Source organism: Tessaracoccus bendigoensis DSM 12906 (genome assembly GCF_900141915.1).
Taxonomy (GTDB): Bacteria; Actinomycetota; Actinomycetes; order Propionibacteriales; family Propionibacteriaceae; genus Arachnia; species Arachnia bendigoensis.
This window is the reverse complement of the sequence record NZ_FQZG01000015.1, coordinates 1-57671: the sequence shown is the minus strand read 5'-3', so window position 1 is coordinate 57671 and position 57671 is coordinate 1. Positions and strand designations below refer to the sequence as shown.

Sequence of the window (57671 nt, the reverse complement as noted above, 5' to 3'; positions counted from 1 at the left end):
GCAAGAGTCCATGACTCACCCTGACCCTCTGCGCCCGGTTCCGCTTCCACGCCATCGGCTTGGGACTCTAATACCGACCCCGCATCGTAATCCGAGAGAACCTCCTCACAGACGTAACCCTGGCCGACCTCGCCGAGGACGGCAGTCGGCCGCGCGTTGTGGCGTCTGGTGGCGTGTTGTGTCTTGTGGTGGCACGGAGGGCCATGTGCCATGAATTAACGGGTTCTCCTAACGAGTCCCATCCGCCACAGCCCCGGTTAGTCCGGGGCTGATGTGCGTCTAGGGAACCCAGAAGTTGCAATCGCACAGGTTCTCCACGATTCCCCACGCCTGCTTCCCCGCTCCGTGGCTCTTCGACGTAACGGGCGTCATTCGGGCGCGAAAGTGGGCGTAAGAGACGAGGTCGGCGGCTTGAAGAAGGCGGCTCTCGCACGAGGGAGCGAAGTAGACCGTATCGAGGATGTTCTTCAGGGGTCGCCGGTCGATCTTCGACCAAGTCCCGTTCTTCTTGAACTCGCGGACGTGGGCTCGGATGTCGTCCTGCTTGGGGCTCTCGTCCACGAACAGCGCCAGCGTCTGTCCCTTGCTGAGCAGACCGTGGCACCGTTGCGCAAGGTGGCCGATTGAGGACCTGCCTCGGCGGGTGTGGGTGTTGGTGAGTTCGACGCCGAGGGCGGCCAGGGTTGGGTACCAGCCAACAGGCCGGGTCGTCGGGGGTATCGGCGTAGCTGTCGAGTGCGTCGAGGACGAAGTGTTGCCGGCGTATTTGAAGTAGTTCTCCTGGCGCCACCGGTCGCTGCCGTGGCGATCTTCGAAACCAATACTGCACCGCCGCCAGCCGACGCCCCGCCTCATCATCTGCCGCGTAGCTGTAGGTAGCCATCCCGAACACGAACACCACCCCACCCTCGGCGCCCTCCACTAACTCCGCCGACGGGCGGCCCACCGACCGGGCCAGTCATCGGGCACGCTTCTTCGTGAGGTGACCGGCGCGCAGGCGCCCGATGTCGCTGGCGAGCGGATCGATCGCGTCAACAGCCTGATCGAGCACACCGAGAGCGCGCAGCACCTGGGCGACGTTGCCGAAGCCCACGCCCGGGTCACCCGCTTCGATCTTGCGCAGGGTATCTCGGGTGATGCCAGCGCGCTCGGCGACCTGCTGGGCGGTGAGCCCGAGCACCATGCGCCAGCCGTGCACATGGCCACCGAAGGTGGTGAGTTGCTCGTCGATCTGGTAGCCCGCCATATCCACCTCCCTCATCTATGGCGAGGATAGCAGCCGTAACATCGCTATATGACGAGGAGATTCGTCATCTTGATCCAAACTCCACCGCAGTGCTCAACTGAAGTTATCCACAGGTGTCCCGAAAAGGCCCGAGTTGACCCCCTTCCTGGGTTTAGATGTAGCCCCACGGGAGGAGCGACGATGCACAAGCCCCAGCGGCCATCCAAGCCGGACCTGACGCCACCGAAGGCACCACGCCCGGACGCGGTCCAGCTGCGCGCCCGCCGCAGCCCACGACTGATCGCGCTCGGGGTCCTGCTGGTCGTGCTCGGCGGGCTCGGCGCCGCCGCCCTCTACACCATGAACGCCAACCACGAATCGGTCATCGTGATGGCCACCGACGTGCGCCGCGGGGAGGTCATCGAAGCCAGCGACCTGGCCGTGGTCGAGGTCCCCGACACCCTCTCGGTACCGCGCCTGTCGGCCACCGAGCTGGAGTCCCTCGTCGGACAACGCGCCCTGAGCGACCTCCCCAGCGGCTCATTCCCCCTCCACAGGCACGTCGGGGAAAATCCCCTCCCCGACGGCGAGGCCCTGGTCGGGCTACGGCTGACGCTCGGGCGGCTCCCCTCCTCAGACCTACCGGCCGGCACGAAAGTGCGGGTGGTCGGATTGACGGAGGGCTCTGAGCAGGCGGTCGACGCGACCACCGTCAGCCTCCCGGCACCCCTCGACGACCCGAACACCTTCGCGCTCGACATCCGAGTCACCGACACGGACGCCGACGCCGTGGCACGGCTGGCCGCGGGCGACCTGGTCGCCGTCGTGGTGGTGGGCTCCTGATGGCGGTCATCGTGCTCACCTCCGCGGCAGGCTCCCCCGGTGTGACGACGACCGCGCTCGGTCTTGCGCTCACGTGGCCGCGCCACGTGCTGCTCGCCGACTGCGACCGGGACCCGTCCCAGGCCGTGCAGGCCGGCTACCTGCGGGGCATGGATCACGGCGGACGGGGGCTGGTCGCCTTGGCACACCTCCACCGCGAAGGCGTCGCGCTCGCGCCCGAACTCTGGCGCCAGACCCTGCCCCTCGTCGAGCAGGGCGACAAGCAACGACGACTCCTCCCCGGCTTCACGTCCGCAGGGTCGTCCAGGCTGTTCGAACACGTGTGGAACGCACTGGCCGAGGCTTTCGAGGCGCTGGACGACCAGGGCGTCGACGTGCTGGTCGACGCCGGCCGCATCTCGGTCACCGGGCTCCCCCTCGGGCTGCTGACCGCAGCCGATGTCGTGCTCGTCGCCGTCCGCTCGACGTTGCGCTCGCTCGCCGCAGCCAGGATCCACCTGGTCTCGCTCGAAGACCAGTTGCGCTCCCTACCGACCCCCACACCGTGCGCGCTGGCGGTGATCGGCCCCGGCCGCCCCTACTCGACGGCCGAGATCGCCGCCCAGTTCGGGCTGCCCGCCTGGGTCGAGCAGCCCTGGGATCCAAAGACCGCGGGCGTCCTCAGCGACGGCGAAGACGAACCAAGACGCTTCCACAGCGGGGCCTTCATGGGACGCTTCCGCTCGGAAGCCAACGCCTTGTCAGAACGGGTCAGCAGGCTACGCATGGCGGTCCTCGAAGTCGCGGAGCCGGCCCGATGAGCGTCACAGGCATCCCAACACTCTCGGGCGCGTTGGGCCAACTTGGAGTGGTACGCGACCCCGACATTCTCACGCCCCAACGCGCCCGTCTCACAACGGATTCACCGGTCGGCAACGTCGACTGGCAACTGGTCGTCGGGATGCGCCGCGACGCGGCAGAGCAGATCGCCGCCGCGTCCGCCGAATGGCTGAGCAGCCGCGGACAGCCGATGCCGGAAGGCGACCGACGCGCGAAGGGTCGCGCCGTCATCCGGGCCGTCGTCCACGCCAGAGCGCAGAGCCTCGGCGAATCCGGCGAAGCGCTATGGCCACTGGAGTTGGAATCCCGCTACGCCGACGCCGTCGAGAGCGCCATCTTCGGATACGGCCGCCTCCAACCACTCTTCGAGATCGGCACCGCCGAGAACATCGAAATCCACGGCTTCGACTCCGTCATGGTGCAATACACCGACGGCCACCGCGAGAAGCACCCACCGATCGCCGACTCAGACGAAGAACTCGTTGAAGCGATCCGCTTCCTCGGCGAAACCGCCTCCCCCGCCCGACCCTTCGACGACCTCCACCCCACCATGACCCTGGCCCTGGGCGACCGGTTCCGCCTCCACGCCATCGGCTTCGGACTCTCATACCGACCCAGCATCGTAATCCGACAGCACCTCCTCACAGACGTAACCCTGGCCGACCTCGCCGAGGACGGCATGCTCCCCGGGCCGGTCGCCCGACTCCTGCAATCCGCGGTACTCGGCCGCAAATCAATCGTCATCTCCGGCGATCAAGGAGCAGGCAAAACCACCCTGCTACGCGCACTGATCTCCGCAATCCACCCCAACGAGCGGTTCGGCACCCTCGAAACCGACTACGAACTCCTCACCCACCTGCTGCGACACCGACGAAACGTGCTGGCACTGCAAGCCAGGGTCGGGATGGGCGAACAAACCGGCGGCGAGAGCGTCGGCACCTACACCGTCGCCGACCTGATCCCCGAAGCGCTGCGACAGAACCTCACCCGCCTCGTCGTCGGCGAGGTCCGCGGCGCCGAGGCCGGAGCCATGTTCGAAGCCATGCAGTCCGGCGCAGGCACGTTGTCGACGACGCACTCGCACTCGGCCTCATCGACCATCGACCGGCTCGCGGCACGGGTAGCCCAGGGCCGCGTGATGAGCATCGACGACGCAATGCGCCAGATCGCCCACCACATGAACTTCGTAGTCCACGTGACACTGCGCGACGACGCGTGGCGCGGCGGCGTGCGGCGCAGGTTCGTCTCAGAGGTGCGTCAACTCACCGGGGCCGTCGAGGCCGGGCGCCCGACGACCCACCTGGTGTACCGGGCCGCCACGGACACCACGCCGGAACTGTTCCAACCGGAAGCGGCGATGGCGGCCGAACTCGCCCAATTTGAGAGCGCCGCGAGATGGGGCTGACATTCGCGATCGCCGCAGGGGCCGTGGTCGGCCTCGGCCTCATCGTCCTGATCAACGGGCTCATCCCCCGCGTTCCATCCACAGGTTCATCCACAGCCCTGTGGACAAGGCCGGCCAAGTGGTGGGTAACCCTCCCGAGGAAACGCAGGATCTGGCTCGGCGCTGCCCTGGCCGCAGGTGTGGTGACGGCGGTCGTCACCGGATGGCTGATCTCACTGCTTCTGGTGCCGACCGCGTTGATCCTGATCCCGGCGCTGCTGGCCGCACCACCCCAGCGCGAGATCGAAACGCTCGCCGGGCTGGACCGTTGGGTGCGTCTGATCGCCACCTCACTGACGGCCGGCAAGTCGATCAGGGATGCGATCTTCGCCACCCGCCATCAGGTCTCCCCCGTCCTACAGGACCCGGTCGCCCGGCTGTGTACGCGGCTCGACCAGCGCTGGACGATGCGGGATGCGCTGTGGGCGATGGCCGACGAACTCGACTCGGCCGACGCGGACGCGGTCGTCGCGGCCCTGGCCATCGCCTCGTCGCGCGGCGGGGCCGGCACCCGGGCGACCCTCACCGCGTTGTCAGACAACATTCAGGACCGTCTGCGGGCCTTGCGGGAGATCGCCGCCGAACGTGCGAAACCACGCGCCGTGGTGCGGCAGGTGACGATCATCACCCTTGCGGTGCTCGTCGGGGCCCTCCTGCTCAACCCCCGCTTCTTCGACCCGTATTCCACGGCGCTCGGACAACTGATCGCTGCGGCGCTTGCCGTCGCCTACCTCGGCTGCCTTCTGATGCTGCGTCGCCGCACGGTGCCGACGCCGACGCCGCGGTTCCTGAGGAGTGCGCCATGACAGGGCTGGTGATCACTTTGGGGATGCTGGCCGGGTTCGGCGGGTTCCTGGTGGTTCGGGGGGCCGTCGCTTCACCGGTGAGGCTCAGCGACGCGCTCGCCGCCCTGGACCGGCACCCGCAGCTTCCCCAGCGTGAAGAGTCCCCGGCCGGGCTCGAAGGCGTTGGCCAGCGCCTGCACCGCCGCCTCCGGCTGCCGCTCAGCCAGGAACAGCAGCGGCTGTTGAACTTCCAAGGGCGAAGCGTCGGCGACTTCTTCACCGAGAAGCTGGTGTGGACCTTCGCGGGGCTGCTCCTCCCGACGGTGTGGGCGCTCACCCAACTCGTGTTCGGGCGGAACCCTGGCCTGCTTCCCTTCGGCGTGGCGCTGCTGTGCGCCGTCGTCGGCTACTTCGTGGCCGACCTCCGCCTCCGCAGCGGGGCCGAACGGCACCGCAGCTCGGCCATCGACGGGATACACAGCTTCTTCGACCTGGTGGTGCTGGAACGCCTGGCCAACTCTTCGGCCGCTCAAGCAACCGCCAACGCGGCGGCGGTATCAGGTGCCCCGCTGTTCCGCAGGATCTCCGCCGGGCTCGAACGGGCCCGCATGGAGCAGGTCCAGCCCTGGGACGAGCTGCGCCGGATCTCGGCGGAGTGGAACGTCGCAGAGCTTTCCGACTTTGCCGACATCATGCAGTTGGAGGAGCAGGGCGCCGGGCTCGCGGACGTGCTGCAGGCCCGCGTCAGGGAGCTTCGTGACGCGCACCTGAGTCGTCAGAAGGCCGAGGCCCAGGAAGCGAGCGAAGCGATGTCGCTCTGGATGACGATCCCGGCGCTGCTGCTGGGCGTCGCGCTCCTCACCCCGGCACTCCTGACCCTACTTGGCCCCGGGTAAACCGGCCGGAGCAAACCTGTGGACAACTGCAATCCGACGACACCACCGACAGATAGTACAAACCAAGGAGGAAACATGTTCACCATTCACCGGACCATCGGGATTCTCGTCACCCTGCTCCACGGCAGCCGGGAGCGCGACGAGCGTGGCCTGAGCCAGAGCACTGAAAATGCGATCCTGCTCGCGGGGGCGGCCGCCATCGCGCTGATCATCATCGGGGCGATCACCGCCTACGTCACCAACAACCTGCCTTCCTGACGTGTGCCACCGACGACGGAGTGGGCGGTGAAGGCCGCTCGGGCGCTCGGCGCGCTCCTGACGCTCGCCCTGCTGCTCGTCGGGGCACCGTGGGTGCTGCTCAAGATCGGATCGATCGACTACCTGCTCCAGGTCGACCCGGCAGGTCTGCTCACCGCCAGGGCAGGCAGCGCCCTGATCCTCGCGCTGCTCAGTTGCCTCGGCTGGCTCGCCTGGGTGGTGATCACGCTCACCACGGTGTTCGAGTTCATCGCGGTACTGACCCGACGTCGTGTCCGGCTGCGCCTGCCGGGCACGGGTTGGCTCCGTCCGATGATCGGCGCCCTCGTAATGGCGGCGGTGCTTACGCCGTCGATCGCCGACGCCGACCCCATCCGGCCTCCCCCGGCAACGGTCCCCCCTCCCGCACAAGCCCAGCCGACGGTCACCTCTCCGCCCGCTACCAGACCGGCAGAAGTGGGCCGCGTCTATGTGGTTCAGGAGGGCGACGAGCTTTGGGACATCGCAGAACGTGAGCTTGGTTCGGGTGAGCGGTGGCGAGAGATCGTCGCGCTCAGCCCGGACATCGTCGACTCGTTCACGCTCACCGCCGGGCAGGTCCTCACGCTGCCGGTTACCCAGATGTCCCCCCTCGAGAACGTCTCGAGCCACGTGGTGGTGCAGCGCGGTGATTCACTGTGGGCCATCTCCGAACGGGTCCTGGGTGACGGGAACCGCTGGCCAGAGATCCATGCCCTGAACCGCGGCCAGATTGCCGACCCGGACGAGATCGACGTCGGTTGGGTTCTCCAGCTACCAGACACCGCGCCGTCCGCGACGGCATCGCCCGAAGTCGCGGCCGAGATTCCTGGCGAGGTCCACGCCGAAGCCGCGGTCGGCCCGGCTGCCGAGCCCCCTGCTGGGGTTCCGTCCCAGGGCCCGGTTGAGACGCTGACCGAGGCACCGGTGCCGGTCGAAGGCCCGGTAGAGGCGCCGATCGAGACCCCGGGCAGGATTGCGGTCCGCGCCGGGCTGCCCGCAACAGACCCGACCCAGCCTCCCCCCGCAGCCAGCCACGCCGGTGAGGCCACCCCCGTCGACTCAGATCCGTTGACAGTCCTCGGCCCGATCGGCGCGTTGCTTGCCCTCGGGGTCGTCGCAGGGGTCGCTACCCGGAGGCGTGCCCAACTGCTCGGGCGTGCCGTCGGGCGCCGGCTGGTACCGGTCCCCGAGCAGGTATCGCGATTCTGGGGGGCCCTCGCCGTCCATGCCGACGATGCCCCGGACCCGGAAGAAGCCCCGCCGCCCACGACGGTGCTGCTCGGCTGGGCCGAGGACGGCTCCGAGGTGCCCATCGAACTCGAACGCGAACGCGCCACGGTGCTGACCGGCAGCGAAGCCACCGCGGGCCTGGCGGCAATCGTGACCGGGTTGTCGTCGGCCCCCTGGTCTGAAGGGGTCGAACTCATCGTGGTGGGCGGGGCGCAGTGGGCCGAGGCCCTCGACGACCCGCGTGTCACGGCGTCGGCCTCGACCAGCGACGGTCTCGCCGAACTGGCCCGCACCTGTTCCCGACGGCGCCTTGCCATGCGCGGGCGGAGCCTACCCGACCTGCGCTCCGACCCCGACCTCGACGCCGCGTGGAATCCGGTGGTGTTCTTGTTCGAAGGTCCCTTGTCGGCGACTCAGTTCGACGCCGTCGCCGACGCCCTGGCGTTGGGCGAGGTCGGCGTCGGCGTCGTCGCGACTGCCCCCGCTGCCCCACACATCGAACATGCGGCCGTCGAGCTCGAGACCGAGCTGGGCACCTTCCGCGGCAAGAAGTTCACCCCGCAACTGGTCGGCGAACCCGCCCGGAGGGTGCTGCTCGAGCTGTTCCGCGCCACCGGCTCGACCGAGACCGTCCCAGCCCCGTGGTGGAGCGACAGCTCGAGCCTGCCACCTAACGTCCTTCCCCTCCCCCTCGTCGGGGCCGCTCACGGCGAGGAGCAACCGATGCCAGAACCACCAGAGGAACACCCGCATCCCACGCTGTCGTTGCTGGGTGAGGTCGAGCTGCTCAACCCGGCCGGCCAGGAACCCAATCGCGCCCGAATGCAATGCATCGAGTACTGCGCTTGGCTGCTGGCTCACCCGGGGGCAACTCCCACCGTGATGACGCGCGACCTTCTCGTGGCCGAAAGCACCCGACGCTCCAACATGTGTCGGCTGCGCGCCTGGCTCGGCACCGCCCCCGACGGCTCGCCCTACCTTCCCGACGCCTACACCGGACGCATCCGACTGGACGAGCGGGTCACTTCCGACTGGGAACGCTTCGAGGCCCTGCTCGCCGGGGGCGTCAACTCCGCCTCGCCGTCCGCCCTGCGTCAGGCCCTTCGCCTCGTACGCGGCGAACCGCTCGGCGCGTCGGCCTTTCAGTGGCATTGGGCCCAGACGCTGCGCGCCGACATGGTCTCGATGATTGTCGACGCTGCAAGCGTGCTGGCCGACCGGGCCATCGAGCACGCCGACCCCGACCTGGCCCTCTGGGCCGTCGCACGGGGTCGTCTGGCCGCGCCGGAGGACGACCAGTTGCGGGTCCGCGCGATCCACGCGTTCGCCGTAGCCGCGAGAGCTGCGGAACTGGACCGCGAGGTGCTGGCCCTCAACCGGTCCGTGCGCGCCGCTGGCAGGGACTTGCCCGTGGAGCTGGCGCACCGCGTTCAGCTGGCGATCCACCTACGAGACGCCAATCCACGGCCCGCCGAGGCCGTCACCTGATACACGGGGAGAATCGACCACTGGGTCGGCGTCGTCGGGTTCGTCGCCCGAAGTTTCAGGGCTGGGTCCATATCCAGACGTAGGGGTGTCAGGTCGCGCCATCCGGTACACCACAGCTGTGGCATGGTTTGACGCCAGTCACCTAACACAGGGGCGCGGCGGCTGGGGGTCACTGGACCCGGGCGACGCGCCGGGACAAAGGGCGGTCCGACCCACGACTTGATCGGATGGGCTCCGGGTAGTGGCCGATCCTCGACCCCAGACACACCAAAATCGACCACTGGCCGATCCTCGCCCAACCGACCCCGGCCCCCACAGCCCCAGACAACAAGGCAGTGGTCGATACTCGACCCCAGACACACCAAAATCGACCACTGGTCGATTTTCACAAGCCCCGATCCGGCCCCCACACCCCCAGACAACAAGGCACTGGCCGATACTCGACCCCAGACACACCAAAATCGACCACTGGTCGATTTTCCGAGGTCCGGCCCGGACGAGCCCGCGCCCGAGAGCGGCTGCCGCCTGACGGCCTAACCGCCCAGCGGGCCTAACCGCCCAGCTGCCCAGCGGGCCTAACCGCCCAGCGGGCCTAACCGCCCAGCCGCCCAGCGGGCCTAACCGCCCAGCCGCCCAGCGGGTCTCACAGCCCAGCGGGACTAGCCGCCCAGCGGCAGTGTCAGCCGACGGCCACGGTCTCCCTCGACCGCTGCGCGAAACGACTTCCCACCACATGCGGCGAGACCGCCTTAACCGGGCGGCCGGTCCGCTCGAACAGGTCTTCGCGTGCCAGCGTGCCGATCAGGTCGCCGTCGTCGTGGACCAGCACGCGCCGGGCCCCCGTCTCCTGCACCTTGTCCACCACGTCGCTGACCCGGTCCTGCGTGGAGGCAACCACCACGTCTCCGTCGCAAACGCCGCTGATCTCATCGTTGCCCGTGCCGCCGACGGCGTACACGCGCCAGACCAGGTCCGTGGCCGTCACGACTCCGGCGATCGCATCCTTGTCAACCACCACCACCAGATCGGTGTTGTGGGATTCCATCAGTTTCGCCGCCGCCCGCACGCTCTGGTTGGCGCGGATCACCACCGCTTCGGAAATCTCGCATTCAGCAACTGTTACAGGCATGCTCGTCCTCCCCGACGTCCTGTTGATTGGCTGTTTCTGCATTCCTCTACTACAAATCGTACGCCTCACGGTGCCAGCTCCCCAATCGGGCGACCATGTGCTCAACCACTGCGACCGCCCTGTCCATGGCCCCCGGATGCGCCGCACCCCGCCGCCTCCGGAGAGGTGACGGGGTGCGGTACGGCAGCGTCAATTGCTCACTGCATGAAGCCGTTGCTCTTCGCGTAGGACTCCAGATCGGTCTGCCACGCTGCGAACGCCTCGGTCAGGTTGCCCGAACCGGTGTAGGCGCCGGAGACCTTGTCGCCGAAAATGGAGTTGGCGTAAACCTGGAACGGCAGGTAGCTCCAGCCGGGAAGCACGTCGTCAGCGGCCTGCGCCAGCACCTTGTTGTACTCCTGGCCACCGAAGTACTCATCGGTGTAGCCCTGCCATTCGGCGTCGGCCAGCTCGGCCTTGGTCGCGGGGAAGTTGCCACCGGCGACGCGGATGGCGACGCCGTCACCGTTGCTGACGTACTGCAGGAACTCGTAGGCGGCCTCCTTCTTCTCGCTCGATTCGAGGATCGCGATGGACGAGCCACCGTTCTCGGCGTTGGCCGTGGTTCCAGCCTCGGGCACCGGGGTGGTGGCGACGCGGAACTTGCCTGCCGCATCGGGCGCGGAACCGATCAGGTTCGCGGGCATCCAGGCGCCGGTGATGAGCGAGGCGAGCGAGCCGTCGCCCAGGCCCTTGAACCAGTCGTCAGACCAGCCGGCGACCGTGGTGTTGATCAGGTCCTCATCGATCATCTTCTGCCAGAAGTCGGCGAACTTGAGGACGCCCTCATCGCCGAGGTCGATCGTGACCGAGTCGCCTTCGACGCCGAACGGGTTACCGCCTGCGAGCCACATCATCGAGGTGGCGAAGCCGGCGTCGCCGTTGTCGGAGGTGATGTAGCTGTTCGGGCCGAGGGCACGGATCTTCTTGGCGGCCTCATAGAACTCATCCCACGTGGCGGGAGGTGTGGTCACACCAGCCTGGGTGAAGACCTCTTCGTTGTAGAACAGGGCCATCGGCCCCGAGTCAACGGGCAGCCCGTAGACCTGGCCGCTGTCGGCGAGCGTCACGGCATTCCAGGTACCGGTCGTGTACTGGTCCGCCAGGTCGGCGGCGCCGAACTGCGTCAGGTCGGCGAGGCGACCGGGGATGGCGTACTGGCCGACGGCGTAGTACTCGATCTGCGCGACGTCGGGCGCACCCGAGCCCGCCGCGATCGCGTTGTCCAGCTTGGTGTAGGTGTCGCCAGCGCCACCGACGTTCTGCAGGTCGATCTTGATGTTCGGGTGGGACTCCTGGAACGCCTCGACGACCGGGGTGAGCGTCGGCTCCCAGCCCCACACCGTCAGGGTGGTCTGCTCGCCGGTTGCGGAGTCGCTGCCCTGCGCGGACGGCGTCGACGACGACTCGCCGCCACCGCAGGCGCTCAGGCCGATGGCCAGGACCGACGCCAGTGCGACGCCGACCAACTTCTTGGAAATCATGGACATGTTCCTCTCAACAGTGAAGGGATTGGGTGTTGGTTGATGGACGGAGGCCTTCGGGCTATTCCTTGACGCTGCCGGCGGAGAGACCGGATTGCCAGTAGCGCTGCAGGAACAGGAAGGCGATGATCAGGGGGATGATGGTCAGCAGCGAACCGGTGATGATGATGTTCTGGAGCGGGTTCGCCCCACCGGCCGCCGAGTAGGTCTGCAGCTTGATGTCGTTGAGGCCGGTGGTCAGCGGCTTCCATTCCTCCGAGGTGAGCATGATCAATGGGAGGAAGTAGTTGTTCCAGGTGGCCACGATCGCGAAGAGGGCCACCGTCACGATGCCAGGGCCGAGCAGCGGCAGCGAGATCTTGAAGAACGTGTTGAACTCGCTCGACCCGTCGACCCGGGCGGCCTCCAGCAGTTCGTCCGGCACCGCCTCGGCGGAGAACACCCACATCAGGTAGAAGCCGAACGGGGTGATCAGGCACGGGATGATGACGGCCCAGGGGGTGTTGACGATACCGATCCGACTGAACATCAGGAACAGTGGGACGGTAAGTGCGGTGCTGGGCACCGCGATGGCACCCATCACCAGGGCGATGACGCCCCGTCGCCCTGGGAACTTGTACTTGGCCAGGCCGTAACCGCCGAGCACCGCGAGCAGGGTCGCGCCACCCGCACCGACGACGACGTAAAGCAAGGTGTTGAGGAACCAACGCCCGAAGATGCCGTCGCGGTACGCGAAGGTCGCCTTGATGTTGTCGATCAGTGCGAACGAATCACCGAAGGCGAACCCGAACGTCGAGACGTAGTCGGACTGGGTCTTCGTGGAGCTGATGAGCAGCCAGATGAGCGGGATGAGCGCGTAGATCACGAACAGTGCCGTGACCACGGTCAGGACGATCGACTTCTTCGGAGCGAGGCCGACGTGGTTGCCCTTGAGTGCCTTGGCCCTCATGCGCGGTGCGGTTGCTGTGGTCATCACTTGACCCCTCCCTTGGCTCCCCAGAGCTGGACGATGTAGGCCACCGCGACGGTGATGACGCCCATGACGATCGCCAGGGTCGCCGAGTAGCTGGGGTTGTTGGCCTCGAACGCGAGGTGGAACGCGTAGAAGTTCGGGGTGAAGTAGGTGGTGATCGTGTTCCCGGCCATCTGCTGGAGCACATTGGGCTCGTTGAACAGTTGGAAGCTGCCGATCACGGAGAAGATCATCGCGATCATCATGGAGCCGCGGATCGCGGGCAGCTTGATGGCCCTGATGATGTTCCATTCGCTGGCGCCGTCGATCGCGGCTGCCTCATAAAGCGAGCCGGGGATCGTTTTCAGCGCCGAGTAGAAGATCAGCATGTTGTAGCCGATGAACTCCCAGGTAACGATGTTGCCGATCCCGACCCAGATCAGCGAAGGGCTGAAGAAGTCGATCGAGGTACCGAACAGATTGTTCACCTCGCTCATCACACCGTACCTTGTGCCGTACATGAACCCCCACATCAGCGTCGCGACGACTGCTGGGATGGCGTAGGGCAGGAACACCGAGACTCGGAAGAAGCTGGACCCCCAAAGGCGGCCGGAGTCGATGGCGAGCGCCAGGTACATGGAGATGATCAGCATGATCGGCACCTGGATCAGCAGGAACAGGCCGACCCCGATCACGCCGGACCAGAAGTTCGGGTCGGTGAACAGCTTGATGTAGTTGTCGAAGCCGATGAACTGCTCGCCCTGCGAAACGCCCCAGACCATCTTTGGTTGGAAGAACGACAGGTAGATGGCGTAAAGCAGCGGGGCTACGAACACGATCGCGAAGAAGAAGAGAAATGGGCCGACGAACATCCATCCGCGCCAGTTGCGGCGCGGTTTCCTCATCGTCGGGGCCGCTGTCTGGGTCATGGCACCTCCTATGCCTCGGTGTGGCCGAGTTGCGGGTCTGAAACAAATTTGGCGACCGGGCGGGAGGCTGCTGCCAGCTCCCAGACCACGATCGAGTTGTGCTGCTCACGCAGCAGGGGGCCCGGCACGAACATGGTCGTCGTGGGGCCGGCCGACCAGTAGCGACCGAGCAGCACGCCGTTGATCCAGACGATGCCGGTGCCGAACCCGCTGGTGTCGAGGAACAGGTCGACGCCCGCGGCGTCGAAGGTGCCGCTGAGCAGCACCGGGCCAGCCACCGGCCGACCGACGGGGAGCGTGTCGGCGCCGTCGGTCAGAGTCGGCAGCGAATCGTGGTCGACGGCGGCGATCCGCCAGTTCGTGAGCTCGCGCACGGCCGTCCGGGCGGGGCCGATCAGGCCCTTCGACTCACCGAGCCGTGCGGCGTAGTTGACCCGGCCGAGGTCTTCGACGAGGAGACGCAACCGCCCGGCCCCCGGCAGCGTCAAAGCGCGCTGGTGCTGGGTGCGTTCGACGGAACCGATGGGCAACGAGTCGAGGAACCCGAACACCCGGTCGCGCACCTCGTCGAACACGACCACCTGGTCGTCAGCGGTGACGTCGGCCTCATAGACGGCGAAGATAGCCTCCGGGTCGACCTCGTCCTGCTCGGGGAGCCGGTCGAAGCTCTCGAAACTCTCGGGTAGGACGGCGGTCCAGTCGGAGTGGCCTAGATCCACCTCGAACTCGGGGGCGGGTACGAACTCGGACGGCGCCTCTGCCGGCACCGGTGCGTGGCGGGAGATCACCTCTCGGAAGGCGTGGAACTTCGGCCCGGGCGCGCCGTCCTCGCGAAGCGGTGCGTCGTAGTCGTAGGACGTCGTGATCGGGACGTAGACGCCCTTGTCGTTGGCGCCGTTGTTGAGCCCGAAGTTGGTGCCGCCGTGCAGCATGTACAAGTTGACGGAGGCGCCGGCCGCGAGGAGGTCGTCGAGGTCGGCGGCGCTCTCCTGGGCGGCGGTGGTGTGGTGCTGCTGACCCCAGCTGTCGAACCAGCCGTTCCAGAACTCGGTACACATCAGCGGCCCCGTGGGCTGGTGGCGGCGCAGAGTGGCGAGCCGCTCCTTGGAGCGCGACCCGAAGGTGCCGGTGCGCAGCAGCTCCGGCAACCCGCCCCGCGTCAGCATCTCGTCGTTGGCCTGGTCGCAGGTAAACAGCGGCACGTCGATGCCCTGCCCCCTGATGAGCGCCACCAGTGAGCGCAGGTAGGCGGCGTCGTCGCCGTAGGCCCCGTATTCGTTCTCGACCTGGACCATGACGACGTTTCCGCCCCGGCTGACCTGGCGGTCGGCGACGATGGGAAGGACCGCGCGGTAGAAGTCGGCGGTCGCATCGAGGTAGAGGGGGTCGCTGGTGCGCACTTTGATGCCGGGACGCGCCGTCAGCCAGGTCGGTAGGCCGGCGTTGCGCCACTCGGCACAGATGTAGGGGCCGGGGCGGACGATCGCGTACAGCCCGTGAGCCTCGGCGAGGTCGAGGAAGCGGCCGAGGTCGCGCCAGCCGTCGGTGCGGAACTCCCCTTCGCGGCTGGAGTGGAAGTTCCAGGCGACGTAGGTGTCGATGGTGTTCAGGCCCAGTTGCCGGGCCTTGCGCAGCCGGTCGTCCCACTGGTCGGGATGCACGCGGAAGTAGTGCAGCGACCCGGAGATGATCCGGAACGGCTCACCATCGCACCGGAAGCCGTCGTCGGCGACCTCGAAGGACACATCCACTCCTCACTGAGCCTCACAATGTTTACGTCACCATTAGAACACCATGCCTTTGGATGCGCAACACGCCTTGTGAAATCAGGTTAACTGGCCTACCTCTTCAAGTGCCCGTCTACTCGTGTTAACGTAGACAAACCAGCCAAAGGAGGTGACCCAACTCATGCCCCCGCCCAAGCAACGCAGGAAGGGCGCGTCCATCGGGGACGTCGCCCGACTGGCAGGCGTGTCCGCCCAGACGGTGTCGCGCGTGTCGACCGGCGCCGAGAACGTGCGCCCCGAGACCAGGCAGAAGGTTCAGGAGGCGATGGGGCAACTGGGCTACACCCCCAATTACGCGGCCCGCGCGCTGCGCAACGGCGCCTTCCACACGATCGGCCTGATGGCACACCGTTTCGAGCGCACCGGTGAATCGCTCACGACGTCGGCGGTGATCCAGGCGGCCAGGGCAGCGAACTTCGGCGTCACGATCGTCAACGTGCAGTCGCAGGAGGCCGACGGCTGGGAGTCGGCGGCTTCCCGGCTGTCGAACCAGGCGATCGACGGCCTCGTCATCCTCCGAGCGGAGCAGACACCCGAAACCCTTTCGCTGCCCAGAAGCCTCCCGGTGTCGGTCTCCGATTCGCGACTCATGGGGTTGTACTCGGCGGTGAGTTCCGACCATCTGCAGGGCAGCGGCGCCGCGACCGCACACCTGCTGGGCCTCGGCCACACCAGCGTGCACCACATTGCGGGCCCCGCCGACTCCGATCCGGCACAGGCCCGGGCCGCGGGCTGGCAACGGGCCCTGGAGCAGGCCGGCATCAGGGCACCCGAACCTCTCCACGGCGACTGGACGGCCGAATCCGGCTACCGGCTCGGTCAACGCCTCGCCGCGGACCCCGAGGTGACGGCCATCTTCTGCGCGAACGATGAGATGGCGATCGGGGCGTTGCGGGCCTTCCATGAAGCGGGCCGGGAGACCCCGTCCGACGTGTCCGTCGTCGGGTTCGACGATCTCAGCATCAGCGCCTACCTGCCGTCACCGCTGACGACCGTGCGCCAGGACTTCGAGCAGATCGGCCACGAACTGGTCCGCCTGGTCATTGAACAGATCCGGTCGAAGACGCAATTGCCGCAGCAGCGGGTCGTCATCCCGACCGAACTCGTCGTCCGCGCGACCACCGCGCCGCCGCGCTAGGTGGCTGTGGCCACGTCGCCACCAGGGTTCTTCCGCGGTTACCAACGGTTTGTCTTGATACCTGCCGTATATCGCTGGTGTCGGGGGTTTGCGCTGGTAACGACGGCAGATCGTTGGTGTCGGGCCATATCAGTGGTAACGACGACCGAACGCTGGTAAGGACGGCGGAACACTGGTAACGACGACGGATCGCTGGTGTCCGGCCATTTCGCTGGTAACGCGGAACAGGCCGATCTGGGCGTCCCGGGGCTTCACGCGATGGTCAGGGGGTCTCGTTCGCGCCGAACAGCGAGTCGTGGTAGCTGATCACGACCTGGCGGCACATGGCGCTGTAGGGCGCCTCGTCGGCGACGAACCGGGCGACCTCGGCGAGTCTCCGCTCAAACTGCTCCAACAGAGCAGGGTCGTCGGGGTGGCGAGACGCGTTGCCGCGGGCCTCCACCACCGACTCGAGATGCGCGATCAGGTCAAGGAGTCGGTCGCGGCGGGCCGCACGTAACCCTCTTCGCTGCAGCGCGCACACCTTGATCGTCGTCGCCCCCTTGGCGCTGCCGTTCCTGGGGCGAACCCACCCATCGTCGACCGTCCCTGTCCCCCACACGAACTCGAGGTGCTTCTCTGGGAAGTCGAGGTAGGGGTGCAGCAGCAAGCGTCGCTCCCCCTTCTCCGTGCCCGGCGCGGTGGCGCGGCTGCCTTCGGAGGCCAGCGGAAACGCGTTCGCCTTGCCGGAGGTGACGGCGTCCTCGCCCGGCAGGTCCTGCCTGCGGGGGCTGTTGCAGTCTGTGCAGGAGGGCAGCAGGTTGGTCCATTCACTGGCCAACCAGTAGTACCCGGGAGGCACCCGCGAACCAGAGATGGTCACCTCCCCCTTCGGTCGGTAGTGCTCGATCGCCACCGGCTGGGTGGCCGCGTAGAACGTCTCGCAGTAGGCGCACTTGCCGCCGAATGCCTGTTCGAGCGCGGCCCGGATGTCGGGCGCCTTGTAGGCGGCGAAGCCGTCGAACTTCGCCTTGCCATCCCAGTTCGCGTAGAAGTCGAGGGCCGCCTGCCGTTCGGCGAGCGCCTTCTTCTGCTTGAGGCTCTCCGGGATCGGTGGTCGCCGCACTCGTCGCATCACGCGCCGCCCGGCAGATACTTGCGCCACAAGTCGGCCATCTTCGCCGTCATCTCCGCGCTGGTCGGGGCGGCAGCGTCACCGCCTTCGCGTCGTCGGGCGATGTAGTCGGCGGCCGAGGTGAGCAGCAGGCGTTCGCGTTCGGTGGAGCCGAACTGTTCCAGTTCGTCGAGGCGCCTGCGCACCCGGTCGAGCCGCTCGCGCTGTTCTTCACCCAGGCTCTTCAACGCCATCAACCGGTAGTAGCTCTCCCACAGTTCCGTGATCTCCGGGTCGTCGGTGGAGCCGAGCCCGAAGTGTTCGGAGGTCAACAACTGGTCGATTCTCATACCGGTCACGGGCGGCAGGTCGGTGAGGGAGACGACGTCGCCCTCGCTGTTGCGGCGAATGACGACCACCTCGCCGTCGACGATGCCTCGCAGGCACAGCGGGTCGTGCGTGGTGACGATGAACTGCATCCGCGGCATGAGGTTGCGCATGGCCGTCACGATCCGCAACCTCCAACGGGGGTGCAGGTGGGCGCCGATCTCATCGACCAGGACGATGCCCTCTGCCAGCGCCGAGCTGCTCCACAGCCGCATCGTGGCCCGGAGGATGTCGCAGGCCATCACCACCATCGACTGGTAGCCGTCGCTCAGCGTCACGATGTCGGAGCGGGACCGGCCCTGCCTGAGGACGACCCGGTCGTCGCCGCGGACGAGTTCGGCGTCATGGTCGAGCGCGAGCATCTCGTGGATGCCGCCGGCGACGTCGTCGAAGGTGTCGTCGTCGAGAGACCCCAACCAGGCGGAGGGGTCGGTGAGCGGCGCCAGGGGGTCGAACAGGTTGTCGACGCGCACCACCTGGTCATCACGCTGCGTGGACGGGGTGCGTGGCAGGAGCCGGACGGCGCCGTAGCCGAGCAGCAGCGCGGCCACCGGCTCGGGGCCGGTGAACTCCGTGTCGCCGCTCGCCCATCTCAGTTCCAGGGGGTCGGTCCGGCCGGAGAGGTAGACCTGCACCAGGCCCTTGTGGGCGCCGTCGCGCAGGTACCGGCGGGCGTCGATGCCGAGGCGTCTACGCTGTTCGCCGCCCATCATGGTCAGGGCGATGGCGTGTAGAACGGAGCTCTTGCCGCAGCCGTTCTCGCCCAGGAGCACGGTCCACGGGCCACGCTCACTGGTCGACCGCGCCAGGTCGATCTCCAGTTCTCGGATGGGGCGGAAGTTCCGGATCACCACCCGCTCTATCCATTGGGTGGCCTGGAAGTAGTGGCCCAGGTCGGGCTCGCCCATGGGATCGTTGAGGTTGTAGGAGGGCAGGCCTGGCTCCGCGCCGGACGTGGACGGCAGGTCCGGCCCTTCCGGGATCGGTGGCCGTCGCGTCTTGGCCGTTTCGTGTGGCCGGGTGCCGAGTTGACGGTGCATCGAGGCGAAGGCGGTGGTGTCGCCGTCACCACCGATGGCGGCGAGCCGGGCCTTGACGAGGGCGTCGCGGTTCAGGGCGAGGAGGTCACAGGCGACCAGGCCCCGTTCGGTGAAGGCCGTGACGGTGCCGTCGGATTGGAACCGCAGGTGCTCGTCAGGTTGATCGAGGATCGGGTCAAGGAGCAGGGGTTGCTCGGCTGAGAGTGGCTGGCCCCGCCCGGCCCGCGGGCCGGCGACCGGGAACCTGCTGCCCCGGGAACGGATGCAGTCGGAGCACGCCGCGTAGAGGTTGTCCCATTCGTAGGTGAGCCACCAGTAGGCGGTCAGGTCGACATCGCCGTGCGATCCGACGGCGCCCCAGGTCGGCCGGTGATGGGTAACGACGGCTCCGTCGGAACCCTGCGCTGTGAGGCTCCGCTCACAGTAGGCGCAGGTGCCTGCGGTCATCTGCATAAGCGCATCGAGGATCGCAGGGTCTTCGAGGACCGGGTCGGGCTCCGGCCCGCGGGACCGCTTCTGGCGCCAGGCGTGTTCCAATTCCGCCGTCAGCCGCTCCTTGGCTGCGGTGAGAACATCGGGTTCTGCTGGTCGCGTGGACACCATGGCGCACCCCTCTTGCGGCGAATATAGACCCCGACCGCCCCGGTGGGAAGGGCGTGCAGGGGCTATCCCCGCGTCTTGGTCAGTTGGCGCCGAAGCGGAACGCGCGCGCGAGCTGGGCGATGCCCAGCACGACGAAGGACACGCCGATCAGGATGAAGAGCACCTTGACCGCCAGAAGAGGCGAGAACAGCAGGACCACGCCTGCGATGATACTGAGCGCCGCGTACAGCAGGGTCCAGAGCTTCGCCTTGGTGCCGCCGAGCAGCGTGAGCGCGATGATGCCCTGCGCGATCCAGGAGATGCCGACGACGATCCCGACCAGGGCTGCGAGCCACGCCGTCGCGGTGCCGAGGTTAGCGAAGGTGAAGATGGCCGCGGCCGCGAGCAGCACCCCGACCACGATGTTGCCGACCCGCGCCCATGTGCCCTGGTTCTTCGAGAAGATCCCGGTGGCGAGGCTCACCAGGGCGGCGATCAGGGCCCAGATCGCGATGATCACGGCCACGACCATCGCGGTCTTGGCGGGCCAGACCAGGATCAGGATGCCCATGACGAGCGCAAGCAGCCCGCCGAAGCCGAAGATTGCGCGGAAGACGCTGGTGGCCTTCTCATCCAAGTCGATGACTACGCGATTGGTGGACATGGCTCAAGCCTCCCGTTGAGTGGTTGCCACAACTGTGGCACAAGCTGCGGTGCCGACGCGCGCGACGCACCGCCGGTGGAACCCGATCAGCCTTCAGGAGCCGCGTCGGCGGCGTCGGAGACGATGGCCAGGAACAGGGGCCAGCCAGTCCTGGTGTCAAGCACCCTCATTACGAAGGGGCGGTCGGCGACCAGTTCGTTCTCGGGAGACTGCGGCGCGGACTCTACCCCAGCAACCTCGGTCACCGCGGCCCCGACGGTGCCCTTTGCGCTGACCATGAGCCGCACCTGCTGGGCGAACTGGTCGACGATGGCGCCCGGGAAAATCCCGTCGACGCTGTTCTCGAACGTGACGCCCTCCGCCCCGAGCAGCGGCAGCAGGTTCAATCCCCCGGTCAGGTCCGACGGGGGCATCGTCACCGCGACAGTGACCGCTGTGGCGTCGTCCAGCGCGACCCGCACCTCGTCCAACTGCTGCGCTGACAACGCCTCGGGCCCGGCGTCCGGCACGATCACGTCCATCGCGAGCGCCTCGTCGTAGGGCAGCCGAACAGCCTTCCAGCCCTCGCCGACGGCGAAGGGGACGGAGAACTCCCCAGAGATCGCCTTCACCTGCTGCGTCCCGCCCGGCCCCTCGAACTCGAGCGGGGTGTCGTCGTAGGGGAAGGCGGTCGCCCAAGCCGCGGCGAACAGAATGGCGTCTTGCAGGACCAGCACGAGGTCTGGCCTGACCTCGATCGCCGACTTCTCGATCAACCCGGCAGTGTTTTTCACAACCCAGTCGTCAAGCACTGCCTTCATCTCCCCGAGGGCCACCTGCTGGGTGCCGACGTCGAAGTAGGCGCCGATCCGTTCGAGGAACTGCTGCTCGACCTCCTTTCCCTCGACGACTACGGCCTGGCTTGCCTGGTGCACCAGCGGCGCCTCAGGCGGGTCGTTGACGTCGACGGATTCGGGGAGGAGTTCGTAGGGTCTCAGCGACTGCCGCAGTGCGCCCAACGCGGCAGAACGTTCGTCGCCGGTGAGTCCGAAGACGGCGTCGAGGCTCGCGAGGGTTTCGTCGGTGGCACCTTCTGCGAGCATCCCGAGGGTGACCGCCAGAGAGGAGGGGGCGATGGCCCGGTTCGGCTCCGTGCCTTGAAGGAGGAGGTTCCAGCCGAGATCGGCCGAGCCGCGGGCAGCCTGGGCGACGCCCGAGGTCTCGTCGAAGGGCAGTTGGAGCAGCGAGGTGGTGCCGCGGAGGAGCGTCGCGCCTCGGCTGCCGCCGTCGCCGGAACAGGCGCTCACCCCGACTGCGGCCACAGCAAGCCCAACGAATGTCAGAACCTGACGCCTGGTGAACATGCCGGGCCCCTTTCAGGAGTCGATGGTCAAGCCTAGCGCGGGGGGTCGTCGGGCGGCCCGCCTCCACCACTGTCGCTGCCCGCGCCTTGTCGCTGCTCTTGTCCTGTCCCTGCTCTTGTCCTGTCCCTGCTCCAGCCCCAGACCCAGGCCACGAACCAGACCCAGAGCACGACCCAGACCACGAAAATCGACCACTGGCCGATTCTCATCCGTCCTGCCACGACAATCGCCCACTGCCTAGCCCACGAGAGTGCGCACCAGAGTCCGTCGACAGGGCACTGGCCGATCTTCGGCACCAGACACACCAGAATCGACCACTGGTCGATTTTCGCCGGGGGCGCTACCCCGAGCCCGGAGCCCGGGCCGCACTCCCGGGCCGCACTCCCGGGCCGCACTCCCGGGGCCGCACTCCCCGGCCGCACTCCCGGGCCGCATTCCCGGGCCGCACTGCCTGTGGGCCCCCGCCCCAGACACCGCACGGGCCGCACACGCGAACCCACACGCCCACCCCGTCGACAGGGCACTGGCCGATCTTCGGCACCAGACACACCAGAATCGACCACTGGTCGATTTTCGCCGGGAGGGGCACAGCCCGGGGCCGCACCGCCCACGAACGGGCGACCAGCCTCCCCCACGACCTCACCCCAACAGCGCTCCCCAACGACCCCAGACGACGCCAACCCGCCTCGCTACTCCAGCGCTGTACACAAATCTCTGCATACGTCGAGGCGCTCGCATATAGCGCACGCCTCCACACATAGAGAGATCTATGCACACGACGCGCCCGTTTCGGCCCGACGCCGCACGCAGGGCAGGCCCGAACCAGCCTGCCGAAGAAGCAGCAGACGGCACCCTTTTCGGGCGTGACCGTACCCTTGAAGGGTGACCGTCGAAATCATCGCCGCCATCGCTGCCGTTGTCCTGGCCCTCATCGGGCTGGCAGGCATCGTGTTCCCCGTGCTTCCCGGCAGCATCATGGTCGGCATCGGCGCGCTGGCCTGGGCGATCTGGGGCGCCTCCAGCTGGGGCTGGATCGCCTTCGGGGTCGCCGCCGTCCTCCTCATCATCGGTGCCCTCAGCAGTTGGTTGCTCACCGGAGCGTCACTCCAGCGCAACGAGGTGCCGAAGTGGCCGGTCACCGTCGGCATCCTCCTCGGCATCGCCGGAATGTTCGTGCTTCCCGGCTTCGGGCTACCCATCGGATTCGCGCTTGGTCTGCTCCTGGCGGAGTGGTTCCGGATGCGCGACCTGCGAAAGGCCCTCACCACCAGCTGGGCCACCCTCAAGGCCCTCGGCCTCGGCATCCTCGTCGAGTTCGGCTGCGCGATGTTGGCCACAGGCCTGTTGGCGGTGAGCGTCTTCACCGCTGCGTGGAGCTGATCGGCGACTTCCACACCCCCGGACCCGATCTCAGCAACGCGCCGATTGAACCGTTGCCGCTCCAATGGACGGTGGTTACACGACGGCCGGGCTCCCTCCAGTATCATCGCCCCACCGTCCGATCACAGCGTGTGACGAGCGGTCACCTGAGACGGAGCCGACATGAGTGACAACGCCCCCTCCCAAACGTCACGGCTCCGCGGAATCGGCGCCACAAGCTGGGCACTGCTGGGCATCATTGCGCTGACCGTCGTCATCGCGACCGGGCTGAGCGCCATCAGCGGAATCCTTGTGCCGCTCGTGATCGCCGTGATCGTCGGATCGCTGCTTGAGCCGTTCGTGCTCTGGCTCGAACGACGAGGTGTCAAGCAAACCCTGTCCGCCGTCATCGCCACTTTGGTCGCCCTGGCCGGAACCGGCGGTGTCCTCGTCATCATCGTGCAGGGACTACTCGGTCAGGCCCCCCAGATCACGCGCCAGATGGTGGCCGGCTGGAACTCGATGCTTGGCTGGGTGCGGTCGCTCGACCTGGATGTCGTCCTGCTGGAACAGCTCCGCGTCAACGTCGAGCGCTACCTGCCCGAGTTCGGACGAGGCGTGTTCGGGGTCCTGTCCGGCACCTTCTCCAGCGCAATCGCGTTCGCCTTCGGCACGTTCTTCGCCTTCTTCCTGTTGTTCTTCATGCTCCGCGACCTCCGCACCTTCCCATCGTGGCTGGCCAGGATCGCCAAGGCGGACGCGCCTCTCCTGACTGAGATGGCCGACGCCGTGAAGGCGTCGCTGCGCGGCTACTTCAAGGGGATCGCGATCACGGCCCTTGTGACGGGCCCGATCTTCATCATCCCTTTCCTGCTGCTGAAGCTGCCGTTGGTTGTGCCGATCTTCATCCTGTATTTCGTCTTGTCCTTCATCCCGTTCCTCGGGGCGTGGATCACCGGGGCGGTGGCGGTGCTGATCGCGTTCGGAACTGGCGGGCCGACCGCGGCGCTCATCATCGGGCTCACCTTCCTCATCTCGAACGGAACCATCCAGAGCTTCGTCAGCTCCTGGGCTCTGGGGTCCGCGCTCAAGATCCATCCTGTCGCCGTCCTGCTGGCCACCATGATCGGCGGAACGATCGCCGGGCTGATCGGCATGGTGCTGGGCGCACCGCTGGTCGCGGCGACCATCAAGTCGCTCGACGCGCTCCACAGGCACCGGGCCGCCCAGCAGAACGCTCCCGTCTGAGGGGTCTGGGCGACCCCCCACCACCCTGATACAGTTGTGTATCGGACGGGCGAGGAAGACCGCCGTGACGAGGGGGGCACGCTTCCTTGAAGGATCGGATGGGGCGCGATGCGCACGTTGGCGGAGCACATCACCCGGCACCACAGGCTGCTGCTGGTGGTCTTCGGGGCGCTCACCGCCGTCTGCGGATTCCTGACGTTGCTCGTGCCAATCAACTACAACCTGGCTGACTTCATCCCGCCGGAGGCACCGTCGAAAGTGGCCACCGACGTGATGGCCCAGGAGTTCGACGACTCGATCCCCAACGTGCGGGTCTTCGTCCCCGGCCTGAGCCTGTCCGAGGCGGTGGAGACCAGGCAGCAGATCGAAGAGGTACCCGCGGTGCAGTCGATGCTTTGGCTCGACGACCTAGTCGACCTCAAGACACCCCTCGAGCTGCAGGACCAGAGCCTGGTGTCTGGGTTCCAGACCGATGCGGGCTCCCTCTTCCAGGTCAGCGTCGCCCTCGACGACACCGTCGCCACCCTTGCCCAACTCCAGGAGATCGCCACCCCCGACGGCGCCGTCGAGGGTCAGCTGGTCGACCTGGCGCTGGCCCAGCAGTCGACCACCTCAGAGGTGGGCACCATCGTGGTATTCATGGTGCCGCTGGCGCTCGGGCTGCTGATCCTATCGACCTTGTCGTGGCTCGAACCGGTGGTGCTGATGGCCACCATCGGTGTCGCCGTCGTCCTCAACATGGGCACCAACATCTTCGTCGGCGAGATCTCCTTCATCACCGCGGCGGTGGCCGGGGTGCTGCAGTTTGCCGTCTCCATGGATTACGGCATCTTCCTGCTGCACGCGCAGAAGCGACACCTGGAGGCGGGCGAGGGTCGGCTCAAGGCGCTGCAGTCGGCCGTCGTCGACAGCTCAACCGCGATCCTCGCGTCGTCGTCGACGACGATCTTCGGCTTCCTCGCGCTGCTTTTCATGAGCTTCCAACTGGGGCCCGACCTGGGCCTGGTCCTCGCGAAGGGCGTGGTGTTCAGCCTGATCTGCGTGATCTTCTTCATGCCTGCTCTCATGCAGGTGATGGACCGGGCGATCGCGGCCACGAGCCACCGTTCATTCCTGCCGAGCTTCGCGGCTCTCGGACGGGGGATCTCCAAGATCGCGGTGCCGCTGCTTGCGATCGCCGCGCTGCTGCCGATCGCCTACGTCGCGCAGGGCATGACCGATTTCCGCTACGGCATGGGCGACTACCCGACCGGGTCGAGGGAGGCCGCCGACCGCGAGTTCATCCAGGAGGAGTTCGGGCGGGCGCTCCCGATGGCGCTGCTCGTGCCCCGCGGGCAGTGGGGCACCGAGCACGAACTGGAGCAGGAACTGGCCGACCTCGACGCGGTGACGGGCATCTCGTCGTTCCAGACGCAGGTCGGCCGGTTGCTGCCCGCCGAGGTGCTGCCCCAGGAGCAGCTGTCGTCGCTGCTCAGCGAGAACTACTCCCGCATCATCTTGACGGTGGACACGGCGAAGGAGGGCGCCGAGGCGTTCGCGGTGGTCAACGAAGTCCGGGAGATCGCGGGGCGACACTATCCGGACGCCTACCACCTCACCGGCGAATCGGTGGTCCTTGAAGACATGCGAGCCAGCATCACCTCCGACAGCGTGCTCGTGAACCTGATCGCCGTCGGCAGCGTGTGGCTGGTGCTCTTGATCAGTTTCCGCTCGCTGCTGATCCCGTTCCTGCTGGTGCTGACCATCGAGGGGGCGATCTGGATCAACCTCAGCGTGCCCTACCTGTCGGGCAATTACATGGTCTACATCGGGTTCCTGGTGATCAGCACCGTTCAGCTTGGCGCCACCGTCGACTACGCGATCCTGTTCACGCAGCACTATGTCAGCAACCGCGCGACCCGCAGCAAGCACGAATCCATCGCGCACACCGTCAAGGAGACGTTCGGCACCCTGCTAACCCCGGTGCTGATCCTGGCCTCGGCCGGGCTGGTGCTCTACCTGGTGTCGTCGCTGGTGGTCGTGTCGCAGCTCGGCGAGGTGCTGGCCCGCGGCGCGCTGATCTCCTTCGCGCTGGTGAACCTGTTCCTGCCCGGCATGTTGATCGTCTTCGACCGGGCCATCCAGAAAACCACCTGGAAAGCCGATTTCCTGAGGAGCAAGAGATGAAACGCATCTTCGCCGTCCTGCTTTGTGTGGCGGTCCTGGCCATCTCCCCGGCGAAGGCGGCGCCGCCCTCTACCCCGGCGCCGGGCGCTCCGATCGCCACCTCCCTTCAGCCGAAGGAGGAGGTGGTCTACGCGCACCTGGCCGGTGACGGCGCCGTCAGCCGGGTGTTCGTCGTCAACGCGTTCCGGGACTCCGACGGTGGGATCCTCGACTTCGGCGACTACAAGAACGTCGTCAACCTAAGCAACTCCGACGAGATCCTCCTCGACGGCGACACGGTGGAGGTCGGCGCCGCCGAGGGCGACTTCTACTACCAGGGCGAGGCGGCCAGCGTTGAGATGCCCTGGTTGATCGGGATCCGGTACGTGCTCGACGGTCGCCGCGTGAGCGCCGACGAGCTGCGGGGCGGCAGCGGGCCGCTGGCGATCGAGGTGAGCGTGCGCCGCAACGACGCCGCCGACCCGGTCTTCTTCGACAACTACATGCTGCAGGTCTCGGTCAACCTCGACTCCCGGTACTTCCGCTCGATCGCCAGCGACGGTGCCACGATCGCCTCGAACGGAACGACGCAGGTGGTCAACCTGACCTCGCTGCCCGGCAAGGAGACGGACTTCGTGATCAACGCCGTCGCCGAGAACGCCCACGTCGGGCAGGTGCAGATCGCCGGCCTGCCGTTCGAGATGATGATGGATCTGCCGGACCCGGCCGAGTACGTCGGCGACCTGGTCGAGCTCCAGGACGCGATCGCGCTGTTGGCCGACGGCGTCGGGCAGTTCACCTCAGGGGTGGGGCAGCTGGACGACGCCACCGACCAGTTGAGCGCGGGCGCGACGTCGCTGGCCGACGGCGCGCACACCGTCGCGAACGGGTTCGACCGGCTGGCGGCAGGTCGCGGCGAGTTCGACACGGGGCTGCGCCGCTACAACGCCGGGGTGCAGGAGTTCGCCGACGGGATGTCGCAGCTCACACACGGCCTCGGGGCCTTCACCGGCGGGATCGAGCAACTCGCCGACGGCAGTTCGCAGCTCGCCTCGGGCCTGGACACCTACAGCGCGGGTGTCGGCCGGTTCGGCACTGGCCTGAACCAGGCCTCCGGGGGCAGCTCCGAGCTGGCGGCCGGGGTCGAGGACCTGTCGGATGGCCTCCGACAGCTCACCGACCAGGGCAAGTACGCCGACCCGAACCTGGTGGGAGGCTCCGCGCAGATCCTTGAGGCCCTCGTGTCCCTCGATGCCGCCCTCAGCTTCCCCCTGACCGAGGAGGAGCTCGGCCTGCTCATCGACCTCCTTCAGACGCTTTCCAACAGCCTGGATGAGATCGCCAAGAGCGTCGATGAAACCGACTTCGACGCCTTCATGGCGTTGCTGCGCGACGCGCTCGACCGTTTCGACGGCTCGGTCTCCGAGATCGAGCAGATCGCACAGCGGTTGCAGGACGGCGACACCGTCGCAGCCGACCTGGGCATCGACGTCACGGGCAACCCCGAAGCGGCGGCGCTGCTCGCCTACATGGCCGACCAGGGTCGCCAGCTCGACGGGGCCAGCGCGGAACTGCGGGAGGTCAGGGCGAGCCTCGACGGGCTCGATCCGCTGATCGAAGGCCTGCTGACGGCGATGGAGCAGCTGCGCAACGAGTTCGACACCGTCCGCACCCTGATCTCCCGCATCAACGATGCGGTGCAGGCCATCTTGGTCGAGGATCTCCAGGAACTGGCCGAGGGGCTGAAGCTGCTGAGCTCCAACTACGCCACGTTCCATAAGGGGCTGGTCGCCTATGTCGACGGTGTCGAACAGGCCTACCTCGGGGTCGGGGGCGACCCGGGGCTCCTCAGCGGCGCCCGCGACCTCAGCGAAGGGCTCGGGCAGCTGGCCGATTCGGGCGGCGACCTGGCTGAAGGGGCCGCCGCGCTCGCCGACGGCGCGCGTCAGTTGGACGACGGGATCGGTGCGCTGCGAGACGGCGCCGACCAGTTCGCCGGGCAGGGCGGGGCGATCGTCGACGGGGTCGACCAGTTGGCCGCAGGCGGGGACGCGTTGGTCTCCGGCCACGGTCAGCTGCTGGCCGGCGACGCGCAGCTGGGTTCGGGCCTGCACCAATTCGCCTCGGGGACAGACGAGTTCGCCGACGGCGTCCGTCAGTACTCGTGGGGGCTGGGCGTGCTCGTCGACGGCGGCGGCGAACTGAGCGACGGCGCGTCGACGCTGCGGGATGAGACCAGCGACATGGACCAGCAGATGGCCGACCGGATGGACGAGGCGATGGCCGACTTCCTGCCGTCGGAGTTCACGCTGGTCTCGGCGGTCGATGAGCGCAACACGGGGATCGAGCGGGTGCAGTTCGTGTACCTGATCGACGCCCAGGTCGAGCCGGCGCCCGAGTCGGCTGAGGTCGACGACGACTCCGACAAGACGATCTGGGACCGGTTCCTCGACATTTTCCGGTGACCGACGATCAAGCGGAGCGAGCGGATCATCGCGGATCGGACGAGCCACGCGTCCTGGCAGGAGCCGTCGATGGACCGGGCCCCAGGTTGCCGAAGGCGATCCCGATCCCGCCAGAACCGCCCGAGCGCCCAGCGTGCAGCGACGGCGCGGCCGGTTGGTTCGCCCGGGCGCCCGGGCCGGAACTGTTCGCTGCCATCCGGGCAGCGTACCGCGGGTCGCGGGAGGGGCCCTTCGGACTCGGCGTCGGTTACGCGAGGCCCTCGCATCCGCGCGCACCGGGCGCGGTATCGACGGGTCCGGCCCGCCGGCCTCATCCTGCCGGAATCGTGAGTCTCAGCGTCGCTCCGCGCCCGGCGTCGAGCACTTCGACGTCACCGCCGTTGGCGCGTGCGAGTTCGCGGGCGATCGAGAGGCCCAGCCCGGTGCCACCATCGTCGCGGCTGCGGGTGGCGTCCAACCTGACGAAGCGGTCGAAGATCCGTTCCCGGTCGGCGGCGGGGATGCCCGGACCATCGTCGGAGACCGTGACGCTCACCGGGGCCCCGGGCCCGTCGGGCCGGGTGACCGCGACGGACACCGCGCTGCCCGCGTGGCGCACGGCGTTGTCGACCAGGTTCGTGACGACCTGCGCGACCTGCTTCGTCGCCGCCTGCACCGGCACCACCCCTGCACCTTGGCACGCGACCGGCACCCGGTCACCCCGGCGCTGGTCGAGGAGGTCGGCGACCAGCCCTGCCAGATCGAACGACTCCGCCCGTGCCGTGTTTCCGGCGTCCAGGCGGGCCAGTTGCAGCAGATCGGTGGTCAGCGTCTCGAGCCGCCGGACCTCCTCGAGGGACTCCTCGGCGACCTCGACGACATCGGCGCCTTCGGGGTGGGCCGCGGTCACCTCGAGTTGGGTGCGCAGCGACGCGAGCGGGCTGCGCAACTCGTGCGACGCGTCGGCGATGAACGCCCGCTGCCTGTCGGAGGCCTCCTCCAGCCGGGCGAGCATCCGGTTCATCGTGTCGGCCAGCCGCGCCACCTCGTCACGGTGCGGAGGCACCGGCACCCGGCGGGACAGGTCGCCGGACGTCAGGTCCTCGACCTCGGCACGGATTGCCTCCACCGGACGCAGCGCCCGGGCGACCACCAGCCACGTGACCACCGACACCACGGCCAGCACCACGGCCAGAGCGATCACCAGCAGCCGGGTCAGCGTGCCGAGCACGTGTGCGGCCTCGCCGAGCGAGACCCCGGCGCTGACGACGACCTGCCCGGACGGCGATTCGGTGCCGACCGACACCACCCGGAAGTCGGTGGCGCGCCCATCCGGCGCAAGCACCCGCACTGTGCGGGCGTCGAGTCGGCCCTCGAGCGGGATCGAGGCGCCGAGCGGCCCCATGCCTGCCAGCTGGTGTGACGCGGCCAGCACCGTCCCGTCGGACGACGTCACCTGCAGGATCGTCGAGCCCTCGGCATCGACGTCGAGCACCGCGCTGAGTCGACCGGCCTCCGCGACGATCGCGAGGTTCCTGGCCTGCACCTCGGCGAAGGTTTCGGCGTCGTCGACCATGGTCGCCGCGATCATCCGCACGATGACGAACCCGACGGCCACCAGCGCCACCGCAACCACGAGCACCGCACCGACGGTGACCCTGGCCCGCACCGATCCGAAGGACGGCATCGTCACTCCCCCTCGTCGGGATTGAGCCGGTAGCCGACGCCCCGCACGGTCTCGATGGTGCGCCTGCCGAACGGAGCGTCGACCTTCCTGCGCAGCGAGCTGATGTGGACCTCGACGACGTTCTGGTCGGCCGGGGAGGCGAAGTCCCACAACTCGTCGATCAGTTCGGCCTTGCCGACCACCACCCCCGGCCGCCGGGCCAGGTAGGCAAGGATCCCGAACTCCCTGGCCGTCAACGCGATCTCGTCATCGCCGCGGAGGCAGCGGTGCTGGTCGGGCACGATCCGCAGGTCGCCGACGGTCAGGGTCGCACCGGCTGCGGGAGCCTGCGAACCCTGGGCAGGGGCGGCGGCCCGGCGCAGGAGTGCCCTCAACCTGGCCACGAGCACGACGAAATGGAACGGTTTCGTGAGGTAGTCGTCGGCGCCGGTGTCGAGGGCCTCGGCCTCGTCGTACTCGCCGTCCTTCGCGGTGAGCATCAGGATCGGGGTGCCGATGCCCTGCCTGCGCAGCGCCGCGCACACGTCATACCCGTTGCGGCGCGGGAGCATGATGTCCAGGACAATGATGTCGAAGCCCCCGCGCTCGGCCAGTTCCTGCCCCGAGATGCCGTCGTGGGCCAGCTCGACGTCGAAGCCCTCGGCGCTCAGCCCCCGCCGGAGCGCGGCGGCCAGCCTCCGTTCGTCGTCGACCACAAGTACCCGCATGGCCCAATCGTGGCATGTGCGAAGCCTCGAACCTGAAGCCGCGCTGAAGCGGAGGGTGCCGCTTCAGGGTCCCTTCAGGTGCCCTGCCGCAGACTGAGCCCATCAGACACCGGAAACGGGCACCCACTCAAGAGGAGCGATCATGAAACTCACGTCAGGCAATGCGAAACGCTTCGGCCAGGCATTGGCGGCCGCCGCCGTCGCGTCGACGATGCTGCTCACAGGCTGCGGTCTCGGCGCCCCGGACACGGTCGTGTCCGCCGCACCCGGCTCGACGCCTTCGACGCGACCCGCCGACGAAGCCCCGGCCCCGACGCCGACCCCGACATCGTCCGGGACCCTGGTCCCGACCCCGACATCGTCCGGGACCCTGGTCCTCACCGGTCTCGACGTCGCCCCCCAGGACGCCGCGACCACGGCGCTCGAGGCACACCCGGACGGGAGGATCCTCGAGATCGAACTCGACCGTTGGCGCGGATCGACCGTCTGGAGCGTCACCCTCATCACGGCCGACGGCAAGCGGGAGGTCTACGTCGACGGCGTCACCGGCGCGGTCCTGGCCGATGAGGCCGACGACTCCGACGATCTGGTCAGATACCGTCGGATGCTCGACCGCGCCGAGTTCCACCCACGGCTGATCGAGCGGCTGCTCGAGGCCCAGCCCGGCGGGATCGTCAAGATCGAGTTGGAGGACGACGACGGTTCGCTGTTCTGGGAGGTCGAGATCATCACGGCTAACCACCGCAGGATCAAGCTGCACATCGACCCCGATAGCGGTCAGGTCGTCAGGCGCTACCTCGACGACGATGACGACGAGTAGCCGCGCCGTAGATTCGCACTGGCCTACGGTTTTGTCGTGGGGGCTGGGATGATGATCCGCATGGGTCCTATCTGGTCGCCCGAGAGGCACCCGGCCCGACCGGACACCCTGAAGCGACGAGGCAAACCCCGCAGGGAGGCGGCACCTGGAATTGGTAGGGTGCAGGCATGCGCCGGATGCCCCGAACTCTGCTCGGGACGCTCGTCGCGTCCGCCGTCCTCGTCATCACGGGCGCATTGACGCTGGCCCTGAACGCCCAACCTTCGGCATCCTTCGGCTGGTACTCCTACGCCCCGTTGACCGAGGCGCCCCTTCCGTTGAACGGCACCATCCTCCTGACGCCCGCCTCCGCCCTGGGCGCCTCCCTGACCGTCCTCGGGCTGATCGGGTTCGGGGTGGCCGCCGGGTTTCGGCTTGGACGCGGTAGGCAATGAGCGACGCCCAGCGGGTATCGATCGTCGGGACCGTCCTCGTCATGGCCTTTGCGACGGTGGGTACGCTGCAGATCCTGGTCCTGAATCCGCTCGCGGCCGTTCCCGGCCTCGGGCTGGGCGGCATCTACCGGGAAGTCGCGAAGGCTGGCGAGACGATGGTGCCCGCCGCGGTGGCCCTGATCATGTTGGTCGGCCCGGCGGTGGCTATCTTCTGGCTCGTACAGGCCGGGCGGCGTCCGGGCATTCGGGCGCGGGATCGCGGGGTTCGGTACGCGGTCCTGCTCGCACTCGGCACCCCGGCATACTTCTTTGCGAGTTTCGGCCCTGGGATGTCCCTGGCTGACACGTTCGCCATCTCGGGCGCCGACTACTCGCCCTGGGCGATTCCGCTGTACGTCACCAGTGGCGCGGCCATCCTCGTGATCATTCTCCTCGTCACCCTCAAACGACCAGGGGCTCCGACCTTCCCCAGATAGGCTGTCGGCGGTGCAGCAACGTCAGGGTCTCATCAACGGCGTGGTCGCCTATCTCCTATGGGGCATATTCCCGCTCTACTTCGTCCTTTTCGCCCGCTCCGGGGCGTTCGAGATCGTCGCCTACCGGGCGCTCTGGTCGCTTGTGGTGTGCCTGCTGGTCCTGGCCGTCATGCGACGTTTGGGCGAACTTCGCGACATCCTCGCCAAGCCCAAGATGGCTCTGGCAGTCGGGGTGGCCGGGCTTCTTATCGCGACGAACTGGACGGTGTACGTCTACGGCGTCAACACCGACCGCACGCTGGACGCAGCGCTCGGATACTTCATCAACCCCTTGGCGGTCGCAGCGCTCGGGGTCCTGGTCCTGGGCGAGAAGCTGAGGCCACTCCAGTGGGCCGCGATCCTCGCGGGGCTCGCCGCCGTCGTCGTCCTGCTGGTCGGCTACGGCCAGTTCCCGTTCATCGCCATCACCCTTGCGCTGTCGTTCGGGACCTATTCGCTGGTGAAGAAGGTCTCAGGAGGCGCCGTCGCACCCGTCTCCGGGTTGGCGTTCGAGACGGCCACCGTCGCCCCCATCGCACTCGGATTCCTGATCTACCTGGCCGTTGCCGGACGTTCCACCGTCGACCTTTTCAGCGGCTACGGCGCCCTGATGGCCACGACCGGCGTCGTCACCGCCGTCCCACTTCTACTGTTCGCCGCCGCGGCCCGCAGGGTCTCGATGATCACCTTGGCGATGCTGCAGTACATCGCCCCCATCGGCCAGTTCCTCCTCGGCTGGCTGGTCTTCCACGAGCCGATGCCGCTCAGCCGATGGCTCGGGTTCGGTTTCGTGTGGATCGCCATCCTGCTGTTCGTGGCCGACGTTGCCCTCACCCAGCGCCGACGCCACTAGGCTGAGTCCACCGGCGCGACGCGGCGACGGTCGAGGCTTGGGAGATCGCGATGAGCAAGAAGAAGCAGGACTACGAGGCGGAACTGGAACGGCTGCAGGGCGAGGTCGTCGCGTTGCAGGAGTGGGTGAAGCGTAGCGGGGCGCGGGTCGTCATCATCTTCGAGGGCCGCGACACCGCGGGCAAGGGCGGCGTCATCAAACGCCTCACCGAGCGGGTCAGCAACCGCACCTTCCGCGTCGTCGCGCTGCCCGCACCGACCGAACGCGAGCTATCCCAGATGTACATCCAGCGCTACGTGCCGCACCTGCCGGCGGCCGGAGAGGTCGTCATCTTCGACCGCAGCTGGTACAACCGGGCCGGGGTCGAGCGCGTCATGGGGTTCTGCACCCCCGCCCAACTTGAGCAGTTCTTCAACGTCGCCCCCGAGATGGAACACATGATGGTCGAGAGCGGCATCATCCTGCTCAAATACTGGATCGAGGTCTCGGAAACCGAACAGACCAAACGGCTCACCTCACGGATCCACGACCCCCGCAAGGTGTGGAAGCTCTCCGGCATGGACGTCAAGTCCTACGCCCACTGGTACGACTACGGCCGGGCCCGCGACGAGATGTTCGCCCGCACCAGCACCCCCTGGGCGCCTTGGCGAGTCGTCGACGGCAACAGCAAGAAGAAGGCGCGACTCAACACCATCGCCGACATCCTCGACCAGATCCCCTACGAGCCGCTGCCCGAACGCGAGGTGACGCTGCCGCCACGGCAGGAGCCCGACGGCTACGTCGAACCCGACCACTCGGCGCTGACCATCCCGAAGCGCTACTGAGGATCAAGCCATGCCACAGTTCCCCGACGAGGTCATCCAACTCGACCGCGGCAGGCTCCGGCCCGTCCGCGAATCAGATCTGGCCGACATCACCGCGGCCTGCAACGACGACGCCATCCGCGCCTGGCTGCCGCTTCCGATCCCCTACACACCAGAAGACGCGCACGCTTTCGCCTTCGACTTCGCGCCGCAGGAACTCGCCTCGGGGGCAGGCATCGAGCGCGCCGTCGAATCCGAAGGCCGGCTCTGCGGGATGATCGGGCTGAAGACGACCTCCTGGAAGGTCGGCTCGACCGAGGCCGGCTACTGGTCGGCGCCCTGGGGCCGCGGCCGTGGCCTGATGACGACGGCGCTGCTTGCGATGACCGGCTTCGCCTTCGCGCAGGGGCTGCACCGCGTGGAGGTGCGGGTCGCCACCGGCAACCTCGCCTCGCTCGGGGTCGCCCTCCGGGCCGGGTTCCGGATCGAAGGCACGCTGCGGCAGGCAGCCCGAACCCACGACGGCCCCGTCGACATACTGGTGTTGAGTCGGCTCGACACCGATCCGCCGTTCTGACAATCGACGCCCGGACCGGGCCGACCGTACACAAATCTCTCTATACGTGGAGGCATTCGCTATAGGGGCCCGCCTCCACCCATGCAGAGATTTGTGCACGGCTACGCCGGGTCCAGCGTCGTCAGTGAGGTAGGAGCGTGGCGCGACCCGCGGCCCTCCCCGAGAAGATGCAGCCTCCCAGGAAGGTGCCCTCCAACGCGTTGTAGCCGTGCACTCCCCCGCCCCCGAACCCGGCGACCTCGCCTGCCGCGTACAGCCCCGGCACGGGCTCGCCGTCGGCTCCGATCACCTGGGAATCGAGGTTGGTCTGCAGCCCGCCGAGCGTCTTGCGCGACAGGATGTTGAGCCGCACCCCGATCAGTGGCCCGTGTGCGGGGTCGAGGATCTTGTGTGGTTTCGCGACCCGGATCAGCTTGTCGGTGGTCGACCTTCGCGCGTTGTGGATCACCATCACCTGGACGTCCTTGGTGAACGGGTTGTCCATCTCGCGGTCGCGGGCGACGATCTCACGCTCGATGGCGGCGACGTCGAGTTCGGGGCCGCGCGTGATCGCGTTCATCTTCGCGACCAGGCCTGGCAGCGTGTCGGCCACCACGAAGTCGACGCCGTGCTCCTTGAACGCCTCGACGGGGCCCGGGGCGCCCTTCGCGAGTCGGCTCCGCAGCATGAACCCGAGGTCGCGGCCCGTCAGGTCGGGGTTCTGTTCGGAGCCCGAGAGCGCGAACTCCTTCTCGATGATCGACTGCGTCAACACGAACCACGAATAGTCGTGCCCGGTGGCGAGGATCTGCTTCATGGCCCCGATCGAGTCGGCGCCAGGCACCCCCGACATGCCCCGCAACCGCCGCCCGTTCGCGTCGAACCACATCGACGATGGGCCGGGCAGGATGCGGATGGCGTGGTCGGGCCAGACCGGGTCCCAGTTGTGGATGCCCTCGGTGTAGGCCCACATCCGGTCACGGTTGACGACGCGGCCACCTGCGCGTTCGGTGATCTCCAGCATGCGGCCGTCGACGTGCGCGGGCACGCCCGAGATGAGGTGCGACGGCGCCGGCCCGACCCGGGTCGTCGGCCAGTTGCGTCGCATCAGCTCGTGGTTGTGGCCGATGCCACCCGAGGTCACGATCACGGCGGCGGCCCGTTCCTCGAACTCGCCGATCACCGTCCGCGACGACGACACCCCTCGCGGCGCGTCGTCGTCGGCCAAGATCGCACCGCGCACCCCGACCACGGCGCCGTCCTCGACGATCAGGTCGTCGACGCGCCGTCGCAGCCCGAACGCGGTGCGCCCGGCCCGCTCGTCGTCGAGCACCCGGGTCGCGAAGAGCTCGACGATCCGGGGCCCGGTGCCCCAGGTGATGTGGAAACGGGGCACCGAGTTGCCGTGCCCGGAAACCGAGCCGTCGCCGCGTTCGGCCCAGCCGACGAACGGGACGGCGCTCCAGCCGAGCCGACGCAGGTACTCGCGTTTGCCGTCGGCGGCCCAGTGGACGTAGGCCCTGGCCCACTGCTCGCCCCAGGAGTCCTCGTCGCTGAGGCGGTCGAACTGGGCAGAGCCGAACCAGTCCTGCATGGCGAGGTCGAGCGAGTCGCGGATGCCCATGCGGCGCTGTTCCGGGCTGTCGACCAGGAACAGCCCGCCGAGCGACCAGAAGGCCTGGCCGCCGATGTTGTGGGCGTTTTCCTGGTCGAGGATCAGGACGCGGTTGCCCCCCTTGCCAGCCTCGTAGGCGGCGACCAGCCCTGCGAGCCCGGCCCCCACGACGATCACGTCGGCGTTGAATCCCATGTCTTCCCCCTTGGCTGGCCATTGTTCCGGGATTTTGGCTGGGGAGGGGGAAACGTTGAGCACTATCCGGGGTTCGATGCGCGACACGCCGTAGTTGGGCGTCAATTCGGTCATCGAACCCGGAATAGTGCTCAACGCCAGACCCGCACCGCGCGGGTCACAGGATCGCGGGGCGCTCCAGAAGACGGCCCTCCCGGACGGCGTCGGCGAAGCCGAGCACCGTCTCGTACCAGACGACCGCGTGTTGCGGCGTCAGGATCCAGTGGTTCTCATCGGGGAAGTACAGGAACCGGTGCGGGAACTCGGCCGGGTCGCCGTCGAACTTCTCGTTCAGCGACCACCACAGCGCCAGCCCCTCGCTGATCGGCACCCGATAGTCGAGGTCGCCATGGATCACGAGCATCGGGGTGACGATGTCTCCCGCGAACCGGTGCGGTGAGTTGGCCTCCAGCATCTCGGGGCTGAGCTCCCGGCTCCAGTACCAGGCCGCGTCGGTCGACGGGCCGAACGCCGTCAGGTTCCACAGCGACGCGTGCGAGACGATGCCCTTGAACCGGTCGGTGTGCGTGGCGATCCAGTTGGCCATGTAGCCGCCGAACGAGCCGCCCATCATCACCGACGCGTCGTCGCGGATGTCCGGGCGCGCCTCGACGGCGTCGGTGAGCGCCATGATGTCGGTGAACGGCTCGGCACCCCAACGACCCCAGCCCCGCTGGATGTAGTCGAGGCCGTACCCGGTCGACAGGGCCGGGTCGGGCAGCAGCACCGCCTGGCCGCGGGCGACCAGCAGCCACGGGCACCAGCGCCACGACCAGGCGTTCCACGAACCGAGCGGGCCGCCATGCACCCACAGCGTCAGCGGCGCAGGGGCCTCGTCCGTGGTGCCGTCGGGCACGATCAGCCACCCGGGCACCCGCGTGCCGTCTGCCGCCGTCGTCTCGACCCGCTCCACCCGTCCAGGCAACTCCGGGTACGCCACCGGCGACCGGAGCACGCGGGTGGTCGCGGTGTCGACGTCGATCGCGACGATGTCGCCCGGATTGGAGTACGAGGAGCGCAGCGCATACAACGTCGAGCCGTCCGGGCTGCGTAACACGTTGTGGTGGGCCCCTTCCTCCGTCAGTCGGCGCACCCCGCCGGTGGCGACGTCGACCGCGAAGACGGGGGCGGCGCCGTCCTCGTCGGCGACCACGTAGAGGGTCGACGCGTCGGGAGAGAAGGCCACGGGGTGCCCCCACCGGTCCCAGCCCTCCGCGACGAACCGGGACTCGCCGGTGGCCAGGTCGACCAGCCACAGCTTGGAGTCGACGGCCTTTGTGGGGGTGGAATCCAGGCTACGCACGACGGCGACGAGGCGACCGTCGTCACTGACGACCGGGCTGCCGAACTCGACGCCGTCCTCGGCCGCGATGACGGTGCGCTCGCCGGTGGCCAGGTCGATTCGGACGACCTCGCTGACGGTGACACCGTGCGCGGCGGACCGCTTCCACTCGGCCACGAGCGTCTGGCCGCCTCGTGACAGCGCGGCGTCGCCGAGCGCGGCACCGACATCGCCGGTGAGGTCGCGCGGTCCGCCGAGCGTCAGGTCGCCGACGACATCGCCCTCGACCGGGGCGAGCCGGAGCCGGGGGTGTTCGGGGCCAAGGTCGTGGTCCCAGTACCGCACCGGGTAGCCGTCGTGCAGGATCGCGGAGACCTTCCGCTTGGAGCGCTGCTCCCGCTTCGCCGCGTCGGCCTCGTCGTCGGCGGCGCCGTCGAACATGAGCACGCCGAGCACGACGTTGTCGTCGTCGGCGTTGGTGAGGATCGAGCCGTAGCCGCCGTCGCGGCGGGCCAGGACGTAGGCCTCGCCGCCGTCGGATGGCAGGCACCACAGCGCATTGGTGGAGTCCTTCGGCTTGTCCTCACCGACGGCCGGGACGTCGCGCTTCGACGTGAACACCAGCGATCCATCGCGCAGGAAAGCCGACGCGGCTTCGCCCTTCACCGACCGTGTCCGACGGACGGCGCGTCGCTCGCCGGCGGGGTCGACTGCCCAGAGCGAGGTGGTGTAGGCGGTCTTTTCCGCGTCGGGGCCCTGTACCGCGGCGATCAGCGTCGATCCGTCGTGACTGAGGGTGAGCCCGACGAGCCTGGGAATGGTGACGTAGGTTTCGAGGTCCTGCCAGGGTGACTTGGGCGTTTCAGACATGCAGCCCACTCTGCCACTGGGCACGCGTCCCTATCTCCTGGGGCGCTGTGGTTGGGTGAACTTTGAGCACTATTCCGGGTTCGTTCCCGATGTGAACGTTCACATGCGCTGTTTCGGGCATCGACCCCGGGATAGTGCTCAACGCCAGACCCAACCCAGCCCATCCCGTCGACTAGGGTCGGGCGGGTGAGCACCCGACGCATGCAGGACCTGACGGTCGACGACCACACGATCGCAGTGCCCCTCGACTGGACCGACCCGGCCGACGCGCGCACGATCGACGTACACGCGACCGTCGTCACCCGGGTCGACGGTGAGAGACTGCCCTACTTGCTGTTCCTGCAGGGTGGCCCCGGGTTCGAGGCGCCGACCCCGTTCCACGCGTCGACGTCGCCGTCCTGGCTCGACGCGGCGCTCGAGAAGTACCGCGTCGTCATGCTCGATCAGCGCGGCACCGGCAGGTCGACGCCCATCACCGACGACGACCTGACGCTAGGTACCGACGCGCTCGTCGAACGCCTCATCCACCACCGCGCCGACTCGATCGTCCGCGACGCCGAAGCGATCCGCGAACACCTCGGGGCACCGAAATGGAGCTCGCTGGGGCAGTCGTTCGGAGGATTCACGACGTTGAGCTATCTGAGCACCGCCGCCGAGTCACTCGACAAGGTGTTCTTCACCGGGGGGCTGAGCGCCGTCGGCCGCACGCCAGACGAGGCGTACGCGCTGACCTACGACAAGGTCCGCGCCGCCTCCGAGCGCTACTACCGCCGATTCCCTGAGCACCGCGATGCCGTGCGACGCCTGGTCGACCTGGCCGCGTCAGGCTCGCTCGAACTGCCGACGGGTGAGGTCGTCTCGGTTTCGCGGCTCCGCTCGCTCGGGTCGCTGCTTGGATCGGACGACGGCTGGCAGAGCCTCTGGTCGCTCCTCGACGAGAACCCGAACACCAATGCGTTCCGCTACGACCTCGCCGACGCGCTCCCCTTCGGCGGCCGAAACCCGCTCTACTACGTCGTCCACGAGTCCTGCTACGCCGACGGTGGCGTCACCGACTGGGCCGCGGAGCGGGTCGAGCCCGACGACTTCCGCGCCGACCCGACGCTGCTGACCGGCGAACACGTCCGTCGCGAGTGGGCCGACACGGTGCCGGCGCTGCGGCCTTGGAAGGACGTCGCCGAGGCGCTGGCCGTGCACGAATGGCCGCGGCTGTACGACGTCGACGCGCTGCGTGGCTCGGGCGCTGAGGGAGCGGCGGCGGTGTATTACAACGACATCTACGTGCCGGTCGAGTATTCGATGGAGACGGCTTCGTTGCTGCCGAGTGTGACGCCGTGGGTGACGAGCCAGTTTGAGCACAGCGGCCTGCGCTCCGCCAGCGTGCTGCCCCGGCTCTTCGACTTGGCGGACCACAAGGTCGTCCGGTGACGCGCCGTCGTTGACGACGCGTCACCAGGGGTTCTTGCGCGACACCAGGGACCCGTTCCGGACACCAGGGGTATCGCTCGACACCAGAGATCGGTTCCCGACACCAGCGAAATCGCTCGACACCAGAGATCCGTTCCCGACACCAGCGAAATCGCTCGACACCAGGGATCGGTTCCGGACACCAGTGGTATCGCTCGACACCAGGGATCCGTTCCGGACACCAGCGAAATCGCGCGACACCAGCCGTATTTCGCAGGTATCGAGAGATAACGCTGGTAACGCGCCCGGACCACTGGTAACGAGACATAACGCTGGTAACGCCCCCGGACCACTGGTAACGAGAGATAACGCTGGTAACGCGCCCGGACCCCTGGTAACGAGAGATATCGCTGGTAACGCGCGCCCATACCCCTGGTATCGCACTCAGACCCCTGGCAACCCGCCCAAACCCCCGCAGCACCGGCCACCCCCACACACAGCCCATCCCACGCCGTCCGCACCAACGATTCGTTGAAACTTGCACGTCGCGCATAGACTGAGCCCTGCGGTCCGACCAGTCTTGCAACGGACCGCCGGTGACGAGCAGCCATCCGATTCGAGGTGGCTCCCCATTGCCCGCGCCACGCGGCCCCTCCAAGGGTGATCCCAGACCGGCGCGCCGTGCAGGACACCGATTCCTTAAGGATCCTCTTGTCTTCAGATTTCGCGCGCCTCGGCGTGCCCGCCTCCCTCGAAGCCGTCCTGGCCGAGCGTGGCATCACCATCCCCACCCCGATCCAGGCTGCCACGCTGCCCGACTCGCTCGCCGGACGCGACGTCCTCGGCCGCGGCCGCACCGGCTCGGGCAAGACCTACGCCTTCCTCCTGCCGCTCGTCGCCCAACTGGCCAACGGCAAGAAGGCCGGCCCCAAGCGGGCCCGTTCGCTGATCCTGGCCCCCACCCGCGAGCTCGCGGCCCAGATCGAGGAGTCCCTCATCCCGCTTGAGAAGGCTGCCGGGCTCACCAGCCTGACGGTGTTCGGCGGGGTCAACCAGAATCCGCAGGTCCGCGCCATGGCAAAGGGCGTCGATGTCCTGATCGCCTGCCCCGGGCGCCTCCTCGACCTCGTCGGGCAGGGTGCGATCGACCTTTCTGCCGTGACGATCACCATCATCGACGAGGCCGACCACATGGCCGACATGGGCTTCCTGCCAATGGTGCGACGCATCCTCGACAAGACCCCGGCAAAGGGGCAGCGGATGCTGTTCTCCGCGACGCTCGACCAGGGCGTCGGGGTGCTCGTCAATGCCTACCTCCACCAGCCCGTCACCCATGAGGCCGACTCTGCCGAGTCGCCCGTGGCGAAGATGGAACACCACGTCCTCAAGGTTGACAAGGGCGACCGGGTCGCCATCCTGGCCGAGCTGACGGCGGCGCCGGGCAAGACCATCGTCTTCACCCGCACCAAGCACGGCGCCAAGAAGCTCGCGAAGCAGCTGATCCAGCTCGGGGTTCCCGCGGTCGACCTTCACGGCAACCTCGCGCAGAACGCCCGCACCCGCAACTTGGAGGCGTTCCATTCCGGCACGGTCCAGACCCTGGTTGCGACCGACATCGCCGCGCGCGGAATCCACGTCGACGACGTCGAACTGGTCGTACACGCCGACCCGCCGGCCGAGCACAAGGCCTACCTGCACCGTTCCGGCCGCACGGCCCGCGCTGGGAAGGCTGGCACCGTCCTGACGTTGGCCACGCCCGATCAGACCGGCGAGGTCCGCTCCCTCATGCGTGCCGCGAAGATCACCCCGACGATCTCCTCGGCCAAGCAGGGCGACGCGCTGCTCGAGTCCCTCGCCCCCGGCGAGCGCACCTTCCTGACCCCGGAGGCCGCCCAGACGACGGCCTATCCGAACAAGCCGCAACCCCAGCCTCAGGCGTCGGCTGGCGGTTCCCCGTCCCGCCGTCGCCGTCCATCTTCAGGCGGCGCAGGACGGCCCGCGACCCGTCACGACGGTAACTGCCGCTCAGGCGGAGCACGCAACGCGGGTGGGCGTGGCGGAGACTCCACTCGTGGTGGAGACACCCGACGTGGCGACTCGCGTCGTGGCGGCGACGCTCGGCGAAGTGGGGCAGCAACCGCCGCCTCGTCTGGCGGCACCGGCGGCGCTGCCGCGTTCAGCGCCCAGCATCGCCGGGGACGCTGAGACTCACGAGCCTTTCCACCGGTGGCCCGGTCGCGCAGAGCGACCGGGCCACCAGTTTCTAAGGCCCGTCTGAGAAGGCCTTTAGTTACACCCATGTAATTCGGCTCATCACGCTCGCACCCCGAAAATTTCCCTGAGACAATGCTTTGGATTTCTCAGCAATAGTGTTAGGTTTCTCCTGCCCAAGAGTCTTACGGAAGGCAACTGACAATGCTCAAGCGCACCATCGCAGCCCTGGCCGCAACCCTCCTCGGGGGTCTGGTCGGGATCGTGCCTGCCGGAGAGGCACACGCGAACGCGACCAACGTCTACTCCCAGCCCGGCGACCATCTTGTCAACGGCCGCTACTGGAAGACCTCCTGCGAGATGTACACCACCAAGATCGTGCGCTGCACCACCAAGATCTGGGGCGAGAAGATCTCCAAGGTCGGCGGCTCGTACGTCACCTCGAAGGGCTGGGTGTTCAACAACCTGACCTACCTGCCCTCGGCCCGCAGCTCGTGGGCCTCGAACCCGCTCGGCAAGACCGGTTCATGGACGGCCAAGGACGGCCGGAAGTGGCGCACCGAGTGTGACACCGCCGCCACCGGCAAGCACGGCTGCCGCTCCTACGCGCTCACCACCGTGGTCTCCGGCTCGAATGGCCGCTACTCGCAGAGCGCCAAGTGGGTCTTCAACAACATGGTCAACTTCACGTCTTCGTCGACGTCGGCCGTCACCAAGATCCCGGCAAAGGCCGCCGCGATCTCCGGGGTGCCGCAGGAGGGCTCGAAGGCCGAGAAGGTCGTGGCCGCCGCGCTCAGCAAGGTCGGCAGCCGCTACGTACACGCCCAGGCCGGGCCCAACGCGTTCGACTGCTCGGGGCTGACCACGTACGCCTACAAGCAGGTCGGCGTCACCCTTCCCCGCACCTCGGGCAGCCAGGTCTCCGCGGGCAAGCGCGTCTCCGCATCGGCCCTGCAGCCGGGCGACCTGGTCTTCTATTACTCGCCGATCAGCCACGTCGGCATCTACATCGGCGACGGCAAGATCGTCGACGCCGCCAACCCGCGTGCCGGGGTGCGCGTGACCACACTGAACTCGATGCCGCTGAGCGCCGCCGTCCGGGTGCTCAACAGCTGACCCTCCTCCCCCCTGCCGACCGGTGTGCCTTCTGGCGCGCCGGTCGGTTAGCGTTATGCCAGTGAAGCCGACAACCCGTTTCAGACTCTCGCCGATCGGCTTGTCTGTGTTGGCCGGAACCGGCCTTTTCCTGTTGCTGTTCCTCCGCTCCGTCCCCTGCGTTCAGACGACCCCCGGCACCTTCGACCGGTACCTGCTCGCCTGCTACAGCGACGTCCAGACGTCGTTCCTCACGCTCGGGCTCGGCGCCGGGGCTTCACCGTTCGACGGCGACGCCCTGGCCCTCTCACCTCTCCTGGCCCTGGTCGTGTTCGCCACCACCAGGCTGGCCACCGTCCTCGGCGCGCCCGTTTCGGGGGCTGCGACGCAACAGGCCCAGGTCGACGCCAGCGTCACCTTCTTCGCCCTGACCACCGTGGGCCTGTTCGTCTGCTTCCTCACCCTGATCGTCGCGACGGGGTTCTTCGGGAGACGCACACCGGGCAGGCTTTCAAGGGATCCGCTCCTGATCGCAGCGTCGCCCATCGTGCTCGCGGTCGGGTTGATCAGCTGGGATCTGTTCCCCCTCGCGCTGACCGCCGTCGGCCTCGCGCTGCTCGCCACGCGACGAAGCGTCCCGGCCGCGCTGGTGCTGGCGGTCGCGTCGTGCGCGGGCACGATGCCGATCGGGATCAGCCTCGCCGTCTTCGTGGCTGTCGGGCTCCGGGCCGGCCGGTATCCGGCGGCGAAGTTCGGGGCTGCCTGGGTCGCCGGGTTCCTCGCGATCCACCTCCCGCTGGTTTACACCGATTTCGGTCGCCTCTGGGGCTACTACCGGGGGCAGGCCGGGGCCGAGCCCGGCTTCGGCTCGCTCTGGTACCTCGCCAAACTGTGGGGCTTCGACCAGCCGCACGCAGGCTCGGTCGGTTTCGCGGTTCTGGCCATCGCGCTCGGCTGCTTCTTCGGGTTCCTGCGCACCACTGGGCGGCGACCGCGCGTCGGTTCCCTTATCGCCGTCGTCGTGCTTTCGACGGTGGTCCTCGGTCCGGCCTTCCCGCCCCAGACCGGCCTGTGGGTGCTGTTCGCGGTGATCGTGGCGCGCCCGTTCCGCCGCGAACTGGTCGCCGTGACGATCACCCAGGTGTGCTACACCCTGGCGGTCTGGGGCTGGATCGACGGCGCCCTCACCAGTACGCAGTCGGGGCCGTACTGGCTCTACTGGCTCGCGCTGCTGGCGAGGGTCGGCGTGGAGGTCTGGGTTCTCGCCGCGGTGCTCTGGGACGTGCTGCGACCGGCCCGGGACAAGGTGCCGACTGCCGACCTGGTCGACCCGATCGGGGGCGAACTCAACGACCACCCCCGATTCGGGACCGCACCCCAACCTGCACGATCCGACACCTCGGGCCTGTCGCTCTGGGGTCGCTGGCGACGACCATTGGCCGCCGCGGCGATCGCCGTCGTCGTCACACGGATCACCTTCTTCATCGGGGCCTACGTAATTCAATGGTTGATGACCACGGAACAGACCAAGCCCGAGTTCAAATGGGACATCTGGATGCAGTGGGACGCGCACCACTTCGTGACCATCGCCCAGGAAGGCTACGGGCCCGAAATCGTCGGCGGCAACGCACCCGCCTTCTTCCCGCTGTTCCCGATGGCTCTCCGTGCGCTCATCGCCGTCGGCCTCGAGCCGGTACACGCCGGGTTGCTGATCTCGGCGGTCGGCACGTTCGTGGCATCTGCCTACCTTTACCGGTTGGCCGAGTTGCACGGCTTCGACGGCGAGCGCTCCGTCGTGTACCTGATGTTGTTTCCGACCGCGGTGTTCCTGGTCGCGCCATACACCGAGGCATTGTTCCTTGCTGGCGCGATACCGGCGTTCTACTACGGGTTGAAGGGTCGGCCCTGGCCTGCGGCGCTGTTCACCGCGGTCGCCGTCGGCACCCGCACCGTCGGCCTGTTCGTGCTTCTCGGGGTGGCGATCGAGCTCGCCAGACGGGCATGGCCGAGCTGGAGGAAGATGGCCTCTGCGGTGGCCGCGATGGTCGTCGCGTCGCTGCCGTTCTGGGCCTACGGCCTGTACCTGGCGAAGGTCCGGGGCTCGTTCTGGACGTTCATGGATGTGCAGCGCACCGGCTGGGGCCGCGACTTCACTGGGTTCACCGATGGCTTCCTGGCCACCTGGAACACTTGGCAGGGCGATTACAGCGCCAACCAGATCTTCACCTGGCGGTTGGAGGTCGTCTTCGCGGCGCTGTCGCTGGTGCTGCTGGTGTGGTTGATGTGGCGGGGCTATCTCGGCTACTCCATCTACGTCGGCGCGACTCTGCTGATCGGCCTCAGCAACGCCTGGTACTACTCGACCCCGAGGTTGGCGCTGGCCTTCTTCCCGTTCGCGTTCATGGTGGCCGCGTTCGTCGGGAAACGGGAGCGGGCGCACACGTACACGGTGTTGACGATGACGGTGTTCGCGACGGTCGGTCTGGTCGCCTACACGCGGGGCGCCTGGTTCTTCTGAGTGGATCGGTCGGAGGGCCGGGTCGCGCGACGGTTGAGCCGGGCCGAGCGACGGTTGAGCCGGGCCGAGCGATGGTTGATCCGGGCCGAGCGACGGTTGAGCCGGGCCATGAGGAACGAATGGCCCGTGACGAAACCAACGCAACCATCTCTATGGACTGCCCCAAAGACGCGGCGGTCAAGACCCTGCACCCTACGCAAGGAGGTAACGACCACGCCTGCTCGCAGCACTCGCCGGGCGGCTCGACCAGCAGCCGATTGGGCCGGGCGGGTCAACCAGCCGTTCTCTCACGACGGCTCCTCAAGCCCGACTTCAGCGGCCCGACCAACCGGGGCCCCGCGAGCCGGGTTTCCAACCTCCTGGCCTCCCGTTTCAGCGGTTGTGCGACCCACTCTCCCAGGATCACGCCAGCAGCAAGTGCGATCGCCACCGAAGCCGCCGTCATCATCGCCAACAACCCGGCCGACGAACTGGCCTCGGTTCCCTGTGTCATCAGCGCCAAACCCCGGTAGATGGCCAGGCCCGGCAGGAGCGGGACGGCGGCCGGAACGACGATGACAAGGGGCGGCACCTTCACCCGCCCCGAGACGGAGTAGGCGACGAGGCCGATGAACAGCGCGGCGACAGCAGTCCCCCACGGCCGGGACACGCCGATGTTGCTGACGATACGGTCAAGGCCCGCGGCGACCAGGGCGATGGCAGCGATCGGGGCGACCACCCTCCACGGCGCATACGCTGACACGGCGAAGGCCCCCGCACAGGCGGCTGAGCCGAGTGCGAGCACGGGCAGCCCCTCCCACCCGGTCCGGCCGGGTTCGAGGTAGCCGATGTCGAGGCCGAGCAGCGCGGCGACCCCGAGCCCACCGCTGACGCCTGCCAGGATCCCGGCCGTCGCGAGGAGGGCCTCCATCATCCGGGCCGTGGCCGTGACGTAGAACCCGGTAACGGCATCCTGCAGTGCGCCCATCAACCCGATCCCCGCCAGCAGCATCATGATGCTTGCCGTGACGACGAGGCTGGGATCGACCTTCAGCCCGCTGGCGGCCGCAACGGCGGCGAAGAGGGTCGCCACAGCCCCACCGGCGACCTGCACGTAGAAGCCCGGGAGCCGCAGCCGTTGAAGCAGCCACATCACCCTGTCGATGGCCGCACCTGCCAGGAACGCGACGACCGCCACGGCGGCCCCTCCGCCGAGGAACACGGCGACCGAGCCACACATCGCCCCACTCGCGACGGTGACCGCCCACCTGGGAAGTGAATGCGGCGTCGACACGATGGTCGACATCTGGCTGCGGGCCCCTGCGAGGTCGACGCGGCCCGCGACGATGTCCAACACCAACTGGTTCACCCTGGTCAGGTGGTCGTAGTAGATGTCACGGTGCGTCACGCGGCGCACCAGCGTCAGCGGCATCTGCGCCGGGTCGTAGGAGTAGCTCATCGAGACCTGCGTGAAGGTGACGTCGACCTCGGGTCGCCTCACTCCGAGCCGTCGAGCAACCGCCTGCATGGACGCGATGACGTCGGCGGCACCCGCCCCTGAAGAGAGGAGCACTTCCCCGATCCTCAGGGATACGTCCAGGATGAGGTTGAACTCACGCACCTCAGAGGTCACTCCGCCAGACATGCCTCAATGCTCGCAGAGCTTACGTCTGCTCCGAAAACGGCACCAACCGGATTGCGCGGCGGCAGTTTCGTGAGGACCCCTCAGGACGGTTAGGGTGCTGAGTCGTGCCCGTTTCCCGGTTCTCCTGCGTCCTGTTCGACTGCGACGGCGTCCTCGTCGACTCCGAGCCCATCACCAACTCGATTCTGCGGGAGATGCTGCAGGAGATCGGCTGGGACATCAGCGTCGAGGAGTGCATCCGCCGTTTCGTGGGCAGGGCCTTCAAGGACGAGTGGAAGGTGATCTTCGAACACACGGGGGTCCGCATCGACGACGATTGGGTCCTGGGGTTCCGAGCACGCAGGGACGCGGCGCTGCGTAAGCGGCTGGAACCGGTACCAGGAGCGGTCGACGCCGTCCAGACGATCGCTGCAAACCTGCCGGTGGCGTGTGTTTCGGGCGCGGACCGCGGCAAGATCGAGATGCAGCTGGGGATCGCCGGCCTGACCGAGGTCTTCGGAAAGAACGTGTTCAGCGGGATGGAGATGGCACGCAGCAAACCCGCCCCGGACGTATACCTCGCGGCAGCCGCGTCTCTGGGGGTCGACCCGGCAACGGCCGTTGTCATCGAGGATTCCGGCCCGGGCGTGGCGGCGGGCCTAGCGGCAGGGGCGACCGTGTTCGGGTTCGCACCGGCCGGACCTACCAATCTGTCGGCCGAGACACTATTCGACCTCGGCGTTTCGGAGGCCTTCGCCACGATGGCTGATCTCCCAACGCTCGTCCTAACCGACTCACTCGATCTAACCGACTCACTCGATCTAACCGACTCACTCGATACCGTTGGGTAGCGGCTCGTCTTCGACGTCCACGTACGGCTCCAACAGGTCGTCTGCGTTGACGGTGGAGGCGAAGTCGGGCACCTCGAACTGGAGTGAGCGGTCGGTGCGACGGTAGCCCGTCGACGCGGGTCGCTTCGGGAAGTCCAACGACGGCCGCGCGACGTGGGTGTAGGGGATGGAGCTGAGCAGGTGGTGGATCATGTTTATCCGGGCGCTGCGCTTGTCCTCCGACTCGACGACGTTCCAGCGGGCACCGTCGATGTCGGTGTGTACGAACATGTCGTCCTTGGCTCGGGAATACTCCTCCCAGCGGGTGATCGACTCAAGGTCGGTCGGCGAGAGCTTCCACCTTCGCATCGGGTCGGTCAGCCTCGACTTGAACCGTTTCGTCTGTTCCTTATCGGAGACGGAGAACCAGTACTTCAATAGGATGACGCCGTCCTCCAGGAGCATGCGCTCGAAGATTGGGCACTGGCGCAGGAAGCGACGATGCTCTGCGGCCGTGCAGTAGCCCATGACGTGCTCGACGCCGGCGCGGTTGTACCAGGAGCGGTCGAACAGGCGGATCTCTCCGGCCGCAGGCAGGTGCTGCACGTAGCGCTGGAAGTACCACTGAGTCCGCTCCCGTTCCGTGGGGGCCGGCAGCGCGACCACACGCACGACGCGCGGGTTCAGATACTCGGTGATCCGCTTGATCGCACCACCCTTGCCTGCGGCGTCACGCCCCTCGAACACCACGACGACCCGTGCCCCGGTCTCCTTGACCCACTCCTGCATCGCGACCAACTCTGCCTGGAGCACGAGCAGTTCGGCCTCGTAGAGGGCCTTGTCCATGCGCTGCTGTTTGTTCGCCATGGGACAGTCTTGCACCGCCGTCCGACGGTGGCTACCCAACCGTCGACCACACGATCCGCCCGACAGTGCTCTCAAGCAGTACTAAAGTGCCCGACCGCAGGGGTCGTTCGTCTGGGGCATGGGGTCGATAGTCCCTACCACGCGGCACGAAAGTACCTGGTATGGCCGCAACATTCTTTCTACAATCATCTTGTTCTTTCCGGCGCGCCAATGCCGATCCCATCAGTTCCGACGCAGAGCGATCTGCTCCGCAGCACTGGGACCGTCTCCACACTTGATCGTGACCACGCGGAGAATCGCCATGCCATTTACCCCTGCCCAACTGGCTGCGCAAATGCAGAATCCCCATCCGTTCCCACCGCCGAACCTGGCTACCTGGAGCGCCTCAACCCTTGCCAATCAAGCCCCAATGCTCGCCGCCTACTTTGCCTATTGGGACGGCGTTCAGAACTGGATTACCTTGAACGGCGGAAATGGCGCCCCGTTCGGCTGGGACAACCTCATCGGACTTGAGAAGAACGGGCAGCAGGTCGTGCTTCTCGGCCCGCAGCAGACCGCACCGTTCAACGATGCCTTCAACGACGTCCGAACTCATCGCGGCAGCCCTGGATTCCGGCTGTTTCAAGCTTCGCAGGCGGCCGAGCGCCTCATTCGATTCCTACCAAACCTCTGACCCACCACCCCAACCCACCCAAGGAGCAAGCCATGGCCTGCAGAACACCGTCAGTCGAGCGAGTCGCCGACAAGACCCAGGAAGCCAACAACCAGATCAACAAGTTGCTGGAGATGCTCAAGCGGGACGAAGCCACCACCAAGGCGGAGTTCTTCTCGCAGATCGACGCGCACTTCAAAGCGGCGAACGTTAGCGACGGACGTCAGGTTCACTTCAACTCGGACATCAAGGTCGAGTACACGAGCGAGTTCAGCCTCGACAAGGTCGCCGCCGTAATCATGAAGGCACTGGAAGCCGTGGCTGCCGCGAAAGAACCCTCAGTTTCGGCGCCCGCAATGTCGGAGAAGGCTCTTGCTGCTTACGGCGATCTTGTCACCTGCGTAGCTGAAGCAGCTAAGACATCGTCAACCGCATCGGGCGCGCTTGCATTCTCGATGACGCGCCTGGCCCCTGGCCTGTTCGCCTTCCTGAGGGCTTCGTCCGTGAACATTCAAGACGATGAGACCTTCGGCAGTGAAGCGGTTACCGCGACCGCGATCTTCTACCGGTTCATGCAGAGCATCGACGATGTCAAGAATGAGGCGCAGTTCGACCTGGCCTTGGCGGCCTACGATGCACTAATCCGACTGAAGCGGCTTCAGGCCGCACTGATCGATGACCTTGCGAATGACAAGCTGAGCATCGAGGCTTACGAGAAGAAGGACGCCGCCTATGCCGGGCTGATAGCCCGGAAGCAGAAGGATCTCGATGACGCTCACTTCAAGCCCCGTGAGGCTTCGAGAGCACTTTCGGTGACCGCGGCCGCCGTAGAGGAGTGGACGCCGGAGGCACTGATTGCACCGCTGGCGAAGCTCAGGGAACTGGGCGCGGACTACGCGGAGATCGTCAGGACGACTGAGGAACGCCTCGAGGCCAACTACTTCTGAGCCTACGCGGAGCCTTCGGATCCCCGACGGCGCCGCAATCGGTATGCACGGGCTCGGCGCAGCGCGCCGTGCCCGTGCCTGTCGCCACCCGCCGCTGGTTCGAGCCCGTTCCGTGCGAGAGTCTGGCCAACGTCGTCGCCATCCGCTGATCCTCGCACCAGACCAGACCCGCTCGATCCCGGTCGATCCCGCTCGATCCCGCTCGGCCCCGCTCGGCCCCGCTCGATCCCGCTCGGCCCCGCTCGGCCCCGCTCGGCCCCGCTCGGCCCCGCTCGGCCCCACGCACGCACTCCCGAAAATCGACCAATGGCCGATTCTGATCTGTCTCACCACGAGAATTGGCCAGTGCCCATCGTGGCCCTTCAGGACGACGGGCCCGACCCGCTCCGCCCACGGGGTGCGGTCAGTGACGAAGCGTCACCAGCACTGTTCAGCGGACACCAGCGTTATCCATCGTCACCAGCCGTATATCGCTGGTATCGACCCATACCGCTGGTGTCGACGCACTAACGCTGGTGTCGACGCACTAACGCTGGTGTCGACGCACTAACGCTGGTGTCGACGCACTAACGCTGGTATCGACGCTAACGCTGGTGTCGACGCGCTAACGCGGGTATCGAGCCATACCGCTGGTATCGACGCACGATCGCTGGTGTCCCGGCGTCGGTGCGTCAATCCCCCAAGGCTCAGACCGCGACGCCGATCTTCCGGAACGCCGTCTTGAAGATCGTGATGCCGTCCAGCCCCGGGAACCTCTGCACCCGCTGATCCAACTTGTCCAACTCGTCCCCGTGCCCCTCAAACAGGTGGCGCATGACGTGCAGGATCTCCTTGTCGTCCATGATCCCGGAGCCGACCGGCTTCCACACGTTCGACATCACCCAGCGCACGATCTTCTGCGCCCTGGTCGACTCCTCCAGCTTCGCGCGCGCCTGCGTCGTGTAGAACGCGACGTGCCTGGTCTCCTGCTTGGCGATCCGCTCCAGCAGCGGCGACAGGACGGGGTGGTCCTGCATGTCGGCCATCCGCCGGTAGGCCGAAACGGCCGACAGTTCGTTGGCCGCACCCCACGTCATATGGACGGCGATGAAATCGTCGCCGACCAGGTTCGAGCCGGTCGCCTGCTTGACCGGCCCCATCGCCAACTGCCACCCGAGCTTGACGCGCTTGGCCTTCAACTCGTCGTAGTCGACGTAGATGTCGTGCTTCTTCAGCACCGCCGAAAGCGCCTCGCCATGCCAGAACTCCTCACGGTTCCACGTCGTCATGAAGCCGCGGGCCTCATCCTCACGGTGCGAGCGCGTCACCAGCAGGTCACGCAGGTAGCAGGAGGTGTGGTATTCGACGTCGCACATGTAGCGCAGCGACCTCAGCGTCTCCTGGTCGAGCGGCTGCTCGTCGAAGATGTCGAGGTCGAGATCCTCCCATCTGACCCGATCGGAGGTCTCTGCGTACTTCTCAAGATCGAACGCCACTGTGGTCCTTTCGCGAAAGTAGTCCAGGGGTGGGGGTGGCCGCACCCCAGAATCCGGTGGGACGCTCCATCAGCAGACGACGTAGCCCGGCGTCCGCGTCGGCGAGCCTCAGCCGGTCCAGCGGGGTGCGGAAGATCGACGCCAGCGCGCGTTCCTCGTCCGGGTCGGGTGCACCGACGACCCTGAAGGGGCGCCAGGTCTGCAACAGGTGCAGCTTGGCCATCCTGGCCTCCTGCGGCGAACGGGAGATGCGGGCGGAGGCCTCCATCCGGAAGAACCTGATCATCTCGTCGCGTCGGTCGACTATCTCCTGGACGACGCGGCGGCCTTCACCGCCCAAGCGCGGCAGCAGCGCGGCGTAGGCCGCCTGCAGCGACGCCTCCTGCACCGCGAGACGGGCCATGTGACCGGCCGTCACGGATTCCCCGGCCACCGAGGTCCAGACTGGGACGAATATCGGCAGGGCGTGCTCGACGTAGTAGTTCCGGGCCTTCGCGAACAGCGAATCGCGGCCGAGCGGCTCGGGCAGGTCGCTGCCGTCGGCGGTGAGCAGGTCACGCACGGCGTGCGCAAGCCAGAGTCGTTCATAGGCCCAGGTAGCGATGAAGGCCGTGATCCGGGCCTCGTTGCCCGACCAACTCGCCAGCAGGGCACGGGTTTCGGACAGCGCGGCGCTGTCGAGCCGCCACAGGAAGGCCAGGTCGTCGCGGACCCCTGCGGGGATGGACTTGACCTTGGGTTTGGCGACCTTGATCCGGCCGCGCGCGTTTCGCGCATAGGCATCGACGTCGAAGTCGGTGAAGAGGGTGATCGGGCGGTCGGCGATCGAATGGAGCCTGCCATCCCGGTAGCCGGGCAGTTCGGGCGCGCTGCGCCGGGTGTCCGTCATAACACAAGACTAGCGGCACCTTCGGCCGACCTCCATTTACGGCTTCCCCCTGTCCGAAATGCCTTGCCAACCGCCATGTGCGGCGCGATACTCTCGTTTCATGCCCTACCTCGTCAAGGCGAAGGACCGCAGCGCTGCGGTCACCGCCCCGGTCCGATCCGACGGTTCCCTCCCCCGCGCCTGCGTGATCGGCGCCGGGTCGAGCGGTATCGCCGCCGCAAAGGCCCTCTACCTGGCCGGTATCCCCTTCGACTGTTTCGAACAGGGCGGCGCGATCGGCGGCAACTGGCTCTTCCAGAACCCCAACGGACGATCGGCCTGCTACGAGACCCTCGAGATCAACACCTCCTGCGCCCGCATGGCGTTCTCCGACTTCCCGATGCCGTCGACCTATCCCGCCTACGCCCGCCACGACCAGGTGCAGGCCTAGTTCGAGGACTACGTCGACCACTTCGGGTTCCGCGACAAGATCACGTTCAACACCTTGGTGACCAGCGTCACGCGGGGCGAAGAGGGCAGGTGGCTCGTCCACACCGAGGGGCCCGACGGTGTACGGGTCGATGAGTACGACGCGGTCCTCGTGGCCAACGGGCACCACTGGGACCCGCGTTGGCCCGACCCGGCCTACCCAGGCACGTTCGACGGCGACCAGTTGCATGCGCACGACTACCGCTCGGGCGACCAGCTCGCCGGCCGTGACGTCGTCGTCGTCGGCGCCGGAAACTCCGCCATGGACATCTCCGTGGAGGGCGCCCACCGGGCCCGCAGCGTCAACCTGTCGATCCGCCGCGGCCAGTGGGTGCTGCGCAAATGGCTACTTGGCAAGCCCAGCGACCAGATCATGCTCCCGGGCTGGGCACCGTGGTGGGCGACCGGGCTGCGGCTCAGGGTCGGCGCGCTGACCTCCGGCGGGCTGGCCCGCTACGGGCTCCCGCAGCCGCCGCACCGTCCCGGCCAGTCGCATCCGGTGCAATCCGACCGCATCCGGGCCTGCATCGCGGCCGGTCGCGTCACCGTCCGACCCGGGGTCGAGCGGCTGGACGGCGACGGCGTCGTGTTCGTCGACGGCACTCGGGCCAAGGCCGACCTCATCGTCTGGGCGACGGGTTACAACGTCACCTTCCCGTTCCTCGACCCCGCTCTGGTCAACCCCGAGGACAACGAGTTCCCGCTGTTCGAACGGACGCTCCACCCAGACCTTCCCGGGCTGTACTTCATCGGGCTGCTGCAACCCGTAGGTGCCGTCATGCCGCTCGCGGAGGCGCAGAGCGCGTGGGTCGCCGAGATCCTCACCGGCCGCTACGCCGCCCCGCCGCCGACCCGGATGAGGCAGACGATGCGACGCGACCATGAGCGCAACAAGCGCCAGTTCTACGCCTCTCCGCGTCACACGATGGAGGTCGACTTCGACCATTTCCTGTGGGATCTACGGCGGGAACGACGACAGGGTCGAGCCAGGGCGGGGGCCCGGGCATGACCGGCAGGGTGGTCGCCGTCGCTGGCGGCGCGAACGGCATCGGGCGCGAGATCGCGCGCGAACTGGCGCTGACGGGGGCGCGGGTGGCGATCGGCGACCTCGACGGCGGCGCCGCCCGGCGGGTCGCCACCGAGCTGGGCGACCCGGCGATCGGCCTCGACCTCGACGTGACCAGCGCGGCCTCGTTCGACGCGTTCCTGGAGGCCGTCAAGGAATCTCTGGGTGCCCCCGACGTGTTGATCGGCAGCGCAGGGGTGATGTGGGTCGGGGCCTTCAGCGATGAGCCTGCGCGCGCCACGCGGGCGATGCTCGACGTCAACCTGTTGGGCGTCATCCACGGGGTTCAAGCCGCCGCCAGGCAGATGGTGCCGAGGGGCAGGGGCCACATCGTCATGATCACCTCCGCGGCCTCGGTGCTACCGACCCCTGGCGAGGCGACGTATGCGGCGAGCAAGCACGGCGCGCTCGGCTACCTGAAGGCGGTTCGCGCCGAGCTGCGGGGCTCGGGCGTCAAGGTCTCGGCGGTCATGCCGACGGTGGTCGACACGGCGATGGCGGTCGGCACCTCACCGGGTGCCGCGAAACTGCTGCAGCCAGCCGACGTGGCGCGGGCCGTGGTGCGCACCGTCGGGCGACCGCGCTTCGAGGTGACGGTGCCGGGATACGTCGGCCCGACCAAGCGCGTCGTGGATCTGCTGCCTGAGCGGTTGCGGGACGCGGTGTTGCGCCGGTTGGTGCCAGACCAGGTGCACGAGTCGGACCACGCGGCGCGGGTCGGCTATGAGTCGAGGTTCCTCGGCGGCTGAGCAGCGTCGGTATCGCAACTCTCCTGCGCGTCTAGCTAGCTAGTCGAATCGGTTGGCGGCCCAGACCCCCAGAGCGATACCGACGCCGTCGGCCAGCAGGTCGAACGGGTCCCCGTTGCGTCGTGGAATCCACAGGTACTGCACCAGTTCGCTGACGGGCGCATGGACCGCAAGCAGGATGATCGGCCACCAGGCCGTCGTCACCCGCCTGATGAGGAACGCGGGCGCCCCGAAAAGCGCGAGGTGGGCGACCTTGTCCAGGTGGGGGAAGAGCTCGATTTCGGACGGTTCCGGGGAGCCGGGCCGGTACAGCAGAACCAGGTGCATCGCCAAGGCCACGACCAAGGCGAACCATGCGCCGCGGCTGCCGCTGCGTCGTCCGGTCGGTACCTCCGAGGAGTCCATCGCAGCAGGATAGCGTCCACGCATCCGGCCGCTCAGGGAAGGTGATCCCGAATTGCCGGGCACGGAAGGGATGGCTATATTTCCCGCCGGGGGAACTGAACAGGGGGATGTGAACCACCTTCGGCACCCGCCGTGGGTGTTGAAATCACTCTCCACCGTCACGTGGAGACGACCCGAAGGCTCTCCCCCCATGGCCTCTTACCTGAGTCGGCGCCCCGCCGCGTCGCTGTGTGCGCTGTTCCTGATCATCTCGTTCGTCACCGTCTGGTTCAGTCCCCTGGCCCATGCCGTCGGGTCCCCTGCCCTGGAGCAAAAGGGACAGGCGCAGATGATCGCCGACATCTTCGACGAACACAACAGAGCCCGACGCGACAACGGCCTCAAACCGCTTGTCTTCTCCCCGGACATCTCGTTGAGGGTGACGCAGCCGTTCACCAACCAGCTGGCCACCCGGAACAACGGCACCATCTGGCACAACACCGTCCCGAACATCGCCCTCGGCGGGCAGAACTGGGCCGAAAACGTGGTCGGCGGCTTACGTGGCGAGACCGCCGCCGACCTCGTCGCCGGGTGGATGAAGTCCGCAGGGCACCGCGCGAATATCCTCAACGCCACCTACACCACGATCGCCATCGGTTTCACCCAGGCCGACACCGGTGAGTGGACCTTCAGCGCCACCAACTTCTACGGCACCCCGTCCAGCCCCGGCAAGACGTACGCCACCGGGGCGGCCTGGCTCGCCTCACTGGACCCGACGCTCACCGCCGTCCCACCGAGCAGCATCAACGTCTATCTGACGCCCGGCACCCACAACGTCAACGGACGGCTGTGGAAGACCTCCTGCGAGGCCTATTCACAGACGAAACGGTGCCGCACCGAGATCTGGTCGTCAGGGTGGGTGTTCAACAACCTGACGTACGCGCCGTCGGCGCGTGCCCTCTGGAAGGGTAACCCGCTGGGCGGCAACGGCGTGGTGGGCGCCAAGGTGTCGTGGGTGAGCAGTGGGCGGAAATGGCGCACCGAATGCGACACGGCCGCCACGGGCCGCAACGGGTGCCACAGCTACATGGCCGCGACGGTGGCGGTGCGATCCGGCGGCTCGTACCGCCTGGTGGAAAAGGATGTCTTCAACAACATGGTGGTCTTCGGCTGATCGGGGACGGGTCGGGCTCAGGACTCTCTCGGTTGTGGCCGGGTCTGGGCGTCCGGGGCCGGGGCCGGGTCCCAGAAGTTTGAGCAGGATCCGCTACTCAAAGCGGGTGTCGCCGCATCGTCTGCTGACAATGCCGCAGCCTCGGCAATGACATGCAAATCCTGCTCAAATCCCGCACCCAACCACAG

Annotated in this window: 47 protein-coding genes and 1 pseudogene; 28 read left to right on the top strand and 20 right to left on the bottom strand. The window is 67.5% G+C overall.

Going from position 1 to position 57671, the window contains the following annotated elements; all coding sequences use genetic code 11:
- Positions 1–279 precede the first annotated feature (279 nt).
- Together BUC15_RS05515 and BUC15_RS05510 are read right to left on the bottom strand one after the other, a co-directional pair.
- Complete coding sequence (locus tag BUC15_RS05515; RefSeq protein WP_175558253.1) at positions 280–855, bottom strand: DUF3800 domain-containing protein; 576 nt, start codon at positions 853–855, stop codon at positions 280–282.
- A gap of 103 nt (positions 856–958) precedes the next feature.
- Positions 959–1261: a helix-turn-helix domain-containing protein gene (locus BUC15_RS05510; RefSeq protein ID WP_245787901.1), complete on the bottom strand. Its 303-nt coding sequence runs from the start codon at positions 1259–1261 to the stop codon at positions 959–961.
- Positions 1262–1426: 165 nt separating this feature from the next.
- Between BUC15_RS05510 and BUC15_RS05505 the strand changes: the two genes are divergently transcribed.
- The 7 genes from BUC15_RS05505 (at position 1427) to BUC15_RS05475 (ending at position 9009) form a co-directional block, all read left to right on the top strand.
- On the top strand, positions 1427–2068 hold the full coding sequence (locus BUC15_RS05505) for an SAF domain-containing protein (protein WP_073186535.1): 642 nt from the start codon (positions 1427–1429) through the stop codon (positions 2066–2068).
- The gene (locus tag BUC15_RS05500; RefSeq protein ID WP_073186534.1) at positions 2068–2868 is read left to right on the top strand and encodes a CpaE/TadZ family protein; all 801 of its coding nucleotides are present in this window, start codon (positions 2068–2070) and stop codon (positions 2866–2868) included. The genes BUC15_RS05505 and BUC15_RS05500 overlap by 1 nt, the downstream gene beginning before the upstream one ends.
- Positions 2865–4292 carry a TadA family conjugal transfer-associated ATPase gene (locus tag BUC15_RS05495; RefSeq protein WP_084189379.1) on the top strand — a complete coding sequence of 476 codons (1428 nt, stop codon included), beginning with the start codon at positions 2865–2867 and terminating at the stop codon, positions 4290–4292. Before BUC15_RS05500 ends, BUC15_RS05495 begins: the two co-directional genes overlap by 4 nt.
- Complete coding sequence (locus BUC15_RS05490) at positions 4283–5137, top strand: type II secretion system F family protein (RefSeq protein ID WP_073186533.1); 855 nt, start codon at positions 4283–4285, stop codon at positions 5135–5137. Before BUC15_RS05495 ends, BUC15_RS05490 begins: the two co-directional genes overlap by 10 nt.
- Positions 5134–6012 (top strand): hypothetical protein, encoded by an 879-nt coding sequence (locus BUC15_RS05485; RefSeq protein ID WP_073186532.1) that lies wholly within the window; start codon positions 5134–5136, stop codon positions 6010–6012. The genes BUC15_RS05490 and BUC15_RS05485 overlap by 4 nt, the downstream gene beginning before the upstream one ends.
- A gap of 75 nt (positions 6013–6087) precedes the next feature.
- Positions 6088–6270 carry a hypothetical protein gene (locus BUC15_RS05480; RefSeq protein WP_073186531.1) on the top strand — a complete coding sequence of 61 codons (183 nt, stop codon included), beginning with the start codon at positions 6088–6090 and terminating at the stop codon, positions 6268–6270.
- Positions 6271–6297: 27 nt separating this feature from the next.
- A complete protein-coding gene (locus BUC15_RS05475; RefSeq protein WP_073186530.1) occupies positions 6298–9009 on the top strand; it encodes a LysM peptidoglycan-binding domain-containing protein in 2712 nt (903 codons plus the stop codon).
- A gap of 679 nt (positions 9010–9688) precedes the next feature.
- Here BUC15_RS05475 and BUC15_RS05470 read toward each other — a convergent pair.
- The 5 genes from BUC15_RS05470 to BUC15_RS05450 form a co-directional block, all read right to left on the bottom strand.
- Positions 9689–10138, bottom strand: a complete 450-nt coding sequence (locus BUC15_RS05470; protein WP_175558252.1) for a CBS domain-containing protein — start codon at positions 10136–10138, stop codon at positions 9689–9691.
- A 197-nt stretch (positions 10139–10335) separates the two neighbouring features.
- Positions 10336–11661, bottom strand: coding sequence for an ABC transporter substrate-binding protein (locus BUC15_RS05465; protein ID WP_217652118.1), 1326 nt, complete (start codon positions 11659–11661; stop codon positions 10336–10338).
- A 61-nt stretch (positions 11662–11722) separates the two neighbouring features.
- Positions 11723–12634 (bottom strand): carbohydrate ABC transporter permease, encoded by a 912-nt coding sequence (locus BUC15_RS05460; RefSeq protein ID WP_073186527.1) that lies wholly within the window; start codon positions 12632–12634, stop codon positions 11723–11725.
- The gene (locus BUC15_RS05455; protein WP_073186526.1) at positions 12634–13542 is read right to left on the bottom strand and encodes a carbohydrate ABC transporter permease; all 909 of its coding nucleotides are present in this window, start codon (positions 13540–13542) and stop codon (positions 12634–12636) included. The genes BUC15_RS05460 and BUC15_RS05455 overlap by 1 nt, the downstream gene beginning before the upstream one ends.
- An 8-nt stretch (positions 13543–13550) precedes the next feature.
- Positions 13551–15287 carry a beta-galactosidase gene (locus BUC15_RS05450; protein WP_073186525.1) on the bottom strand — a complete coding sequence of 579 codons (1737 nt, stop codon included), beginning with the start codon at positions 15285–15287 and terminating at the stop codon, positions 13551–13553.
- A gap of 163 nt (positions 15288–15450) precedes the next feature.
- Between BUC15_RS05450 and BUC15_RS05445 the strand changes: the two genes are divergently transcribed.
- Positions 15451–16467, top strand: a complete 1017-nt coding sequence (locus BUC15_RS05445) for a LacI family DNA-binding transcriptional regulator (protein ID WP_073186524.1) — start codon at positions 15451–15453, stop codon at positions 16465–16467.
- 262 nt (positions 16468–16729) lie between these two features.
- Here the strand turns inward: BUC15_RS05445 and BUC15_RS05440 are convergent, their stop codons facing one another.
- The 4 genes from BUC15_RS05440 to BUC15_RS05425 form a co-directional block, all read right to left on the bottom strand.
- Positions 16730–17572, bottom strand: coding sequence for an HNH endonuclease family protein (locus BUC15_RS05440; RefSeq protein ID WP_073186523.1), 843 nt, complete (start codon positions 17570–17572; stop codon positions 16730–16732).
- An 8-nt stretch (positions 17573–17580) separates the two neighbouring features.
- Complete coding sequence (locus tag BUC15_RS05435; RefSeq protein ID WP_073186522.1) at positions 17581–19590, bottom strand: AAA family ATPase; 2010 nt, start codon at positions 19588–19590, stop codon at positions 17581–17583.
- A 79-nt stretch (positions 19591–19669) separates the two neighbouring features.
- Entirely contained in the window at positions 19670–20233 is a 564-nt protein-coding gene (locus BUC15_RS05430) for an HdeD family acid-resistance protein (RefSeq protein WP_073186521.1), read from the bottom strand.
- 86 nt (positions 20234–20319) lie between these two features.
- Positions 20320–21576: a serpin family protein gene (locus BUC15_RS05425; RefSeq protein ID WP_084189377.1), complete on the bottom strand. Its 1257-nt coding sequence runs from the start codon at positions 21574–21576 to the stop codon at positions 20320–20322.
- An 882-nt stretch (positions 21577–22458) separates the two neighbouring features.
- Between BUC15_RS05425 and BUC15_RS05420 the strand changes: the two genes are divergently transcribed.
- The 4 genes from BUC15_RS05420 (at position 22459) to BUC15_RS05405 (ending at position 28793) form a co-directional block, all read left to right on the top strand.
- Entirely contained in the window at positions 22459–22956 is a 498-nt protein-coding gene (locus BUC15_RS05420) for a DUF456 domain-containing protein (RefSeq protein ID WP_073186520.1), read from the top strand.
- Positions 22957–23118: 162 nt separating this feature from the next.
- Complete coding sequence (locus BUC15_RS05415) at positions 23119–24183, top strand: AI-2E family transporter (RefSeq protein ID WP_073186519.1); 1065 nt, start codon at positions 23119–23121, stop codon at positions 24181–24183.
- 108 nt (positions 24184–24291) lie between these two features.
- Entirely contained in the window at positions 24292–26349 is a 2058-nt protein-coding gene (locus tag BUC15_RS05410) for an efflux RND transporter permease subunit (RefSeq protein ID WP_073186518.1), read from the top strand.
- Complete coding sequence (locus tag BUC15_RS05405; RefSeq protein WP_073186517.1) at positions 26346–28793, top strand: hypothetical protein; 2448 nt, start codon at positions 26346–26348, stop codon at positions 28791–28793. Before BUC15_RS05410 ends, BUC15_RS05405 begins: the two co-directional genes overlap by 4 nt.
- 310 nt (positions 28794–29103) lie before the next feature.
- Here BUC15_RS05405 and BUC15_RS05400 read toward each other — a convergent pair whose 3' ends face one another.
- Together BUC15_RS05400 and BUC15_RS05395 are read right to left on the bottom strand one after the other, a co-directional pair.
- Entirely contained in the window at positions 29104–30459 is a 1356-nt protein-coding gene (locus tag BUC15_RS05400; protein ID WP_073186516.1) for a HAMP domain-containing sensor histidine kinase, read from the bottom strand.
- Between the two features lie 2 nt (positions 30460–30461).
- Entirely contained in the window at positions 30462–31166 is a 705-nt protein-coding gene (locus tag BUC15_RS05395) for a response regulator transcription factor (protein WP_073186515.1), read from the bottom strand.
- 142 nt (positions 31167–31308) lie between these two features.
- Between BUC15_RS05395 and BUC15_RS05390 the strand changes: the two genes are divergently transcribed.
- The 6 genes from BUC15_RS05390 to BUC15_RS05365 all read left to right on the top strand — a co-directional run bounded on the left by BUC15_RS05390 (position 31309) and on the right by BUC15_RS05365 (position 35168).
- Positions 31309–31986 (top strand): PepSY domain-containing protein, encoded by a 678-nt coding sequence (locus BUC15_RS05390; protein WP_073186514.1) that lies wholly within the window; start codon positions 31309–31311, stop codon positions 31984–31986.
- 167 nt (positions 31987–32153) lie between these two features.
- Positions 32154–32420 (top strand): hypothetical protein, encoded by a 267-nt coding sequence (locus BUC15_RS05385; RefSeq protein ID WP_073186513.1) that lies wholly within the window; start codon positions 32154–32156, stop codon positions 32418–32420.
- Positions 32417–32896 (top strand): hypothetical protein, encoded by a 480-nt coding sequence (locus tag BUC15_RS05380; protein WP_073186512.1) that lies wholly within the window; start codon positions 32417–32419, stop codon positions 32894–32896. The genes BUC15_RS05385 and BUC15_RS05380 overlap by 4 nt, the downstream gene beginning before the upstream one ends.
- Before the next feature lie 10 nt (positions 32897–32906).
- Positions 32907–33788, top strand: coding sequence for an EamA family transporter RarD (gene rarD / locus BUC15_RS05375; RefSeq protein ID WP_217652117.1), 882 nt, complete (start codon positions 32907–32909; stop codon positions 33786–33788).
- A 50-nt stretch (positions 33789–33838) separates the two neighbouring features.
- Positions 33839–34612 (top strand): polyphosphate kinase 2, encoded by a 774-nt coding sequence (ppk2, locus tag BUC15_RS05370; protein WP_073186510.1) that lies wholly within the window; start codon positions 33839–33841, stop codon positions 34610–34612.
- Positions 34613–34622: 10 nt separating this feature from the next.
- The gene (locus tag BUC15_RS05365; RefSeq protein ID WP_073186509.1) at positions 34623–35168 is read left to right on the top strand and encodes a GNAT family N-acetyltransferase; all 546 of its coding nucleotides are present in this window, start codon (positions 34623–34625) and stop codon (positions 35166–35168) included.
- 121 nt (positions 35169–35289) lie between these two features.
- On the opposite strand, the gene BUC15_RS05360 is transcribed toward BUC15_RS05365, so the two are convergent.
- Both BUC15_RS05360 and BUC15_RS05355 read right to left on the bottom strand, forming a co-directional pair.
- Complete coding sequence (locus BUC15_RS05360; protein WP_245787900.1) at positions 35290–37071, bottom strand: FAD-binding dehydrogenase; 1782 nt, start codon at positions 37069–37071, stop codon at positions 35290–35292.
- A 43-nt stretch (positions 37072–37114) separates the two neighbouring features.
- A complete protein-coding gene (locus BUC15_RS05355; protein WP_073186507.1) occupies positions 37115–39148 on the bottom strand; it encodes a S9 family peptidase in 2034 nt (677 codons plus the stop codon).
- 201 nt (positions 39149–39349) lie between these two features.
- Between BUC15_RS05355 and BUC15_RS05350 the strand changes: the two genes are divergently transcribed.
- From BUC15_RS05350 to BUC15_RS05335, 4 genes are all read left to right on the top strand, one after another.
- Positions 39350–40576, top strand: a complete 1227-nt coding sequence (locus BUC15_RS05350; protein ID WP_073186506.1) for an alpha/beta fold hydrolase — start codon at positions 39350–39352, stop codon at positions 40574–40576.
- 690 nt (positions 40577–41266) lie between these two features.
- Positions 41267–42760 (top strand): DEAD/DEAH box helicase, encoded by a 1494-nt coding sequence (locus BUC15_RS05345; protein WP_084189381.1) that lies wholly within the window; start codon positions 41267–41269, stop codon positions 42758–42760.
- 210 nt (positions 42761–42970) lie between these two features.
- Entirely contained in the window at positions 42971–43882 is a 912-nt protein-coding gene (locus BUC15_RS19835; protein ID WP_073186505.1) for a C40 family peptidase, read from the top strand.
- A 61-nt stretch (positions 43883–43943) separates the two neighbouring features.
- Positions 43944–46379 (top strand): mannosyltransferase family protein, encoded by a 2436-nt coding sequence (locus tag BUC15_RS05335; RefSeq protein WP_139280098.1) that lies wholly within the window; start codon positions 43944–43946, stop codon positions 46377–46379.
- Positions 46380–46650: 271 nt separating this feature from the next.
- Here BUC15_RS05335 and BUC15_RS05330 read toward each other — a convergent pair whose 3' ends face one another.
- Complete coding sequence (locus BUC15_RS05330; RefSeq protein ID WP_073186503.1) at positions 46651–48003, bottom strand: threonine/serine exporter family protein; 1353 nt, start codon at positions 48001–48003, stop codon at positions 46651–46653.
- A gap of 104 nt (positions 48004–48107) precedes the next feature.
- Here BUC15_RS05330 and BUC15_RS05325 point away from each other — a divergent pair, with 104 nt between their 5' ends.
- Entirely contained in the window at positions 48108–48833 is a 726-nt protein-coding gene (locus tag BUC15_RS05325) for an HAD family hydrolase (protein ID WP_073186502.1), read from the top strand.
- On the opposite strand, the gene ppk2 (BUC15_RS05320) is transcribed toward BUC15_RS05325, so the two are convergent.
- A complete protein-coding gene (gene ppk2 / locus BUC15_RS05320; RefSeq protein WP_217652116.1) occupies positions 48813–49679 on the bottom strand; it encodes a polyphosphate kinase 2 in 867 nt (288 codons plus the stop codon). The two genes, BUC15_RS05325 and ppk2 (BUC15_RS05320), sit on opposite strands and share 21 nt — an antisense overlap.
- Before the next feature lie 274 nt (positions 49680–49953).
- Between ppk2 (BUC15_RS05320) and BUC15_RS05315 the strand changes: the two genes are divergently transcribed.
- Positions 49954–50352, top strand: a complete 399-nt coding sequence (locus tag BUC15_RS05315) for a hypothetical protein (protein ID WP_175558251.1) — start codon at positions 49954–49956, stop codon at positions 50350–50352.
- A 32-nt stretch (positions 50353–50384) separates the two neighbouring features.
- Positions 50385–51278: a hypothetical protein gene (locus tag BUC15_RS05310; protein WP_073186500.1), complete on the top strand. Its 894-nt coding sequence runs from the start codon at positions 50385–50387 to the stop codon at positions 51276–51278.
- Between the two features lie 686 nt (positions 51279–51964).
- On the opposite strand, the gene BUC15_RS05305 is transcribed toward BUC15_RS05310, so the two are convergent.
- Positions 51965–52753: a ferritin-like domain-containing protein gene (locus tag BUC15_RS05305; RefSeq protein ID WP_073186499.1), complete on the bottom strand. Its 789-nt coding sequence runs from the start codon at positions 52751–52753 to the stop codon at positions 51965–51967.
- Positions 52737–53642, bottom strand: coding sequence for a hypothetical protein (locus BUC15_RS05300; RefSeq protein WP_073186498.1), 906 nt, complete (start codon positions 53640–53642; stop codon positions 52737–52739). Before BUC15_RS05300 ends, BUC15_RS05305 begins: the two co-directional genes overlap by 17 nt.
- Before the next feature lie 58 nt (positions 53643–53700).
- Here BUC15_RS05300 and BUC15_RS05295 point away from each other — a divergent pair.
- Both BUC15_RS05295 and BUC15_RS05290 read left to right on the top strand, forming a co-directional pair.
- Positions 53701–55119, top strand: a pseudogene (locus BUC15_RS05295) (flavin-containing monooxygenase).
- Positions 55116–55925, top strand: a complete 810-nt coding sequence (locus BUC15_RS05290; protein WP_073186497.1) for an SDR family oxidoreductase — start codon at positions 55116–55118, stop codon at positions 55923–55925. Before BUC15_RS05295 ends, BUC15_RS05290 begins: the two are co-directional and overlap by 4 nt.
- Positions 55926–55964: 39 nt before the next feature.
- Here BUC15_RS05290 and BUC15_RS05285 read toward each other — a convergent pair whose 3' ends face one another.
- Positions 55965–56330 carry a VanZ family protein gene (locus BUC15_RS05285; protein WP_245787898.1) on the bottom strand — a complete coding sequence of 122 codons (366 nt, stop codon included), beginning with the start codon at positions 56328–56330 and terminating at the stop codon, positions 55965–55967.
- 190 nt (positions 56331–56520) lie between these two features.
- Between BUC15_RS05285 and BUC15_RS05280 the strand changes: the two genes are divergently transcribed.
- A complete protein-coding gene (locus BUC15_RS05280) occupies positions 56521–57483 on the top strand; it encodes a CAP domain-containing protein (RefSeq protein WP_073186496.1) in 963 nt (320 codons plus the stop codon).
- The last annotated feature ends 188 nt before the right edge of the window (positions 57484–57671 follow it).

Coding starts and splice junctions, on each gene's coding strand:
- BUC15_RS05515 (WP_175558253.1), bottom strand. CDS start 855: ATGAGGCGGGGCGTCGGCTGGCGGCGGTGCAGTATTGGTTTCGAAGAT.
- BUC15_RS05510 (WP_245787901.1), bottom strand. CDS start 1,261: ATGAGGGAGGTGGATATGGCGGGCTACCAGATCGACGAGCAACTCACC.
- BUC15_RS05505 (WP_073186535.1), top strand. CDS start 1,427: ATGCACAAGCCCCAGCGGCCATCCAAGCCGGACCTGACGCCACCGAAG.
- BUC15_RS05500 (WP_073186534.1), top strand. CDS start 2,068: ATGGCGGTCATCGTGCTCACCTCCGCGGCAGGCTCCCCCGGTGTGACG.
- BUC15_RS05495 (WP_084189379.1), top strand. CDS start 2,865: ATGAGCGTCACAGGCATCCCAACACTCTCGGGCGCGTTGGGCCAACTT.
- BUC15_RS05490 (WP_073186533.1), top strand. CDS start 4,283: ATGGGGCTGACATTCGCGATCGCCGCAGGGGCCGTGGTCGGCCTCGGC.
- BUC15_RS05485 (WP_073186532.1), top strand. CDS start 5,134: ATGACAGGGCTGGTGATCACTTTGGGGATGCTGGCCGGGTTCGGCGGG.
- BUC15_RS05480 (WP_073186531.1), top strand. CDS start 6,088: ATGTTCACCATTCACCGGACCATCGGGATTCTCGTCACCCTGCTCCAC.
- BUC15_RS05470 (WP_175558252.1), bottom strand. CDS start 10,138: ATGCCTGTAACAGTTGCTGAATGCGAGATTTCCGAAGCGGTGGTGATC.
- BUC15_RS05465 (WP_217652118.1), bottom strand. CDS start 11,661: ATGATTTCCAAGAAGTTGGTCGGCGTCGCACTGGCGTCGGTCCTGGCC.
- BUC15_RS05460 (WP_073186527.1), bottom strand. CDS start 12,634: ATGACCACAGCAACCGCACCGCGCATGAGGGCCAAGGCACTCAAGGGC.
- BUC15_RS05455 (WP_073186526.1), bottom strand. CDS start 13,542: ATGACCCAGACAGCGGCCCCGACGATGAGGAAACCGCGCCGCAACTGG.
- BUC15_RS05445 (WP_073186524.1), top strand. CDS start 15,451: ATGCCCCCGCCCAAGCAACGCAGGAAGGGCGCGTCCATCGGGGACGTC.
- BUC15_RS05435 (WP_073186522.1), bottom strand. CDS start 19,590: ATGGTGTCCACGCGACCAGCAGAACCCGATGTTCTCACCGCAGCCAAG.
- BUC15_RS05430 (WP_073186521.1), bottom strand. CDS start 20,233: ATGTCCACCAATCGCGTAGTCATCGACTTGGATGAGAAGGCCACCAGC.
- BUC15_RS05425 (WP_084189377.1), bottom strand. CDS start 21,576: ATGTTCACCAGGCGTCAGGTTCTGACATTCGTTGGGCTTGCTGTGGCC.
- BUC15_RS05415 (WP_073186519.1), top strand. CDS start 23,119: ATGAGTGACAACGCCCCCTCCCAAACGTCACGGCTCCGCGGAATCGGC.
- BUC15_RS05410 (WP_073186518.1), top strand. CDS start 24,292: ATGCGCACGTTGGCGGAGCACATCACCCGGCACCACAGGCTGCTGCTG.
- BUC15_RS05405 (WP_073186517.1), top strand. CDS start 26,346: ATGAAACGCATCTTCGCCGTCCTGCTTTGTGTGGCGGTCCTGGCCATC.
- BUC15_RS05400 (WP_073186516.1), bottom strand. CDS start 30,459: ATGCCGTCCTTCGGATCGGTGCGGGCCAGGGTCACCGTCGGTGCGGTG.
- BUC15_RS05395 (WP_073186515.1), bottom strand. CDS start 31,166: ATGCGGGTACTTGTGGTCGACGACGAACGGAGGCTGGCCGCCGCGCTC.
- BUC15_RS05390 (WP_073186514.1), top strand. CDS start 31,309: ATGAAACTCACGTCAGGCAATGCGAAACGCTTCGGCCAGGCATTGGCG.
- BUC15_RS05385 (WP_073186513.1), top strand. CDS start 32,154: ATGCGCCGGATGCCCCGAACTCTGCTCGGGACGCTCGTCGCGTCCGCC.
- BUC15_RS05380 (WP_073186512.1), top strand. CDS start 32,417: ATGAGCGACGCCCAGCGGGTATCGATCGTCGGGACCGTCCTCGTCATG.
- ppk2 (WP_073186510.1), top strand. CDS start 33,839: ATGAGCAAGAAGAAGCAGGACTACGAGGCGGAACTGGAACGGCTGCAG.
- BUC15_RS05365 (WP_073186509.1), top strand. CDS start 34,623: ATGCCACAGTTCCCCGACGAGGTCATCCAACTCGACCGCGGCAGGCTC.
- BUC15_RS05360 (WP_245787900.1), bottom strand. CDS start 37,071: ATGACCGAATTGACGCCCAACTACGGCGTGTCGCGCATCGAACCCCGG.
- BUC15_RS05355 (WP_073186507.1), bottom strand. CDS start 39,148: ATGTCTGAAACGCCCAAGTCACCCTGGCAGGACCTCGAAACCTACGTC.
- BUC15_RS05350 (WP_073186506.1), top strand. CDS start 39,350: ATGCAGGACCTGACGGTCGACGACCACACGATCGCAGTGCCCCTCGAC.
- BUC15_RS19835 (WP_073186505.1), top strand. CDS start 42,971: ATGCTCAAGCGCACCATCGCAGCCCTGGCCGCAACCCTCCTCGGGGGT.
- BUC15_RS05330 (WP_073186503.1), bottom strand. CDS start 48,003: ATGTCTGGCGGAGTGACCTCTGAGGTGCGTGAGTTCAACCTCATCCTG.
- ppk2 (WP_217652116.1), bottom strand. CDS start 49,679: ATGGCGAACAAACAGCAGCGCATGGACAAGGCCCTCTACGAGGCCGAA.
- BUC15_RS05310 (WP_073186500.1), top strand. CDS start 50,385: ATGGCCTGCAGAACACCGTCAGTCGAGCGAGTCGCCGACAAGACCCAG.
- BUC15_RS05300 (WP_073186498.1), bottom strand. CDS start 53,642: ATGACGGACACCCGGCGCAGCGCGCCCGAACTGCCCGGCTACCGGGAT.
- BUC15_RS05290 (WP_073186497.1), top strand. CDS start 55,116: ATGACCGGCAGGGTGGTCGCCGTCGCTGGCGGCGCGAACGGCATCGGG.
- BUC15_RS05285 (WP_245787898.1), bottom strand. CDS start 56,330: ATGGACTCCTCGGAGGTACCGACCGGACGACGCAGCGGCAGCCGCGGC.
- BUC15_RS05280 (WP_073186496.1), top strand. CDS start 56,521: ATGGCCTCTTACCTGAGTCGGCGCCCCGCCGCGTCGCTGTGTGCGCTG.